The sequence below is a fragment of the Thalassolituus sp. genome (assembly GCF_984348125.1).
In genome coordinates this window covers 1-57,671 of the sequence record NZ_CFHJLR010000014.1, presented here as the reverse complement: position 1 = coordinate 57,671, position 57,671 = coordinate 1, and the positions used below count along the sequence as shown (strand labels likewise).

The window sequence follows — 57,671 nt, the reverse complement described above, 5'->3', positions numbered from 1 at the left end:
CGAATTCTTTGAACAGTTCGCCTGCTGGTGCGGATTCACCGAAGGTATCCATGCCAACGATGGCGCCGTTCAGGCCGACAAACTTGTACCAGTAGTCTTTGTGCAGAGCTTCAACCGCAACGCGAGCAGTGACTGCTGCTGGCAGCACCTGCTCCATGTACTCAGCGCCCTGGGCACAGAAGACTTCGGCAGAAGGCATTGAAACAACGCGGATGTTCTTGTCGCTCAGCTTCTCAGCCGCTTCGACCGCCAGAGAGACTTCAGAACCGGTGGCGATGATGATGGCATCCGGCGTGCCTGCACAGTCTTTCAGGATGTAACCGCCGCGGGCGATCGCTTCAACCTGCTCGGCGTTGCGTTCCTGATGTGGCAGGCCCTGACGAGAGAAAATCAGAGCAGAAGGGCCGTCTTTGCGCTCAACTGCCGATTTCCAAGCCACTGCAGATTCAACGGTGTCGCACGGACGCCAGGTCTGCAGGTTTGGCGTGTTACGCAGGTTGGCTACCTGTTCAACTGGCTGGTGAGTCGGGCCATCTTCGCCCAGACCGATGGAGTCGTGGGTGTAGACGAAGATTGAACGCTGCTTCATCAGGGCAGCCATGCGTACGGCATTACGTGCGTATTCCATAAACATCAGGAAGGTGGCGCCGTACGGTACGAAACCTTTGTGCAGGGCAATGCCGTTCATCATGGCGCTCATGGCGAATTCACGCACGCCATAGAAAATGTAGTTGCCGGACGCGTCCAGACCGCTGACGCCTTTGCAGCCATTCCAGAGGGTCAGGTTAGAACCTGCGAGGTCAGCTGAGCCACCGAGGAATTCCGGCAGCATAGGGCCAAAGGCGTTGAGTGTGTTCTGAGACGCTTTACGCGAAGCAACGGTTTCGCCTTTTTCCTGGCATTCGCGAATGTAGGCATCGGCTTGCGCCGCGAAGTCTGCAGGAAGGTCACCCGCGATGCGACGCTTATACTCAGCTGCAAGTTCTGGGTAGGCAGCTTCATAAGCAGCGAACTTGTCGTTCCAGGCGAATTCTGCCGCAGCGCCTTTTTCTTTCGCGCTCCAGCCTTCGTATACGTTTTCAGGAATTTCGAAAGAACCGTGTTTCCAGCCCAGACGCTCGCGGGTCAGCGCGATTTCGTCGTCGCCAAGAGGCGCGCCGTGGCACTCTTCTTTACCTTCTTTGTTCGGTGAACCGAAGCCAATGATGGTTTTGCAGCAGATCAGGGTTGGCTGATCGCTGTTCGCACGTGCGGTGTCGATAGCCTGCTTGATCTCTTCAGGATCATGGCCATTGACCTTAGGAATCACCTGCCAGCCGTAGGACTCGAAACGCTTAACCGTATCGTCGGTGAACCAGCCTTCGACTTCACCATCAATAGAAATGCCGTTGTCATCGTAGAAGGCAATCAGTTTTCCCAGCCCCAGTGTGCCAGCCAGAGAGCAGGCTTCGTGGGAGATACCTTCCATCATGCAGCCGTCGCCCAGGAACACGTAGGTGTTGTGGTCAACGATTTCGTGGCCTTCACGGTTGAACTGACCTGCCAGAACTTTCTCTGCCAGTGCCATACCGACGCCGTTGGCGATGCCCTGACCCAGTGGACCCGTGGTGGTTTCGATGCCAGGTGCGTAACCGTACTCAGGGTGACCCGGAGTTTTGGAGTGCAGCTGACGGAAGTTTTTCAGATCGTCGATCGACAGATCGTAACCGCTGAGGTGCAGCAGGGAATAAATCAGCATAGAGCCGTGACCGTTAGACAGAATAAAACGGTCGCGGTCGGCCCATTCAGGATTCTCCGGGTTGTGTTTCAGATAGTCGTTCCAGAGAACTTCGGCGATGTCTGCCATGCCCATCGGGGCGCCTGGGTGTCCTGACTTGGCTTTCTGCACGGCGTCCATGCTGAGTGCGCGGATGGCATTTGCCAGTTCGGTACGGGTGGTCATGTAACGACTCCTGATCACGATTGCTTAGCATTGTCGGCAACCATCATCAGGGGCAGCCGAAAAAGGGGCGCTATTGTCCCTCAAGTACCGGAAATGGGCAACGCCGTCGGGCGGATTATGATCAGATAAAACTGTAAAGAGTCAGAGACGGTTGATCTCGTACGCCGCCATATTAACCGCTGTTGCAAGATTCAGAGATTCGATGGCGCCACAGCCGTTGATTGTAAAGGTATGCGGATCAATCGTATCGAGTGCTTCGCGGGGTACGCCTCTGGCTTCATTGCCGAATACGTAGCAGTCGCAGCCTCTGAATGAAGAGTGACTCATGTGCTCTCCATGCATATCCAACGTAGCGATATTACGGAAGCGGTGGGGCAGAGACATCAGGTCGACATCAAATTCCATGGGAACATGAAAGATGGCGCCCATACTGGAACGAACCACCTTCGGGTTATATGGATCAACGCTGTTCGGGCTGAGCAGCAGACGGAAACCACCAAACCAGCCCAGAGTGCGGATAATGGTGCCCAGATTCCCCGGGTCCTGAATTTCGTGAAGGTAAACAGACTTAAGCTCTGGCGCTGACGCTGGAGACAGGTCTGCCATATTCACAACGGCGACCATACCTTGCGGTGATTTCGTGTCCGATAACTGAGACATCTGCTTATTGCTGATGACTTTCTTCTCGAAGGGCGCTGGCCAGTCTTTGTGCTGCTCAGTCACGTACAGGATCGTATTCCTTACCAGTACTAGGTTATCAGCACCAGCTCGCTCGAGCTCCAGAATCAGGTGCTCGCCTTCGACCAGAAACTTCTGGTGGAGCTGACGATATTTTTTCTGATGCAGCTTGCGAATGTCTTCGAGTTTCATTTTTCGCCTAAGAGAAGCTGAGAGCCCTTGAAAATAACCATGATACCGTTCACTAATGATTCGCGGCTCAGGTGATAGTCATTGACGGCCCAGTTGCGAGTGGCCTGAATAATACCACCAACGATTGCATTACCGAGGACTTCTGTCTCTTCCGTGTTAAGCGGCCATTCTTTCACGTAGGCCCTGGATGCGCCCATCAGAATCATAACGAAGCGGCGTATATAGTCATTGTACAGGCCATGCATGTAATCACTGACCCCTTCGGCCTCAAACATACAGACTTTGGCTACTCTGGGATCTTCCATTTCGACGAAAAAATCGTTCAGGAGGTTGCGGATCAGTTCTTCGGGGAAGATCGTGCCTTCGATATTTGTGAGTGATTTCTGCAATCGGGCAAGAATGCCCTGTAAGCATCGCTCGTACACCTCAATCAGGCATTCCTCCATGGACGAGAAACTTTCGTAGAAGTAACGATCGGTCAGGCCGGCTTCTTTGCAGAGCTTACGGACCGTTGTGGCGTGAAAACCTTCGTTCCCGAACAGGTTAAGACCGGCTTCAACGAAGCGCTCGCGGCGTTGGGCTGTACGCTGCTCTGGGGTTAAACCCCGATAACTGCGGCCCGATGAGGTGGTATTGGTAGACGTCATCTGGCTATTTGACATCACGTGTCGTCAGAAGTAAAGTGACATTGTGTGTCGTCAGATTGGCAGGCGTGCGTTTACTAAACGAGGTAGAGCAAGATGCAGCAACACAACATTGTCATTATCGGTAGCGGCTTTGGTGGACAGTGCGCCGCTATTAACCTGATCAAGCAGGGGCGCGAAGATTTCGTCATCCTTGAGCGTCGCAGCTTTATGGGCGGCACCTGGTCTCAGAACACCTATCCTGGTGCTGCGGTTGATGTTCAGTCACCGCTGTATTCCATCTCTCATGAGCCATACCCTTGGACGCAGATGTTTGCCAATCAGAAAGAACTGAACGAGTACACCGAGTTTGTTATCAGCAAATACAACCTGCGTGAGCGGACGCACACGGGGTGTAATGTCGCTAAAGTTGAGTGGCAGGATGACATCAGCCGTTGGCATATCCACCTCGATAACGGCGAAGTTTACGAGAGCCAATTTATTATTAATGCCTCTGGTCCATTGAGTACACCGGTTATTCCGAACTTTAAGGGTAAAGATAATTTTAAAGGTAAGTCGTTCCACACCAACGACTGGGACCACAGCTACGACTACAAAGACAAAAAAGTCGCCATTATTGGTAGTGGTGCGAGTGCTGCCCAGATTATTCCTGAAATCGCCAAAGACGTGAAAGAACTGCACGTTTTTCAGCGTACTCCGCATTGGGTTATGCCGCGCCACGATAAGAAATTTAAGCCATGGCAGCGTGCTCTACTTAAAAATAAGCTGATGTACAAATTACTGCGCTGGAGTATTTATTGGGGGCTTGAAACCCGTATTCTTGGTTTTAAATACTCCGAAGCCGGCTTGAAGGCAGCAGCGCAAAAACCAGCGTTGGCACATATCAAACGTCAGATTAAAGATCCGGAGTTGCGCGCCAAAGTAACCCCTGATTACACGATCGGTTGTAAGCGTATTATTCTGTCGAACACCCTCTATCCAGCGTTCTGTCGCGATAACGTGTTCCTGCACGATAAAACTGACGGTATCGACGAAATCACAGAAACTGGAATCAATACAGAGAAGGGTGAAAAGCTCGATTTCGACCTGATCGTATACTCCACGGGCTACGATGCAACCGATGGCGTTATCTCTTACCCGGTTGTTGGCCGTGGTGGTAAAGCGATCAGTGATGTTTGGGAAGATTACCCTCGCGCTTACCTTGGGACAGTCATTCCTGACTTCCCGAATCTGTTCATTGTGACCGGGCCGAATACAGGTATTGGTCATACTTCTGCGATTTTCGTGATTGAGGCCCAGATGAACTACATCATGCAGGCAATTCACCGTGTACGTGGTGCACATGCGAAATCGATCGAAGTGACACCCGAGGCGGAAGAGCGCTACACCAATCATATTCACAGCGAAATGAAGAAAACCGTCTGGGAAAAAGGCGGCTGTAACTCCTGGTATAAGAGCAAAAGCGGCAAGGTAATCGCTATGTTCCCGGGGTTCAGCTGGGCGTTCTGGCTGCTGGCTAAAAACTTCAAACGTGCAGATCACACTATGCGTTGAGTGATTTTAAATTACGCCAAAGCGGGGTGTTTTCTGATCATATATTGGCCGAAAGCACCCTTTGAAATACGGTGAGTTAACGTACAGTTTAGCCATCATAAAAAACGTATGACAACAGACACTTTTCAGGCGTCGGCCTGATGCCTGAAGGAGAAAAATATGAAAAATCTGAGCGGAAAAGTCGCAGCAGTAACCGGTGCAGGTTCTGGTATTGGCCGTGCGCTGGCTATCAACCTGGCACAGAATGGCTGTAACGTTGCACTGAGCGACGTTAACGAAGCAGGTCTCGCTGAGACGGCCGAGATGCTTAAACAATATCCGGTTAAGATTACTACCCAGAAACTGGACGTATCTGATAAAGACGCCTTCTACGCATGGGCAAATCAGGTTGTCGCAGACCATGGTAAAGCGAACCTGGTGTTCAACAACGCGGGTGTTGCTCTGGCGGGTACCGTGGGTGATCTGTCTATTGAAGACTATAAGTGGATCATGGACATCAACTTCTACGGCGTACTGTACGGCACGAAAGCGTTCCTGCCACACATGGAAGCCGCTGGTGAAGGCCACATTGTGAACATCTCCAGTATCTTTGGTCTGGCGTCTCAGCCCCTGATGAGCGGCTACAATGCTTCTAAGTTCGCGGTACGCGGTCTGACCGAATCTCTGCGTCAGGATCTGGATATTGCAGGTTCTTGTGTAAGTACTACCTGTGTACACCCAGGTGGTATCAAAACCAATATTGCTCAGTCGACTCGCTTCAACGAGAAGTCGTCTGAAATCACTGGCGCAAGCGCAGATGACTCCAAAGCAGAATTCGAGCGTCTGTTTATCACCACACCAGACAAAGCAGCAAAAACCATCATCAATGGCGTTAAGAAAAACAAGCGTCGCGTACTGATTGGCCCAGATGCTGTTGCGTTTGACCTGATGGTTCGTACTCTGGGTTCCTGGTACCAGAAAGTCATCGTTTCGGTTATGAAACTGCAGGCAAACCAGAACCGTAAGAAGAACAAAACTGCTTAATAGCTGAGGCATTCTGATAAAAGCGTCACTGCATGAAAATGCAGTGGCGTTTTTTTATTCCAGTAGGATCTTGAAATGGAAAATTATCGCAAGGATGTTGTTGTCTCACTTTTGAGATATTTACCTCTATTTATTCTTGTTCTAATTAATGTCGGATCAAAGCCCTCTCCATCCGAAGAGTTATTGAAAGATAGACGAAGTGAATGTGGAGTAGTCAGGAGGATAAAAGCCGGTAAATATGGGCCTGTCGTGCACTTCGTCAGTGACTTTCCATTTAAAAAGGTAGTGGTAAATCAGCCTCGCTCGGCTCAGGCGGGACTATGGCAGGCTTTCAGAGAGGGACTTCTCGGTCAAAGGTTATGTATCGATAAAGTTCGTCGTTCAGTCGATGGAAATTACAACTTCGTGGCACAAATTCGTAAAAATGATCAAGCCTTACTGGATGAGCTCATGATTCGACACGCCTATTTCTGGATCAATACTGATTATAATCGCGCGGTAAAGTGGCTTACTCCTCTGATGATTATCCTCTCGATAGTAACTATTCCGCCGTGGCATAAGATTTTTCGATGGTTGCGTTATCGTCATAAGTGATACTATAGTGATACTTTATATTGTCGAGTATCAGCTATGAAAACTGAGCTAGTGACCAGCCTGAAACGTCAGGCAACCCGCATTCTTGCTGATCTTCACGAAACCAAAGAGCCTGTGCTGATTACAGAACATGGTCAGCCATCGGCGTATCTTTTGGATGTTGATGATTACGAGCAGTTGATGACCCGCATGAGCATCCTTGAAGGGATCGCTCGCGGAGAGCAAGCGGTTAAGGATGGTCGCGTTATGTCTCATAGTGAAGCTAAGGACCGGCTTTTAAAATGGATGAAATAACTCCGGTTGAAGTAATCTGGACGGAGGCAGCTGTTCAGGATCTTGAGTCGTTAGCAGAATATATAGCGCTCTCTAATCCGGTGGCAGCCAGTGAGCTGGTGTCTCGTGTATTTGAAGTTGTCGAGCGTCTTGCCCAATTTCCTGAGTCGGGGCGTTTCCCTCTGGAACTCGAGGGTTTTCCTTACCGCGAAGTTATTGTTAACCCTTGCCGTGTCTTCTACCGAGTTGAGAACAGCAAGGTGTTTATTCTTCATGTTTTTCGCCATGAACGTGATGTCCGCCGCTTTCTTGCTGGATCTGAATAAGGACGCCTGGCTTAACCCGGCAGGCGCCCTTCTTTCTCAGAGTAATGAAGATCTGGTTAACCTCCCTTCAGTGCCTCTTTCACTGACTCTGCGATGGGCGTCGTTGGTCGGCCAATGAGTCCGCTCAGAGTCTGGCTTTTATCGTACAAACCTCCCTGTGAAGCCCCCGTGTCTGAATCGGCAAGCATATGTGCCAGTGGTGCAGGTAAGCCAGCTTGCTCAAGGGCTGACGCATAGTCTGCTTCAGGAAGGTTGACGTAACCGATCTCTTTCCCGGTTTGTTGGCTGATTTCCGCCGCCAGCTCTGCGAGTGTGTAGGCTTTATCGCCAGACAGTTCATAAATTTTGCCACTCTGATTGTCCATGGTAAATACTTTCGCAGCAGCAGCGGCGTAGTCTGCTCGGGCTGCAGACGCGATCAGACCATCGCCTGCACAGCCGTAGAGTGTGCCCAGCTGAAGCGCTGCGGGAATGCCTGCTGTGTAGTTTTCGCTGTACCAGCCATTGCGCAGCAGGGCGAACGGAATGCCAGATTCCGACAGCATGGCTTCGGTGGCACGGTGTTCTTCGGCAAGCCCGAGTGGCGAGGTATCTGCGTGCAGAATACTGGTGTAGGCAATCAGCTCTATGCCATTTTCTTTCGCAGCGTTAATGACATTCTGATGTTGCTGGGCACGTTGTCCCACCTCGCTTGAGGAAATCAGCAATAATTTTTTAATGCCTTTGAGGGCTTCGATCAACGTGCCTGGTTCATTGTAATCAGCCTGGCGGACGGTGATCCCGCGCTCAGCGAGATCACTGACACTTTCTGGGGTTCTAACCAGTGCGGTTATTTCTGATGCAGGTGTTGTCGTGAGCAGTTCATCGATAACAAGGCGTCCGAGTTGGCCTGAGGCTCCGGTGATTGCAATCATTGTATGTACTCCGTATGTGCTTTCGTTGTGTGATGGAACCACTTTAGACGCTATACTTACTTTTAGTAAGTACGCACCAAAAGGTAAGTATGATGAGTGGACCTTCAAAAACAGAAAAGTCGCCGAAGCTATCTGAACGCTTCGAACGCGGAGATCTCTTTGCAGCCCCCTGTCCGTCAAGGGATGTTCTGAATCATGTGTCGAGTCGTTGGGGCGTTCTGGTACTGATTGGTTTGCGTACCGGCACACACCGTTTCAGCGAGCTGCGCCGAAAAATTGATGGCGTCAGCGAGAAAATGTTGGCTCAGACACTTCAGGCTCTTGTTAAAGATGGCTTCGTCAGTCGGGTATCCCATCCGGTCGTTCCGCCTTTTGTAGAGTACAGCCTGACACCAATGGGCGAAGAGGTTTCCGAAAAAGTGATGGCTCTGGCTGACTGGATTGAAGAGAACTTTGCCAGAGTACTCGAAGCCCGGGATAGTCTCGACTCAGTCAATTGAACTCCTCAGCCTGCAGACAGACAAAACTCTATATTTAAAACGGAGCAGTAACATGGCCTCTCAATTCAGGACCGAATGTGACAGCATGGGCGAAGTGCAGGTGCCTGCCGATGCTTTGTACGGCGCTCAGACTCAAAGAGCGATTGATAACTTTTCTATTTCAGGTCAGCCAATGCCTGAACGTTTTATTCGTGCACTTCTTACGCTGAAGCGGGCAACGGCAGAAGCGAACCTCTCGCTGGAGACGCTGGATTCCGGTAGGGCTACTGCCATTGTCGAAGCCGTCGATCAGTTACTGAGTGATCCAGCATTAATAAGCCATTTCCCCGTCGATATTTTCCAGACGGGGTCGGGCACCAGTTCAAATATGAACGCGAACGAGGTGATCGCAACACTGGCGTCACGGTCACTTGGCTCTGAGGTTTCGCCTAATGATCATGTCAATGCGAGCCAGAGCAGTAATGATGTGATTCCCTCCGCTTTGCACATGTCGGGCTTTATTACGCTGTCAGAAGAGCTGTTGCCGGCGCTCTCTCATCTTGTTGAAGTTCTGGAGCAGAAGGCGGCATCGCTTGCTCATATTACTAAAACCGGACGTACGCATCTGATGGACGCGATGCCCGTACGTTTCGATCAGGTGTTAGGTGGATGGTCGGCACAGATCGAACACGCCATGCGTAATCTTGAAGAGGCTGGTAGTGAATTACAGGGTCTGGTGATCGGTGGTACTGCTGTTGGTACCGGCGTGAATGCTGATGATGATTTTGCTGAAAGTGTATGTCGTTATCTGAATTCCTACCTTAACAGCGATATAAGCACTGATTTCAGCAGTTCGGCAGAGCAGGGTTTCTATCCGGCGAACAGTCGCTTTGCGGGCATGGGAGCGCAGGATGTTGTGGTTGCGGTGTCTGGGGCCCTGAAGACTCTTGCGGTTGCTTTGATGAAGATATCGAATGACCTGCGCTGGATGAACTCAGGGCCTCTTGCAGGGTTGGGCGAGATTGAACTGCCCGCTCTGCAACCTGGCTCATCCATTATGCCCGGTAAGGTGAACCCGGTGATTCCGGAAGCCGTCGCGATGGCCTGTGCTCAGGTGATTGGGAACGATACAACAATTACCGTGGCGGGACAGTCCGGTAATTTTGAGCTGAACGTGATGCTGCCCTTGTTTGCGAGCAGGTTGCTGGACAGTATGCAGCTAATGAGTCGTTCTGCGACCAGCCTGGCCGACGATGCAATTCTTGGCTTTACGGTACGGGAGACATCGGTGACTGAACCCTTGGCAAAAAATCCGGTACTGGTGACAGCGCTTAATCCTGTTATTGGTTATCTGAAGGCGGCTGAGGTAGCCAAGGCTGCGTATCAACAAGGGCGTCCGGTGTTGGATGTTGCGGCAGAGATGACGGATCTGAGCCGCGAAGAGTTAGAGTCTCTGATGGACCCTCAGGCACTGACTGAGTCAGATCAGAGTTCGTAGGTCGCTTTGCAATAGGCAACGCCTGAAGCCAGTAAGTATTTCTGGCAGACATTGAGTGTGCAATAGAACTCGTCTGTCCTGGCTTCATCCGGGCGGATAATTTCTGGCTCTCCCTGGTAACCTTTCTTGCAGAGCTCTGAGGCCCGGCGGTGCCAGATATCTTTGAGATTACTAAGGGTCCGTTCTTTGGCCAGCATCATGGCTGGTAAGCTCTCATGACGTACTTCAATAACATGCACGCCTTCGCTGACTTCTTTGTTGATGTAGCCATCGGTCTGAGCAGGCTGTTCGGGTGAATCGAGCTGAACGGCCTGATAGTCCAGGGGCGCGCAGCCAGCCAGAGTGAACAGCAGGGTGATAAGTAAAACCGGAATTAATCGCAGGGCGTTCATGAACAGCCTAGAGTGCCTTGATGTAAAAGGCCTATTCTGCCGTAATTTTAGCGAAAATGCCTCTGCTCAATGTCGCCAGATCGTCAGCATGTAACGCAATTTCCAGCCCGCGGCGCCCAGCGCTGATATGAATGCGTGGCAGAGCCTGTGCTGAGGCGTCAATCACAGTCGGAAGCGCTTTTTTTTGCCCGAGAGGGCTGATGCCTCCTACGACGTATCCGGTGGTGCGCTCAGCGACTTTAGGATCGGCCATTTCGGCTTTCTTTGCCCCCACGGCTTTAGCGATGGATTTCAGACTCAGGGTGTTTGAGACGGGAAGTACTGCGACAGCTAACGTGCTTTTATGGCCACTCAGGCTGACCAACAATGTTTTGAAAACACTGTCTGGGGGCAGCCCGAGTTTCTCAGCCGCTTCAAGACCGTAGCTTTCAGCGTTAGCATCATGGCTGTATTCAAGCAGCTCATATGTTATGCCGCCTTTTTTCGCGGCGTTTACGGCAGGGGTCACTCGACGTCTCCGCTGTAAACGCCGATGTAACGAAAGCGCGGTTGTGACCCTTCGGCCGTCGTCACCTGTTCTGTGAACATGGTCAGGGGGCGTACCCAGTGGCTGAAGTCACCGTAGAGCGTGCGGTAATGAACCAGCCACTCTTCTGTTTCACTGTGTCGGACCAGCCCAAACACTTCATAGTCGCTACCCTTATAGTGGCGGTAGCGACCCGGTTGTATCTCGGGTGTTTCGCTCATCTCTGGTATTTCGCTCGCTCAGTCAGTCTTCTTCCATCTCGAAGCGGACCTGAACCTGCTGGCTGATGGTCTGCTCCTGAATTTTCATACCGCTGCCGCTGTCCGCTTTGGCAGACCGCATCATCGGGGCGCTTTCCATCATCATAACTGGCTGTGGGAAGTGCGCAGCCTGCTCCTGAATCCAGAGTACACCTGTCACTTTCTGCCCCAGAGTGGCCGCCATTTCTTCTGCTTTAGCTTTGGCATCCAGTAAGGCCAGGCGGCGGGCTTTGCTCTCGTGCTCTGCGGGCTTATCAAAGCCCAGGCTGGTGTTCTGAATACGGTAGCGCTCGTCGATCAGGACTTCTTCAAGAAACGGGCCGTATTTATCCAGCGTACGAAGAGTGATGGTAACAGGGCGAATAACCCGGTGACCGATCAGCTCGCGTTTGCCATTGCCCTGATATTCCCATTGAGGGTAATTGCTGATCCGGACTGATTCGATATCGTCTTCGGCAATGCCGTGTTCCTCTGCGACTTTCGATAGTTGAGCGAAAGCGTCATCGACTTTGTTTTTTGCGCGTACAACGTCTTTTTCCGTCGCACTGAGTTCAACGGAAAGCGTCAGGAAATCCGGATAAACATCCAGTTCCCCCTGACCGCTGACATCAATATAAGCGCTGTCACTGAGTGCTGGGGCGCTCATGCTGATGATAAAAAGAAATGTGCCCAGTACGGCAAGAAATCTGTTGTGAGTATTCATGGCAATCGTCCTGTGTGAATCTCTGAGCAGTATCAGCTACGGAAGTGGGTGTACCCTTCTTTGCTGAATACCAGTAATTCATTATTTTTGTGGACGCAGACATCTGCGTCGCCGGCAGTGACGCTACCTACGATCCGGCACTCGCGTAACCCTGCCGTTAATGCGCAGGCTTCAATGCGCTCGCGGGCATTGGCGGGTGCGGTGAACAGTAGCTGGTAATCGTCACCACCAGTCAGACATTCATGCCAGCGTGGATGTTCCCCATTGACTGCGGTAGGTATCTTCTCAGCATCCAGATTCATCACGACACCGGAAGCATTCGCTATGTGGCGGGTATCCTGAATCAGTCCGTCTGAGATATCGATGGCGGCGGTGGCCAGGCTCAGCAGCAGGTGCCCAAACGACAGGTGCACTCTGGGGTGATAGTAGGGGGCAGTTTCCTGATCGTCTCTTGTCGGGTCCCGGAGGACGTCGTCGAGTATCAGTGCTGCTCCTCCGACCTTGCCGGTGAGCCAGATGTCCTGACCCGGACGCGCGGCATCGCGTCGTAAGCCCAGTCCTCGTGGCAACCAGCCTTGCACAGCAACGGTAATGGTCAGATGTTCGCCGTACGTAGTATCGCCGCCTAACAACGGCATATTTAACGTATTAGCTGTGAGGCGTAGGCCAGCAGCAAGGTCACGGAGAAACCAGTCTTCGCTGTTGTTCAGTGTCAGGGCGAGATGAAAGCCTTGCGGTACAGCGCCCATAGCAGCAAGGTCGCTGGTGGCGCAGCGCAGTGCACGGCCAGCAATCAGGCCAGGCGGAGCATCAGCAGGAAAATGCACACCCGCAACCTGAGTATCAATGCTCTGGGCGAGTTCCATATCGGAGGGGGGAGTGATCAGGGAACAGTCGTCACCAATCCCCAGCAGCAAGTCACTCGCTGCCGGGTAACCGGTAGAAAAACAGTCGCGGATCAGGTCAAACTCTGAAGACCGCGCCAAAAGTCAGCCTTTACCGCCACGTATTTCCACCATACGCTCGCGTTGTGCCAGCTTATCGAGAACACCGTTAACGTATTTGTGACCATCGGTAGCACCGAAGGTCTTCGCCAGCTCGATGGCTTCGTTAATGACGACCTTGTAAGGCACATCAATACGGTGGCACATTTCAAAGGCGCCTAAGCGAAGAATCGCCAGTTCTACTGGAGTCAGCTCATCGATGCGACGATCCAGGAACGGCTGAATTTTTTCGTCCAGTACACTCTTTTCTTTGGGCACGCCATGAAGAATATCGTGGAAATACTCGTCATCCACTTTGCTCATGTCGTTGTCAGTGCGGAATTCGGCTTCGATGTCGCCAAGACCGCTACCAGACACTTGCCATTGATACAGTGCCTGCAATGCAAAGCGGCGCGCCTTACGGCGCGCAGCTGGGCTGGATTTCTGATGGCCAGAAGCTCGGGACATTGTCCTTACGCCTCCATTGCTTTGAGCAGTGCAACCATTTCAAAGGCTGACATTGCTGCTTCTTCACCCTTGTTACCTGCCTTGGTACCAGAGCGTTCGATGGCTTGTTCAATGGTGTCGACAGTCAGAACACCGAAAGCAACGGGGATATCGTATTCCATCATGACAGATGCCAGGCCTTTCGAGCATTCGCCAGCAACAAACTCAAAGTGCGGCGTACCACCACGAATAACAGCACCTAGTGCGATGACTGCATCGTATTTGCTAGACGCTGCTGCTTTTTTCACGACCAGCGGAATTTCAACTGCGCCTGGTGCGCGGATAATGGTGATGTTGTCTGCTTCAACGCCATGGCGCGTAAGAGAGTCGACAGCACCTTCAAGCAGGCTTTCAACAACAAAGGCGTTCCAGCGGCCAACTACGATGGCGTACTTGCCGTCGTTCGGGGTCAGATTCCCTTCGATTGTACGGATGTGTTTCATAATGATTTCCTGTCGGTCAATTATTCGCTGAATGGCAGATATTCGGTGATTTCGAGATCGAAACCCGAGATGCCACTGTATTTCATTTCAGAGCTGAGCAGTCTCATCTTACGGACGTTCAGTTCGCGCAGAATCTGAGAGCCAGTGCCGATCGTCAGGAAGGCACCGCTGCTGTCTGTGTTCGGGCTACGCATAGGCTTGGCGCGGCCAAAGAAGTTATCAAGAGAGGCACTGACGTCTTCTTTCTGATCCGCTGAAAGCAGAACCAGTACGCCTTTACCTTCTCTCGCAATATGCTCCAGGGCTGCCGTCGAGGACCAGCTACCAGATTCGCAGGTGCGCAAGCCCAGAACGTCACGGATCATATTATTGGTCTGAACGCGAACCAGAGTCGGTTCTTCCGGCTGGATATCACCCATCGTCAGGGCAAGGTGCGTTTCGTTCTGAATCGTGTCGCGGAAGGTAATGAGGTTGAAGTCACCAAACTCTGTGTGTGCTTTGTCTTCAGAGACGACCTCGATGGTTTTTTCGTTCGCCATACGGTACTGAATCAGGTCGGCAATAGTGCCGATCTTCAGGCCGTGTTTTTCTGCGAAGACTTCGAGGTCAGGGCGGCGGGCCATGGTGCCATCGGCGTTCATGACTTCAACAATGGCTGCCGATGGAATCAGGCCAGCCAGGCGAGCGAGGTCGCAGCCTGCTTCGGTATGACCAGCACGGCTCAGTACACCGCCCGGGCGCGCTCGCAGTGGGAAGATATGACCTGGCTGGACGATGTCATCTGGCTTGCCCATCGGGTTTACAGCGGCGAGGATAGTTGCTGCACGGTCTGCTGCTGAAATACCAGTGGTAACGCCTTCTGCCGCTTCGATAGAGACGGTGAAGGGGGTAGAGAACTTAGCACCGTTGCCCGCAACCATCGATGGCAGACCCAGATAGTCACAGCGTTCACCCGTCAGAGTCAGGCAGATCAGACCACGCGCCTCTGTTGCCATAAAGTTGATGATGTCGGGGGTGACTTTCTCGGACGCTACAATGATATCGCCTTCGTTTTCGCGATCTTCGTCATCCATCAGGATAACCATCTTACCATCGCGGATATCGGCAATAATTTCTTCGATACTGTTCAGAGCCATAATATTTCCCGGTTACTTCCAGAAGCCATTCTCAGCGAGAAACGCTGGAGTCAGGCGACTTTCATCGTGTGTTTTTTGTCCCAGAAGCTGCTCGAGGTAGCGTGCAATCACATCGACCTCCAGGTGCACTTCTGATCCGGCTTCCAGGTCGGCCAGAGTCGTTTCCTGCGCCGTATGTGGCACAATGTTCAATTCAAATCCGGTTGCAGTCAGCGCGTTGGTTGTCAGGCTGACACCCTCCACGGTCACTGAGCCTTTAGCGGCGATATAGCGACGCAAGTCGGCCGGGACTTCGACGTCAAAGCGGATTGAGCGCGCATCAGCTCTGCGTCCGCGGACAACACCAACGCCGTCGACATGACCGCTGACAATATGGCCGCCCATACGGGTCGTAGGCAGCATCGCTTTCTCAAGGTTCACGCGTGTGCCCGGTGCCCATTGCGCTATACGTGTGTGAGCCAGAGACTCCCGTGATACATCGGCTTCAAAGCCATCGGCATGGGCGGCAACAACGGTCAGGCAGACACCATTGGTTGCAATGCTGTCGCCGAGCTTTACATCGCTCAGATCCAGGCTGCCCGTATTGATCCGTAGGCGCAGATCGCCTTGCTCAGATCGGGTACTGGCTATTTTACCCACTGCTTCAATAATACCGGTAAACACGTCAGGCCTTCTTTGCTGCTGTAGAAGTGTCAGGGCGCAGCGTCAGCCGCAGGTCATCACCGACCATGCGAACGTCCTGCCATTGCCAGCGGATCTGCTGCTTCATCTCACTGAGTGGCAATGATAGCAGTGGCCGCGCGTCACTTCCGAGTAATGTTGGCGCGCAGTATACGATAAGTTCGTCGACGAGGCCTGCACTGACAAAGGCCGCCGCGAGTTTTGCACCGCTTTCGATCAGTACCTCATTGCTGCCCTGAGTTGCAAGGTGACGCAACAGAGCGTCGATGTCAGTGTGTTCATCACGTTCGCCAGCCCAATAACTCAGCGCCCCAATACCACTATCGCGGTTGATGGGTGATGCTGGAGGCGTGCGGGCAGCAATCAGAATGTCTTCGGGCTTGTCGAAGATCGTAGCCTCGTTACTGACACGGTGAGCACCGTCTACGATGACTCGCAGAGGTTGCCGGCGCAGATCTTCCGGGATATCCAGGCCCGCCTCATCAGGGCGCACTGTCATGGACGGATTATCGATGATGACGCTGTCGGCCCCGGTAATGACCGCGCAGCTTTGGGCTCTGAGCGCCTGAACATCCCGCCGGGCTGCACTGCCTGTAATCCACTGGCTTTCACCGGATGCCATCGCGGTACGTCCGTCGAGACTCATCGCAAGCTTTATCCGCACATACGGCAAACCTGTGCGCATACGTTTCATAAATCCAGCATTGATCGCAGTTGCTTCAGCTTCGAGACACGACTCGACAACCTCAATGCCTGCTTGTCTGAGCATCTCGTATCCGCGCCCGGCAACGCTCGGGTTAGGGTCCCGGACTGCGCCAACGACTCTGGCAACGCCGGCCTTAATCAGTCCTTCTGCGCATGGAGGCGTTCGGCCATAGTGGCTGCAAGGCTCTAGCGTAACGTAAGCCGTAGCGCCGCGTGCCTCATCACCGGCAACGCGCAGTGCATGAACTTCGGCGTGCGGCTCGCCGGCTTTCTGGTGCCAGCCTTCTCCGACTTTGACGCCGTCTTTGACAATAACGCAGCCAACTCGGGGGTTAGGGCTGGTCGTGCACAGACCTTTCTTTGCGAGTCGGAGGGCGTCAGCCATCCATTCCAGATCACTGGGTAAAATGCGGCTCATGATGATTTCTCACTACCAGGGTCATCAGTTCCGGTCTCTGAAGATTCTGAAGAGACGAGCGTTGAATTCCCGACAGCCTTAACGACGGCAGGAGAAGCCGCTTTCAAACTGATCCGTTCGATTTCGGCACGAAACTCTTCCAGGTCTTTGAAGCTGCGATAAACCGATGCAAAACGGACGAAGGCGACCTCATCCAGCGAGCGCAGCTCGTCCATCACCCATTCCCCTACGTCTCGGCTGGCGACTTCGCGTTCGCCAGTGGCTCTGAGTTTCTGTTTGATATGAGTGATGGCCGCCTCAATCGATTCGATGCTGACAGGGCGTTTTTCGAGTGCGCGCTGGATGCCTGAACGAAGCTTATCTTCGTCAAAAGGTTCACGCTTTCCGTCCTGCTTGATCACTCGCGGCATAACGAGCTCGGCAGTTTCGAAGGTGGTGAAGCGTTCACCACAGAGAATGCATTCCCGGCGCCGACGGATTTGTTCACCGTCAGCCACGAGACGTGAGTCTATGACTTTGGTTTCCGGATGTGCGCAGAAAGGGCAATGCATATTAAAGAGCGGTCCGTTCAAAGAAAAGCGGATAAAAACTGGCCGCAATGGTACTCAGGTTCTACCTTTGCGGCAATAAAAAAAGGGCCGCTGATGCGGCCCTCTGACAAGAACGGAATGTTCCGTTGCCTGTCGGCTGATTAAGCAGCCGTTGTGCGAACGTGAGAAGGGTTTTTGATCTGGTCAGCCAGAATACCACCCTCCTGCAGCATTTTTTCACGCCAGTCGTCCAGCAGCTGAACGGTGTCGTGGTCGTTCGGGTGGAAGCCCGGACGGAAGTAGTCCATGTACTTGAAGAACAACTGTGGGAAGAGACCTTTCCAGCCCCAAAGGAACCAGATGCCTTTCAGGTTATCCTTCAGTTTGAACAGGCTGCGGTCTGCCCACATCAGGCGGATGTGACCCTGGCCAACAATCGTGAAGAAAAAGATGGTTGAAACCAGCATTGCGAATACACGGGTGAAGTAACCGCCACCGATTGTCTCGTATACATCATACGCAACAATCTTGTGTTCGTTTTCTTCCAGCGCGTGCCACATCCACAGCTTCAGAGCTTCTGGATCCTGAATGTTCTCCTGGTGACGCTCGTCACGCAGCAGCTGCTCAGCAAGAATTGCTGTGTAGTGTTCAAGCGCTACCGTGATAGCCAGCTGAAGCTTCTTAGGCAGAATTTTGCGACCAAGCTTGAACAGCATGCCCAGCTCTTTATCCAGCGTGTTAGCTGGCAGACCATTGCGCTCAGCGATGTCGTTGAAAGCAGCGTGCTCTTTCGAGTGCATAGCTTCCTGACCGATGAATCCTGACACCTGGTCTTTCAAAAGCTGGTCTTTGATTTCGTGACGGTAGTTCTTCACGGAATCAACGAAGAAAGTTTCGCCTTCCGGGAACAGTGAAGACAGTGTTGTCCAGAAAGTCGTCAGGAATGAGTTGTCCGCGTACCAGTAGCGCTTGGAATCTTCAGAAAATTCGAAATCCATACGGCGCGGCGGAATACCTGCACGCTCACCTGCAGTCATGCGTACCTTGCCAGTTGGGGCAGTAGCGGTTGCTGTAGTAGTCATACGATACACCTGCGTTGGTTTATGTTTGTTGTAGATGTTGTTTTGTTGAGTCTATTAGACGTGGCAAGACTTTCCAGTTGAAGGTATCTCTATGCCAAATTTTACGCGTGGCCGGGGGTGTCTTAAAGACAGGGTTAAGTAAGTTGTGGCTTAAATCACCGTAGCGAACTGATAAACAGGTGTCTAAAAAGCGTGATGTCGGTGAAAAACTGTCAAAATGTAACGATTTATAGGGGGTTTTTCCTTGCCAGGGGGGTAAATTACGGCCAAACGGGATTTACAGAAAATAGAAGAATATTTGAAAATCTGCCGGAATCAGGGGCATCTTCCTGATTCCGGCGTGTCAATGAGCGGTGCTCAAGCTGACTCAGGCCTTGCGGCTCTTACTGTAGGTCTGCTCTGCTAACAGGCCGCCGTCGTTCAGCATGCGCTGACGCCATTCTTCAAGCAATTCGACCGTGTCGTGGTCACTTGGGTGAAAACCCGGGCGATAGAAATCGAAATACTGGCGGCCAAGGCGAGGGAACAAGCCCTTCCAGCCCCAGAGAAACTTCAGACCGCGCCAGTTGGCTTTCCAGTTGGTGAGCTGACCATCGGCTTTCAGTAATCTTATGTGTCCACTGCCTACCACCACGGCGAAGACCAGAGTCCCGATCAGCATCGTACTGACGCGGGTCAGGTAGCCACCACCGACTTGCTCGTATACGTCGAAGGCCACAGTTTTATGTTCGTTCTCTTCCAGTGCGTGCCACATCCAGAGCTTCAGGGCTTCGCGGTCACGGAACATTTCCTGGTGGAAATCTTCGCGCAGCAGCTGCTCAGCAATGATCGCGGTGTAATGCTCAAGCGCTACGGTCAGAGCGAGCTGCATTTTCTTCGGTACATATTTGCGGATCAGGCGAAACAGAACCCCGAGCTCTTTATCCAGCTTCAGTGCTGGCAGACCGTGCTTTTCAGCCATGTCGTTAAAGGCTTCGTGTTCTTTGCTGTGAAGTGCTTCCTGGCCAATAAAGCCGGAGACTTCGTCTTTCAGCTTCTGGTCCGTGATGTCTTTACGGTAGTTCTTCACGCTGTCCACGAAAAAGGTTTCACCTTCCGGGAACAGGGCTGAAAGCGTCACCCAGAATGTTGTCAGGAAGGCGCTATCACCGTACCAGTATTTCGTTGTTTCATCCGGGAATTCGAAGTCCATGCGGCGGGGCGGAATACCTGCTCGCTCGCCTGCGGTGATACGTGGAGTTCCCTGTGCTTGTGTCATAGTAGCCATACGAAAACCTGCCTCTGTTTTCTATATTTTGTAGGGAGCGCATCTCTGTCATCGCGCTATGTCCTACAATTTAGAAGAAGTTTGCGTGTCCAAGAACGTGGCGACGGGGCAACAATCAGTGAATTATGATCAAAATAAGAAATGGCCGGAGTAATTCCGGCCATACATTGTTGGGTAGTAAAGAATACTTCTGCTTCAGGCAGCTTTGGATTTGCTGTAAGTCTGCTCTGCTAAAAGGCCGCCTTCGTTGAGCATACGCTCGCGCCAGTCCTCTAACAGTTTTACTGTATCGTGATCGTTGGGGTGGAAGCCCGGACGGTAGAAATCCATGTACTTGAAGAAGAGACGTGGGAATAACCCTTTCCAGCCCAGCAATTTCCAGAAGCCTTTGGCGTTGTCCTTGATATCAAACAGGGTGCCGTTTGCCCACAGCATGCGCAGGTGCCCCTGGCCAACGAAGACAATAAAGCCAATGGTTGCGACAATCATGGCGAAGATACGTGTGAAGTAACCGCCACCAATCAGTTCATAAACATCGTAGGCGACAGACTTGTGCTCGTTCTCTTCCAGCGCATGCCACATCCAGAGTTTCAGCGCTTCGCGATCCTGAATATTGTCCTGGTGGTCGGTGTCACGCAGAAGCTGCTCTGCCAGAATCGCGGTGTAGTGTTCCAGAGCTACAGTGGTCGCAAGTTGTAGCTTTTTCGGGAAGACTTTCTTCGCCAGATCCAGAAGGCCCCAGAGTTCTTTGTCGATACGCCCGCTAGGCAGGCCGTGGCGATCCGCCATGTCATTAAACGCCTGGTGCTCTTTGGTATGGAGAGCTTCCTGGCCGATAAAACCGGAAATTTCGTCTTTCAGTTTCTGATCTGTCACCACGTGGCGATAGTTTTTCACTGAGTCGATAAAGAAGGTTTCTCCGGCAGGGAACAGTGCCGACAGTGTGGTCCAGAAGGTGGTCAGGAATGCGTTGTCTGCATACCAGTAGCGCTTGGTATCGTCACCAAACTTGAAGTCCATACGACGTGGAGGGATACCTGCACGCTCGCCAGCCGTCATGCGAGTCGTGGTTGTTGGAGTAACTGCCTCAGTCATATTGAAAATCCTGTGTTGTAGTGAGGTTGTTGTAAGTTGTCTGAGGCTATTGAACAACTGTCTGATGCGCGAAAGTAAGGGGTAAGCCAGCCAAGATTCTCAGGGTGTGGGGGTGTCTGACGTACGTTTCAGGGGTGATCAACTGACATTCGTAGGATTGGGCCAGTGATGCGAAATCAAAATATGACCTGGATCATTAAATCGTTGCGGGCCAGCGAGGTTATTTCTGGCCAGTGCAGATAGGTAAACAAGGGTATAGCAAAGCCTTATGCCGTCTCAGTAAGTGGTTCCTGTTGCAACAGGCTGTCTATCGCATGCTGCAGATCAGCTTTCGACTTCTGGTAATTGATGATGTGGCCCCAGCGCTCGAACTGGCCAACAGAAAAACCTTCGGTGAGGTCATTGTAATAGATGCAGTGACGCCCGGCGGTCGCCAGAACCCAGAACCCGCAGCCTTCATTGCCCCAAGGGTGTTGTTGCCATAATTCAGCGGCAGGGAGCCGGATCGCGTTCCAGAAAGGGCGGACACTCTCTTCCAGCTGGCTTTCGTTGTGACTCATCAGGTTGATGAGCTGAACATAGGTGACGGGTTTCCATGAATCGGACATGCGGGAATCCTCTGTTGCTGGATCAGGTTTCAAGCATGACTACTCTATGAAAACTTTGTGACATACGTGTGACGCTGACACGCGATCCAAGTGATCTGTCTCAATATTCAGGCATAAAAAAACCGGCCATCAGGCCGGTTTTTCGTTGTTCCAGTGTTTATTTGTACACAGGGAACTGTTCGCAAAGGGCGACAACTTTTTCTTTTACTGATGCTTCAACGGCTTCAGATTCACCTTTCTCAAGGCCATCAAGAATGTCGCAGATCCAACCTGCCAGTTGCGTAGCCTGCTCTTCTTTGAAGCCACGGCTGGTGATCGCAGGGCTACCGATACGCAGACCAGAGGTTACGAACGGCGAGCGAGGGTCGTTCGGTACAGAGTTTTTGTTCACAGTGATGTTAGCGCGACCAAGTGCCGCATCAGCATCCTTACCTGTGTACTCTTTACCGATCAGGTCAACCAGGAACAGGTGATCATCAGTGCCGCCAGAAACGACGTTAATGCCACGCTCGATGAACGTGCTGGCCATTGCCTGCGCATTCTTAACTACCTGAGCCTGGTAGTCTTTGTATTCCTGGCTCATTGCTTCTTTGAAGCACACGGCTTTTGCTGCGATTACATGCATCAGTGGGCCGCCCTGAGACTCAGGGAATACTGCGAAGTTGAACTTCTTGTTCAGGTCTTCGTCGTCGTTGGCCAGAATCAGGCCGCCACGCGGGCCACGCAGAGTTTTATGTGTAGTAGTGGTCACTACGTCTGCAATACCGACCGGTGATGGGTATACGCCAGCAGCAACCAGGCCAGCAATGTGAGCCATGTCGACGAACAGGTAAGCGCCAACTTCATCGGCAATTTCGCGGAATTTCTTCCAGTCAACAACGCGAGAGTACGCAGAGAAACCAGCAACGATCATCTTAGGCTTGTGCTCACGAGCCAGACGCTCAACTTCTTCGTAATCGATTTCACCCGTTTCTGGGTTCAGACCGTACTGAACTGCGTTGTAAACGCGACCAGAGAAAGATACCGCGGCACCGTGAGTCAGGTGACCACCGTGCGCCAGGCTCATGCCCAGAATAGTGTCACCAGGCTGGCAAAGTGCGAAGTAAACGGCAGCGTTCGCCTGAGAGCCTGAGTGTGGCTGAACGTTGGCGTAACCGGCACCGAATAGTTCTTTAGCGCGATCGATAGCCAATTGCTCAATCACGTCAACGTGCTCACAGCCACCGTAGTAACGTTTGCCCGGATAACCTTCAGCGTACTTGTTTGTCAGCTGAGAGCCCTGTACTTCCATAACGCGTGGGCTGGTGTAGTTTTCAGAGGCGATCAGCTCAATGTGATGCTCCTGACGGGCATCCTCAGACTGCATCGCTGACCACAGATCTGGGTCGAAATCCGCTATGTTCATATCACGGCTAAACATCAGGGCTTCCTCAAGTAGGATAATCAGAAATTTTTTGAGGTGCACATTCTACCGCAAAGTTGCGCGCCCCGCACTTGAGAAGGTGTCATATCATCATGACTGATGTTCAGCTTTTGCCAAGATCTTCGATTAATGATGCTTCATCGACGGGTTTGCTGAAGTAGAACCCCTGAACCTCCTCGCACTTCGCCATTTGCAGAAAGGTCAGTTGCTCGGCAGTTTCGACACCCTCTGCAATGATGCCCATGCCCAGGTTGTGGCCCATAGCGATGATGGTTCGCGAGATCTGTGCGTCATCGGCGTTTTCCGGCAGGTTCTGGATAAAGCTGCGGTCGATTTTCAGGGTATCTACCGGGAATTGCTTGAGGTAGTTCAGTGATGAGTAACCGGTACCGAAGTCATCAATAGCGGTCTTAACGCCCGCAGCCCGCAGGCCGCGCAGCGTTTCCATCGCGAGTTCGACGTCTTCCATCAGAATACTTTCAGTCAGTTCGAGTTCGAGCTGCTCGGGTCGAATGCCGGTGCGGATGATGATGTCTTTGACGACGTTGAGGAAGTCCTCGGACCGGAACTGACGTGCGGAGACGTTCACAGCGATGCGCTCAAGCCCAAGTTCTTCTTCTGCCTGCCAGCGGACAAAGCAGCGGCAGCTTTCTTCGAGTACCCACTGACCAATCGGCACAATCAGACCGGTGTCTTCGATGATAGGAATGAAGGTCCCGGGAGAGATCATGCCTCGAGTCGGGTGAATCCAGCGTAGCAGGACCTCAACACCGACGGCTTTTTCACTGTCAGTGCGGTATTGCGGCTGAAAATAAAGCTGCATTTCGTTGCGTGCGAGGGCGTGGCGCAGGTCGTTTTCTAGCTCCAGTAGCTGAACCGCTTTGCGGTTCATGGAGGCTGTGAAGAACTGCATGTTGTCACGACCCATGTCTTTAGCGTGGTACATGGCCATGTCGGCGTTCTTCAGGAGTTCAATCACACTGTTGCCGTCGTTCGGGTATATCGAGATCCCGATACTGGCGCTGATAAACACTTCACGCTGATTCAGGTTAAATGACTGATGCAGAGACTCAAGAATACGCTCAGCAACCATGATTGCGGTATCTGAAGCCGCGTTATGGCTTGGCTGATCAGCAATCGCAATGGTGAACTCATCGCCTCCCATACGGCAGACAAGATCACGGTGTTTAACGCAATTACGCAGGCGCCCGGCAACCTGTTTCAGCACTTCGTCACCGGCAGGATGACCCATAGAGTCGTTGATCGGCTTGAAGCGGTCGAGGTCGATGAACAGCAGCACCACCCAGAGACCTTGCTTGCGTGCTCGCTTGAGCATGCCATCCAGTGTTTCATGCATCTGGCTGCGATTGGGCAGAGCGGTCAGTGGATCATAATAGGCAAGCTTGTGAATGCGCTCTTCGCTGGCTTTGCGCTCAGTGATGTCGGACATAATGATGATCAGGCTCTGAACTTCGCGGTTCTGATCCCGAATCGCACTGACCCCGGCCCAGCCGGTGCGTATATCGCCCTGGCGGCGCTGATAGGAAATCTCGCCTTGCCAGTAACCATCGACCATCAGTCGCTCACCGATTTTCTCAATCAGGTCTTCTTCGTATTGTTCCGATGAAATCAGGAAGTCGGGAGTCTTACCTGTGACATCCTCGGCCGAATACCCGGTGATATGCTGGAAGGCGCGGTTGGTATTAGCGATCTTAAGTTTCTGATCTGTGATCAGAATGGCTTCGTTACTGTTTTCGAATACTTCGGCCGCGAGTTGCAGCTCCTGCTCAATGCTGCGGGACTCGGTGACATCCCGGCAGATACCCAGAAGCCCCTGAAGTTCGTCTTTGTCGTTCCACAGCAGGCTGGCTTGCAGTTCCAGAAGTACACGACTGCCATTGCTGGCCGAAGCATAGAAATCTTCCCGTATGACGGTGCTGCGGCGCTTAGCTGTTTCTGGACTGTTGATGGCGATCTGTATCTGGTGTTGTAGAGCTTTGCCCAGCCGCTTGAGATCGGGTCGTGAGAAAATTCGTGTAACTCCACCATTCACCAGATCTTCGGGTTGATAACCCAACAGGCGTTGCACTGAGGTGCTTACGAAGTTGAAATTGAGCTGGGCGTCAGTGGCCCAGACAATGTCATTCATGTTCTCCGCCAGCAGGCGATAGCGGCGTTCACTCTCGACGATCTGTTCCTGCTTCTCAATGTCTGCGGTAACGTCTCTGCCGGTGCCGATATAGCGCTCTACTTTTCCGTCGCTGTCGTAGGTGAACGGTGTATCACGGAATTTGAGCACCCTGATTTCGCCGTCGGCATTAAGGAAGCGGGCGGTGGTTTCAATGGTCTGGCCATTGATGGAATTCCTGATATTCCTCAGGCCGTCTCTGCAACGTGCGAGGTCGTCTTCAATCACATAATCCATCCAGCTGCGCTCGATGTACTCACGACTGTCAGGAAAACCTAAGAGCTGGGCGACGTGACGGTTGGAGAAAATCGTTTTTTGCTCAAGCCGGTCATTGACGTCAAGAACGTAGACTACATCAGGCATCGCTTCCATGACGTGCATCCAGAAAGCTTCACGCTCCCGGATCTTCTCAGTTGCCTGCTTGCGTTCTGTGATGTCCAGCATGGTCAGTAATACCTGATGGCTGGAACTGGTGCGGAAGCTGATGCTCGCCCAGATATCGATAGAGCGGCCGCTGCGGTCACGCAAGGTGAGTTCGCATTCGTTTTGTTGCAGTCGGAGAGATTTACTGCTGGTCAGTGCCTTGAGGAGTGGTGTCAGGGATTCAGGATGGCGCTGATAGTGAGCACCCATCGCTTCCAAGGTATCAAAGTCGCCGAGTTGCAGTGTAGCTTCGTTCACGCTGACCACTTTCAGGGTATCGGCAGTGCCGTCGAACTCACTCAGATCAAGCAGGCCGTGCGCGATACCTGCCTCTTCGAACAGAGCTTTGTATCGGGTTCTGCTGTGTTCGAGGGCGGCTTTGGCCTGCTCTGACTCAGTAATATCCCGGAGTAACCATACGTAGCCGCTGACTTGTTTGTTGTCGTAGAGAAGCTGCATTTTCTGCTCAAGAATATGCTTTCCGTCGGCATGCTGGACATGCATAACGCGCTGATCAGGTTTCAGGCTCTCTATGGCTTCTGGTGCAAGCCCTCTGTTCCAGAGTGCATCGGGTGCAGTCCAGATATCCTCAAGAGACATGCCGAGTACCGGGTCTGGTTCTGTACGACCAAGCAATGACAATGCTTTGGGGTTCAGGTAATCGATGTGCCCTTCATGATCCGTAGATATAAAGGCTTCATCAATGGAACGAAGCACTCTGTCGGCACGGCGTTCGGTGTCTTCTGTGGCTTTCTGAAGAGCGACAACAGCCTCGCCCTGTTGGCTGAGATAGCGACGCAGAACTATCAGTAGAATGGCGAAAACGATAAGGAAAGTGGCCGGAATCCGGATACTTTCAATGAACTGCTGCTTCCAGTAGCCCTGAATAGGCAAGGCGAGAATATCCCACGGAGACATTGGAATGCTGTCGCGGTAGAGGATATTTCCGGTTTCACTCTCTGTCAGCAGAGTCGGGTGCTGAGTGTCTGAGTAAAACTGCTCCCGGATTGACACGGTATTGTCGCGTCGATCATAGAGAACCATTTCAAAGCCATTAAACCCTCCACGGAAAATAATTTCTGAGAGGTGACTGTAGGCGCGACGGGACACCATAATCATGGGGCCGTCACTGGTATTAAAACGTGTGCCGACGTAGTAACCGCCGAGGTGGCTGTAGCGCAGTGAGAAAATCGCTTTATCTAACCCCTGTGAGCGCAGTTCATTTTCGATGTCGCTGGGTTCGTTAGGACTTAGCAGGCTGCCGTAGTGATTGAGAACCTTGCCATTCTGATCGGTTACGAAGAAGCCTGTTGCGTTAAAAATCGCGGCGCTGACATGCCCCCATAAATCATCTGTGTCGGCTGCTTCCGGGCGTTTCGCATAAACCTCAAGCTGATCACCGTAGCTGCGGGTGAATATCTGGTTAGCGTGCAGGCCGGCTTTGATGATCAGCTCTGACTGGCGTTTGTAATGATCGAGAGTCCGTTCAACGTCAATATCGTACGCGTGTCGTGCGTTCTGCCACTGCTGCCAGCTCTGGAAACTGAGAACCACGGTCAGGAATATAAAGCTCAGCACAAACAGGGGAGTATTCGCCCGGTTACTGGCAGCGGAATGAATTTTAGCCTCTGGGGCTCCATGATGCGGGAGCATGTAAAGCGGTGTCCGTAACGACTGATTATGGCTATTAACCTTAGTCATTGTCCGTCACCTTCACAAGCAAAGGCCCTTCATAATGGGCTTTATTTGCCTTTCTATGGGCTTTTCAGTAGCGTTGCGGCGAAATACATTGCGGAGGCGATGCCCATGGCACAGTACGTATTCACTATGAACCGTTTGGGGAAGATTGTTCCACCAAAACGACAGATCCTGCGTGACATCTCTTTATCTTTCTTTCCGGGCGCTAAAATTGGTGTCCTGGGCCTGAATGGCGCGGGTAAATCAACCCTGCTCAAGATCATGGCCGGCCTGGATACCGACATTATCGGTGAGGCGCGCCCGCAGCCTGACCTGAATATTGGCTACCTTCCTCAGGAGCCGGAACTGGACCCTGCGAAAGACGTGCGTGGTAACGTTGAAGACGGTCTCAGTGAGCTGATGAATGCCAAGGCCGAACTGGAGCAGGTCTACGCAGCGTATGCTGAGCCAGATGCTGATTTTGATGAGCTGGCCAAAAAGCAGGGCAAGCTCGAAGCCATCATTGAAGCGTCGGACGGCCACGATGTTGACCGTCAGATGGAAATTGCCGCCGATGCTCTTCGTCTGCCGCCTTGGGACGCCGACGTCACCAAGCTGTCCGGTGGTGAGCGTCGCCGCGTAGCTCTGTGCCGCCTGTTGATGTCCAAACCAGACATGCTCTTGCTCGACGAGCCAACCAACCACCTCGATGCTGAATCTGTCGGCTGGCTGGAGAAATTCCTCGAAGAATACCCTGGCACTGTTGTAGCCATTACCCACGACCGTTACTTCCTGGATAACTGTGCGGAATGGATTCTGGAGCTCGACCGTGGCCACGGTATTCCGTATCAGGGTAACTACACCACCTGGCTTGAGGCGAAAGAAAAGCGCTTAGAGCAGGAGAAGAAAGAAGAAGAGGCACACACTAAGGCGATCAAGCACGAACTGGAGTGGGTGCGTAAAGGCGCAAAGGGTCGTCAGGCGAAGAGCAAAGCCCGCCTTGCACGCTTCGAAGAAATGAACTCACGCGAGTTTCAGAGCCGTAACGAAACCAACGAGATCTATATTCCACCGGGTCCGCGTCTCGGCGATAAGGTCATTGAGTTCCATAACGTGACCAAGTCTTTTGGTGATCGTGTACTGATCGACAATCTCGATTTTACTGTGCCACCGGGTGCGATTGTCGGCATCGTCGGCGGCAACGGTGCGGGTAAGTCGACTTTGTTCCGGATGATCGCTGGCACTGAGCAACCGGACTCTGGTGAAGTGGTTATTGGTGATACCGTGAAGCTGGCGTTTGTTGAGCAGCTGCGTGATGAGCTGGATGACAGTAAGACCGTGTGGGAATCTATTTCTGACGGCCTCGACATGCTGGATATCAATGGCAAAGAGTACCCGAGCCGTGCCTACATTGGTCGCTTTAACTTCAAGGGCGGTGATCAGCAGAAACGGGTTGGAGAACTGTCAGGCGGTGAACGTGGTCGTCTGCAGCTCGCCTACACCCTGAAGCAGGGTGCTAATGTGCTGTTACTCGATGAACCGTCAAACGACCTTGATGTCGAAACCTTGCGTGCACTGGAAGAGGCTATTGATGCCTTCCCGGGTACTGTAATGGTGGTGTCGCACGACCGTTGGTTCCTGGACCGTATTGCAACGCACATCCTCGCGTACGAGGGCGACTCTAAGGTGACCTTCTTCGACGGTAATTACACCGAATATGAAGAAGACCGGAAGAAGCGCCTGGGCAGTGATGCTCAGCCTAAGCGTATGAAATATAAACGTTTAGCCTGATAGTTCGGTCAGGTCGCTGAAAAGTGACCTGACTGGAACAAATCGCATTCGCGAGCTTGCGGTTTCGCCATAACAGGCTAAACCTGTTGTATCCCAAACAGGAAACAACCATGGAACAACGACAAGCAAAGCGCGTTCACCTGTTTCAACGGGTTCAGGTTGACGACGGTAATCAGAAGCTTGAAACCTTCTGCTTAGATATCAGCATGCGAGGCATTCTTCTGGTCATTCCGGAGAACGTCACCTGGCAGTTGGAGCAATCTTTGAAGATCAGCTTGACGCTCGACACAGGCGGTATCATCGATATGGATTGCTCGCTCGTGCACATCGATGACGATGTTGTTGGCTGTGCCTGTGATTTTATGGATTTCGAGAGTCAGGAGACCTTGCGGGGGGTTCTTGAAAGTAGCCTTGAGGTTCCTTCACAAGTGAACCGCGAACTGGCAGAACTGATCTCGTTCCCCGGCGGTAAAGCCTGACAACCAGACCTGATTCGCGATAAACCCCGGCATGTTATAGTCGGGGTTTTACGTTGTAGCAGGTCGATTATGTTCACCCCTTCTCTTGATGGTGCGCCGTTTTCATCGCCGGTCGGCAAGATCGTGTGCGTTGGTCGTAACTATGCGGCCCATGCCGCAGAACTGAATAATCCCGTTCCTGATACTCCTGTCTTATTTATTAAACCTGCTGATGCGGCCTGTGACCTACAGGCGCCACTAAACATTCCTCTGTCTCAGGGAGACGTCCACCACGAACTCGAAGTGGCTGTGCTGATTGGAAAACGTCTTCAGAAAGCCAGCGAAGCTGAAGTGTCCGGCGCTCTGGCCGGTGTCGGTCTCGGCCTGGATCTGACGTTGCGGGATGTTCAATCCGTTTTAAAAGAGAAAGGCCTGCCATGGGAGCGTGCAAAAGCGTTCGACGGCTCGTGCCCGCTGAGCCAATTTGTGTCTGCGGCGCGGGTATCTGACTGGCAGAACCTGACATTCTCTTTGGACCGCAATGGCACTCAGCAACAGGCTGGCAACAGCGCCGATATGCTGAACCCTGTACTGTCTCTGATCGCTCACATGTCTCATTCTTTTACTCTTAATCCGGGCGACGTCGTTATGACGGGCACACCTCCCGGTGTCGGGCCTCTTAACGTCGGGGATTCTCTCGAACTGGCGTTAGAGGATTGGGTTGCGGTAAAGACTGAGGTTGTGAGTCCGCAGTCTCAGGAGGTGCGCTTATGAACCCATGTGACAAGCCGGGCTTAACACCGGTTAATGAAGCGATTGAATACCTGTTATCGCAGGTGACCCCGGTGACTGAAGGCGAGCTGTGTTCGTTGGAGCTCGCATGCGGACGCGCTCTGGCCGAGGATGTTATCAGCCCTGTGAATGTGCCCCCTGCGGATAATTCAGCGATGGATGGGTACGCGGTCAATCCGGGTAAGCTTGAGAGCGGACGCACACCGATCGGCCTTTTCCGCCAGCGTGGTATTGTCCTGGCGGGTGAAGTCTTTGAAGGGGTACTCAGTGCCGGGGAATGTGTCCGGATTATGACAGGAGCCGTCGTTCCTGACGGCGCGAAGCTGGTGGTGATGCAGGAAAATACCGAGGTCATGGATGCCGGTGTACGGGTCGATAACCCGGAGTCTCTTCGCGATGGCGATAACATTCGTCGTGCCGGAGAAGATATTCGCCATGGCGATGTCGTCCTGAACGCTGGGAGACGCCTGACGCCTGCTGATTGTGGATTACTGGCAAGTATCGGTGTTGCAAAAGTGTCTGTTGTCCGGCCATTACGAGTCAGTTTACTAACGACCGGCGACGAGTTGATCGCCCCCGGAAATGACTTGCCTGCAGGTAAGATTTACGAGAGCAATTCCTATGTATTGCGTCCGATTCTTACGCGACTGGGGGCTGAAGTAACCCTGGTTACCGCGGTGAGCGATACGCTTGGGGCCATTCAGGAAGCGCTGGAGACAGCCGCAGCGGAAGCCGACATTATCATTACCAGTGGCGGTGTTTCCGTCGGTGAAGCGGACTTTACCCGTACGGCGGTCGAAGCGCTCGGGCAGCTTGATTTGTGGAAGCTGGCGATGAAGCCGGGCAAGCCGCTGGCGTTCGGACGTATCGGTAAAACACTTTTTCTTGGCTTACCGGGTAATCCGGTATCTGCCCTGGTGACATTGCATCAGGTTGGACTGCCTGTGCTACGGAGTCTATCTGGTGAAAAGGTTACTCCACCGATTCGTATTCCTGCCATCGCCAGCGAGCGCTTGAAAAAGCGTCCAGGCCGTGCGGATTACCAGAGAGGTATTGCTGAACTGCATGAGGCTGGTCAGTGGCAGGTACGCAGTACAGGGCAGCAGGGCTCGGGCATCCTTAGTTCGGTGAGTAAAGCCAACTGCTTTATTGTACTTGAGCAGGAGCGAGGTCATGTTGAGCCGGGCGAAACGGTCATGGTCGAAATGTTTGATCAGTGGCTTAGTTGATTTAGTCCTTGGTTCTGGTGTGTTTAGTATTTCTTCGTGTGCATCACCAACGTACGCGGCTTTTTCCTGTCACTCGCACGCTCGTAACGGCACGCAAAACAAATCGCCCCGAGCATTTATCGTAAAGGCAACAGGAAGCGTCGGGGCTCGGTTTTGCTCTTCGGCCGTTCCAATCGAGCAGTGCCAGGCGCCTCGTAAATGTTGGCTCATGCACAAGAAAAAATACCTTTCGGCATCAGTAGAACTTATATCCTACGAACTTGCGGAAAATACATGTTTTCGATTCGGTGGTTCGGTTGTGTTCCTTATGAAATTTCTGAGAAGGCATTAATGCGACGCCGTGGTGCAAAATTAATCGGAGGCCTTCAGAGCAAAACCGAGCCCCAGAATCTGCCTTTAACGCTTATAGAACATTCTGGGGCGATTTGTTTTGCGTGCCTCAGAATAATTGCCGCAACGCGGATAAAGTCGCATTCGCCGCCGAAGAAATTGGATAAGGAATATGTCATCCATAAAAAAGCCCCGGTAGTTATTTACCGGGGCTTTTTTTAAAAGCAGTTGGATCGCTCAATCAGCGCTCCAGATACTGGATCTTGTCAGGCACACCGTCCCATTCTTCTGCGTCTGGCAGCGGATCTTTCTGCTCAGTAATGTTGTTGTCTGCCCACTCTTCAGACAACTCAGCGTTGAGCTCAATGTACTGCTCCTGACCTGCTGGCACTTCATCTTCAGAGAAAATGGCCTCTGCCGGACACTCGGGTTCACACAGTGCGCAGTCAATGCACTCATCCGGGTGGATTACGAGGAAGTTCGGGCCTTCGTAGAAGCAGTCTACCGGGCAGACTTCAACACAGTCTGTGTACTTACACTTAACGCAGTTATCGGTTACGACGAAGGTCATATGATCTTCTCCTGAATCATTATTCGGGGCTCTCTGGCCCTGCTAAATATCGGGCTCTTCGGCCCTACTTATCACGGTTGCGGGTATTCTAGGTAGTCGGCGATGGTCAGGCAAGGAATGAACGGGTTTCTGCTGGTGGAATTTCGGAAGATACCGTTCGGAAAAACCGAACGGTTATCTATCTTCATCCTTTATATCAGGTCCTTAAGAGAATAGACCAACTCCAGTGCCTGGCGCGGGGTCAGGTCATCCGGGTTGACCTTGGCGAGTGCTTCTTCGGCTGGCCCCGGTCCACTGGCGAACAGGTCTGATTGCATAGGTGCTGGTTCAGCGCTACGCCCGGTTTTTAACGTCGCGACAGGCGTTACCGGACTCGTTTGTTGTTCGAGTTGCGACAATTGCTGGCGGGCGTTGGCGATAACCGCAGGAGGAACCCCCGCCAGCTGTGCAACCTGCAAGCCATAGCTCTGGTTAGCTGGGCCCTCTTCGACACTGTGCAGAAAAATGATGCGCTCATCATGTTCGGTGGCTTTCAGGTGAACATTAATCGTATTGCTGTACTGCTCTGGCAGAGCGGTCATTTCGAAGTAATGCGTCGCGAACAGCGTAAAGGCTTCCGTATTTTCGGCCAGATGTGCGGCTGCCGCCCAGGCCAGCGACAGACCATCAAAGGTTGAGGTGCCTCGCCCGACTTCATCCATTAACACCAGACTGTCCCGCGTCGCGTTATGCAGGATATTGGCGGTTTCAGTCATTTCCACCATAAAGGTAGAGCGACCACCGGCGACGTCGTCAGCTGAGCCCATACGGGTGAATATGCGGTCTATGGGGCCGAGTTTACAGAACTCAGCCGGTACGTAAGAACCGATGTGTGCCAGTAGAGTGATCAGTGCCACCTGACGCATATAGGTCGATTTACCACCCATATTCGGACCGGTAATGATCTGCATGCGGCGTTCGCCATCGAGGCTTGTATCGTTGGCGACAAACGGGTCGGTGATCAGCGATTCGACCACAGGATGACGGCCCTGACGGATGTCGACGACACTCTCATCAACCAGTTCAGGCGCATTGAAGCGCAGCGTTTCTGCACGCTCAGCAAGGCAAGTGAGTACATCCAGTTCTGACAAGGCCGCCGCGGCGACCTGCAGTGGGATCAGATCTTCGGCGAGGTCTGTCAGCAGGGCATCGTAGAGCATTTTTTCCCGACTCAATGCACGCGCCTTTGCGCTGAGTGCTTTGTCTTCGAACTCTTTCAGCTCTGGGGTAATAAAGCGCTCGGCATTTTTGAGCGTCTGGCGGCGGATATACTCAGTCGGTGCTGATTCAGACTGCGCCTTACTGATCTCAATGTAGTAACCGTGTACGCGATTGTAGCCAACCTTGAGGGTACTGATACCTGTCCGCTCACGTTCACGCTCTTCCAGTTTTACCAGGTAGTCGCCTGCGTTTTCACTGAGGGAACGCAACTCATCGAGTTCGGCGTCGTAGCCTTCGGCGATCACGCCCCCGTCACGAATGACGACCGGAGGATTGTCGATAATCGCCGCTTGTAAGCGGCTGACCCATTGTGGAAATTCGGGCGCCCGCTCACAGATATCTGCCCCCAGAGGAGCTTCCAGCTCGGACAGGCGCTGGCGGATGTTGGGAATAACCGCAAGGGCATCACGCAGCCGCGCAAGGTCACGGGGGCGGGCGGAGCCCAGAGCCACACGAGAGAGAATACGTTCAATATCACCGACCTGCTTCATATGCTGATGCAGATCTTCATGCGCGTATTGTTGCAGGCATTGTGCGATCAGGTTCTGGCGCAGCCCCAGAATAGAATGGTCGCGCAGCGGGCGGTTCAGCCAGCGGCGTAACAGACGGCTGCCCATGGCTGTCGCGGTTTTGTCGAGCACCCAAGCGAGCGTATAGATACCGTCGCCTTTCTGGTTGATGTCGATTTCCAGATTACGGCGGCTGGCAGGATCAATGATGATGGCGTCGTCAGGTTGCTCTACCGTTAAGGAGCGAATGTGGGGCAGGCTGTTGCGTTGTGTTTCCTGCGCATAGTTGAGCAGGGCGCCTGCGGCACGGATCGCTGTTTTCATCCCTTCGCAGCCAAAGCCGCGCAGATCGCGGGTTTTTAACTGAGTTGTCAGCAGGCGCAGTGCCGTATCGGACTCGTAATGCCATGGTGCTTGTTGGGTGGCACCGGCACGGTTGGCAATCGCATCCGGAAAAATCTGATCTTCTGGCAACAGTAATTCTGCGGGTCTAAGGCGCTCAACTTCTGCCAGCAGAGCATCTTCCCCATCCACCTCAAAGACACTGAAACGGCCGGATGAAATCTCAAGAACGGCGATCCCGTGGCGTTGCTGGTGAGAGCACACAGATACAAGCAGGTTGTCCTGGTGCTCATCGAGCAGGGCTTCGTCGGTTAGTGTGCCGGGCGTTAGTATGCGCACGACTTTTCGTTCTACAGGGCCCTTGCTGGTGGCCGGGTCGCCTACCTGTTCGGCGATAGCAACTGAGACCCCGTTTTTAACCAATTTGGCGATGTAGTTTTCTGCTGCGTGAAATGGCACACCGGCCATTGGAATGGGCTGCCCACCGCTTTGCCCGCGAGCGGTCAGCGTAATATCGAGGATCTGTGCGGCACGCTTGGCGTCATCGTAGAATAGCTCGTAGAAATCGCCCATACGGTAAAACAGCAAGGTGTCCGGAAATTCAGACTTAATCTTGAAGTACTGCTGCATCATCGGAGTATGTGAAGACGCCTTGCTCATTCCTGTTGTTCCTTGGGCTTGAGGATGAAGGCGGATTGTACGGGAAAGCCTTTTGATTCTGAAATACGTTGGTTGCACACTGCGTCCGATTGACTGTAAATCAGCGGTAAATGCATGTAATGGGAATGTAACTAAATACGTTTTCAGGTATAAAGATGCACTTCAGAAATCTGTACCTCTCAGAGACTTATTGTCCGCGCGGTTTGCTTCAGTATTGGCTTTATCTGGAGTGAGTAAGACACGTTTTTTAACGGTGATGTCAGATGGTCTGAAATGACAGCTTGTAAAGATGAAGACGGATCATCGCTTTGCCATGACAAGCTACAATTATGGAAATCAACGTAATACCGCCGACCAGATGCTTTTACGTGCATTCGTCAATTCCAGGGATGTTGGCAGTATTCTAATTATTGAGCAATCGAAAGGACCCGTAGATGTCCCGTTTTTTTAAGGCAGGTTGTATCGCCGCGCTGGCGTATGCCTCGTCGCTTCATGCTGAAGAAGTGCTTCCTCTCAGCAATTCTCAAGTAACTGTTGATACGATGGCTGAGTTGCTTTCAGGGCCGGGCGTTCAGATCAGTAATCCGTCTTATATTATCCGTACTGGCGGCTCAAATCAGTCTCAGGCTGGTCAATTCAGCGGGTATGAATTTCTTCTTGGCGACGACTTTGGGCAGGGGGTGATTCTAAGCTCAGGTGATGTTGTTGATGTGCTGGGTCCGAATTCAGCAGCAGATACAGAAACACAGTTTAATACTCGTAGCATTGAAGATTCTGTCTTCGGTGGCCGTGTCTATGATCCAGTCAAGTTTGTGTTTTCAGTTGTCCCGCAAGAAGATGTACTGGTATTGGACTTCATCTTTGGTTCAGAAGAGTACCTGGAATATGTCGGCGCCTTTAACGATGTCGCTAAGATTCTGGTGGACGGTTCGAACTGTGCATTAACACCGGGTGGTGATGAAGTATCCATTAACAATATTCATTCTGATCAGCTGCCATCTCCAGACTCCAGTGACCGCCCTAATAATAACGACGGAATATCTAACTCTGGGCTCTTTCTGGATAACACCGGGGGTGCGTTCGATGTTGAAATGGATGGCTTTACCCGCCGCTTATCCTGTCGTGTCGGAGTGACCCCGGGGCAGGAGGTTGTTGTGACGGCTGGTCTTGCTGACCGCGGCGACGCACGATACGACTCATGGCTTCTTTTCCGCGCCGGCAGTGTCCGTTCTGAACCTGCCACCGATTTTGGCGATGCTCCTGACTCCTACGGTACACTGGCGTCATCTGATGGCGCGTCTCACGTTATTGTCGAGGGCGTCAGACTCGGTTCGGTAGGCGTTTCTGGAGAAAGCGACGGCTTTGTCGACGGGATAGATAATTCACTTGGCGAAGCCTCGGACGACTCGGATAATGCAATCTCATCGGTAACTGCGGTACCGGCGACAGGTTCGCAGTACAATATCACCGTACCTGCAACTTCTATTAATGGGTTTGCATCGAATGTCATTGGTTGGATTGACTTCGATGGTGATGGTGTATTCCAGCCTGATGAAGCTTCTGGCGTTGTAAGTGTTTCCAATAACTCCTACGAGGTTGCGACATCACTGACCTGGTCTGGTCTCAGGTCATCAGTAGATGTTGTTCCAGGCCGCACTTATATGCGCTTACGGATCGCAAACCTCGGGCTGACGGCTGCAACGCCTGCCGGGCAATTGGCAACGGGTGAGGTTGAAGACTACAGAATCGTAATATCTGATGGCCTGGCACCATCAGTGACAGCCATCGCCAGGCAGGAGCCTGCGCAGTCGCTGACTAATTCAAGCTCCGTTACCTTCCGTGTCAGCTTCTCTGAATACATTGAGAACATCGACGCCACTGATTTTGTTGCGTCGTTCGGAACGGTCGCGTCTGTGGCATCAGTTTCCGAGACCGTGTTCGATATTACTGTGTCGGGTATTTCGGGAGCTAACGGCACACTCGCACTGTCCCTTTCCGACGCTCAGAACATTGTTGATGCAGAGGGCAATGCAGCTTCAGTCACACTCCCTGTTGACGCTGAAACCTACACGCTTGACCAGTCTGCACCGGCGGCCCCTGTTGTGTCTGCTATTTCGGCAGACACCGGCTTGTCCGATAGTGATCAGGTCACCAACGACGCATCACTGACCTTCTCCGGAACCGCAGAAGCGGGAAGCTCTGTATCCGTTCGTATTGACGGTAACGAGGTCGCCACCGTGGTTGCTGACGCCAGTGGCAACTGGTCGTATGACTACCCGGGTACAGGCCTGGAAGACGGGACATTCTCAATCACCGCGACGGCTACTGACAATGCGGGCAATACCAGTGTTGAATCTGATTCACTGACTGTCGTCGTCGATACCGTAGCGCCCGCTCCTACTGTGATCACGGGGATCAGTGAGGATACCGGACGTTCGAACAGTGATGCACTGACCAAAGATGCTGAGCTGGTGCTGGCAGGGCAGGCTGAGGCGAATCAACGCATATCTGTGTTCGTGGACGGAAACTATACAGGATTCGCGGATACCGACCCGGCTGGCGCATGGACGTACGACCACACATCCGTCAGCCTGAGCGACGGTGAGCATGTTTTCACGGCCGTCGTCTCAGATGCCGCGGGCAATACTTCTACGGCGTCAGCCTACACAGTGACAGTCGACACCGAAGCCTCGGCAGCACCTGTAATCTCGGCGATATCCGATGACACGGGGGCGCCTGGCGACGGTATCACCAGCGACAATACCCTCCGTATTCTTGGTACGGCAGAAGCGCTTGATAGCGTAGTTGTCTCAATCGATGGGAACGAGGTGGTTACTGTTCAAGCGGATGGTAACGGCGATTGGGTATACGACAACCGCGCCACTACTCTGGACGATGGCAACTATGTGGTCACCGCCGTGGCGGTGGATGCGGCAGGCAATGAGTCTGCTGTGTCCAGCAATTACTCCATCACCATTGATACGTCAGGCCCGGCGACCCCAGCCATCACAGGCATCTCGAACGACACTGGTGTTGCTGATGGCATAACAGCTGACGCGACTCTGCTTATCAATGGTAGTGGCGGAGCTGACAGCAGAATTACGGTCTTCCTTGATGGCGCTGCTATCGGAACCACGAATACTACTGCTGCTGGCAGCTGGACGTTCGACCACTCAGGTATCGAGCTTGATGAAGGTAATTATCAGCTGACAGCTCAGGCAGAAAGTCTCGCAGGGCTTACAAGCCCGCTGTCTGTGGTTTACCCGCTGATCATTGACCAGACCGCTCCGGATGCGCCGGTTGTGACTTCTGTTTCAGAAGACACGGGCGTAGCAGGCGATCAGGTGACCTCAGACGCGACACTGGTACTCAATGGTACGGCAGAAGCGGGGGCCGATCTCGATATCCGCATCGACGGTGCCCTTGTTGGTATGGTGAAGGCCAACGGCAGTGGCGAATGGACGCTTGATTATTCGGATGTTGCTCTGGCAGATGGAGTGCATCAGATTACAGCGATAGCTACAGATATTGCCGGAAATCAGAGCGTTGAATCCTCTGTGCTGACGCTGGTCATTGATACGCAGGCGCCTGATACCCCGATACTGAGCGGTATTCTTGAGGATACCGGTGCGTCAGCCGCCGACGCTGTCACTTCAGATAATGTGGTTGTCTATGTGGGCACCGCCGAAGCGGGCAGCCATGTTGAAATCCTGCTGGATGGCAGTTCACTCGGCTCGACTCAAGCGGATGAATCCGGGCAATGGCAGTTTGATAGTGCGCCGCTGGAATTGGCCGATGGTACCTACCAGGTCATAGCCCGAAGCCGTGACCTCGCTGGAAACGAAACTGACAGTCAGCCGCTGCAATTGGTGATTGATACCACGGCGCCAGTGCCTGCGACGGTCACAGGCATCAGTGAAGATACAGCGACACCGAATGATCGTGTTACGGCGGATAACGAGCTGGTGATTTCCGGTTCTTCGGAGCCATTCAGCGAGATTGAAGTCTTTATCAATGGCATACCGGCTGGGATCGTGTCAGCCGACGACACAGGGCTGTGGCAGCTGGATTACACCGACGTCGCCCTGACGGATGGCGAATATCAAATCACAAATCAGGTCACTGACCTGACGGGCAATACCGGCGTTGTTTCAGCGCCTGTTCTGATCGTGGTCGATACGACCACGCCAGAAGCGCCTTCCATCACTGGAATTTCAGACGACACAGGTGTCGACAGTACCGACGGCCTGACGTCCGATAATCGCATAGTAATCAGCGGTGAAAGTGAGGCGGGGGCAGAGATTAATATCTACCGCGATGAGAGTCTGATTGGCAACGTTATCGCAAACGCCTCTGGCGAGTGGAGCCTTGATTACGGGCGGACCGCGCTGGACGACGGTGAGTATTCACTGACGGCCACCGCGACGGATACCGCAGGAAACTTATCTGGGGTGTCTGAGTCGTTCGACATTACTATTGATACTCTTGACCCGGCTGAGCTTTCGCTGACTCAGGATGGCACCACCATTGTGGATTACACACCAGAACTCTCCGGTGACGCCGAGGCCGGAACGCTGATCAAAGTGTCTGTGAACGGTAACGAGTATGAAACTACCGCGGATACTGCGGGTAGCTGGAGTCTTACTGTTACCGATGCGTTGGATAACGGAAGCTATCCAGTGACCGTCGTCTCTGAGGATGGGGCAGGGAATACGCGTGAAGTCAGTGGACAGATCACCATTGAAGTGCTGGTCAGCGCTGACAATTCATCCACCTCTGCAACGCCTTTGTCGGTTGCTGCCGATGGCTCGTCTGCTTCAGTGATCACGGTCATTGTCCGCGACACAGCAGGCGATATCGTTACTGAAGTGCCTGCTGAATTCGCTACGGACCTGGGTACACTCTCTGCCGTCACTGATCGGGGCAATGGCATTTACAGCGTCGAACTGACCTCGTTGTTTGAGGTTGGAACTGCGACCGTATCCATCACAGCAGCAGAAGAAGCTCTGACACCAGTCACGATTGAGTTCTTTGCTGCCGACGGTGATGGCGATGGCCTGACCGACCTTGATGAAGACAGAAATGGCGATGGCGATCCAACTAACGACGATCTGGACCGCGACGGCACACCGGACTATCTCGATGACGACGATGATGGTGATGGCCGCACGACGGAAGAGGAAGACGTCAACGGTGATGGCGACCCAACGAATGACGACAGCGACGGCGATGGTATCCCTGATTATCTCGACCGTGATGACGACAGCACTGATGGCACCAACGACAGTGACGGCGACGGCATTCCGGATACGGTTGAATGTCCGGACGGAATTCCTTGTCAGGACAGCGATGCGGACGGCACTCCCGACTACATGGATGAGGACGACGACAACGATGGCATCTCTTCTGCTGAAGAAGGCGGCGATCGTGATTCCGATGCAGATGGAGTGCCGGACTTCCGTGATGAAGACGACGACAACGATGGCATCCTGACACGCGACGAAGATCTGAACGACGACGGTGACTTCACCAACGACGATCAGGACGGAGATGGCATACCAGCCTATCTTGATCCGAATGATGCAGATGACAGCTCAGCAGGAGACAGTGACGATGACGGTATTCCAGATGATATCGAATGCGCTTCCGGTTACCCGTGCACTGACACTGACAGCGATGGCATCCCTGATTTCGCCGACTCCGATGATGATGGCGATGGTATTCCGACTCTGAGCGAAGGTTCAGATCGTGATACCGATGGCGACGCAACCCCGGATTACCTGGATCGTGATGATGATGGCGACGGTATCGCTACAGCTGACGAAGATAACAACACCGATGGCGATGCGAATCCAGCAACGACAGCGGGGCCGGATGCCGATAACGATGGTATCCCAGCGTATCTTGATCCCAACGATAGCCTGACCGCAGCACCGGGCGATGCCGACGATGACGGCATTACTGACGATCGTGAGTGTACTTCAGGCCTGCCATGTCGCGACAGCGACAACGATGGTCGTCCGGACTATATGGATTCTGACGACGACAACGACGGGATTCCTACCCGTAGCGAAGGCGCTGAAACGGACTCCGATGGCAATGGTGTCGAAGACTATCTCGATAATGACGATGATGGTGATGGCATCCTCACACGCGATGAAGATGCGGATACAGACCTTGATGGCAATGCGGCGACAAACCCTGGGCCGGATGCTGATAGCGATGGCATTCCCGCGTATCTCGATCCTAATGACGGCGAAGCCGGAGTAGGTGATTCGGATGGCGATGGCATTCCGGACAACACCGAGTGTGGCACCGCTCTGCCGTGTCAGGATACGGATTTCGACGGTATTCCAGATTTCCGCGATGAAGACGACGATGGGGACAGCATTCCGACTGTTCAGGAATCGCCGGGTCGCGATACCGACGGAAATAATATCCCGGATTACCTCGACGCGGATGACGATGGCGATGGCATTCCAACACCGATGGAAGATGCGAACACCGACCTCGATAATAATGCGGCGACCAATGCTGGCCCCGATGCCGACGGTGATGGCATTCCAGCTTATCTCGACGCCAATGACGGTGTAAGCACATCACCGGGTGACGGCGATGGCGACGGGATTCCAGACGAAATTGAGTGTCCGACGGGTATTCCATGTGTTGATCGTGACTTCGATGGCGTCCCGGATTACATGGATGGCGATGATGATGGCGACGGCATACCAACGGCCGACGAAGATGCGGATCTGGATGGTGACGGTAACCCGGCAACTAATCCTGGGCCTGATGGTGACGACGATGGCGTACCTGATTATCTCGACCCTGACAGTACCGATGATGACGGCGATGGCCTGACCAATCTGGAAGAAGACGCCAATGGTGATGGTAATCCGGACAACGATGACCTCGATCGCGACGGAGTTCCTGATTACCTCGATCCTGACGACGATGGTGATGGTCGCACGACGCTGGAAGAAGATCTTAACGGTAACGGCGACCCTCGTGATGACGATGCTGATGGTGACGGCATTCCGGCCTATCTGGACCCGAACGACGAACTGAACGGTTCGCCGGGCGACGCTGACGAAGACGGTATCTTTGACGATATTGAGTGTGACACCGGGTTCCCATGTCGTGATACCGACGGTGATGGTCTGCCTGACTACCTCGATAGTGATGACGACAACGATGGCGTACCAAGCAGTATTGAAGGTTCTGATCGCGATACTGATAACGATGGGATTGCGGACTTCCGCGATGCGGATGACGACGGCGATGGTGTGAACACTCGTAGCGAAGACGACGACACCGATGGCGACGGTAATCCATCGACTCAGGCTGGCCCTGACTTCGATGAGGATACAATCCCCGCGTATCTCGATCCGAACGACAGCGACACCAGTGGTCCGGGCGACAGCGATAATGACACCCTGTCAGATCTGGCCGAGTGTCAGGCTGGAGCACCATGTGAAGACTCTGATCAGGATGGTCAGCCGGACTATAACGACCCGGATGATGATAATGATGGTCGTCTGACTGTTGGCGAAGATCCAAACGCGGATGGCAACCCGGCGAACGATGACACCGACGGCGATGGCACCCCGGACTATCTGGATCGCGATGATGATGGCGACGGTATCCCATCCGACGAAGAAGGTAACGGTGATGCCGATAGCGATGGTATTCCGGACTACCTCGACCCGGATGGCAGCACAGCGTCAGGAACCGGTGGCGACTCGGATGGCGATGGTATCAACGACATCACGGAGTGTCCGACTGGTATCCCGTGTCGTGACACTGATGGTGACGGCACACCTGACTACGCGGATGACGACGATGACAACGACGGGCGTCCAACTATTGAAGAAGGGCCAGTTCGCGATACTGACGGTGATGGCATACCGGATTACCGCGATGAAGATGACGATAACGACGGGTTCAACACCATAGACGAGGGCACTGGCGACAGTGACGGCGATGGTATTCCGGATTATCTCGATCCATCCGCGGGTGACTCAGACGAAGATGGGGTGCCTGATGGTGCCGAGTGTCCGGACGGTGTTCCGTGTCGTGATACAGACGCAGATGGTATTCCGGACTATCTCGACGAGGACGACGACGGCGACGGTATTCCTTCAATTGAGGAAGATCTGGGTGCTGATGGTAATCCGGTCAATGATGACACCGATGGTGATGGCCAACCGGATTACCTGGATCGCGATGACGACAACGACGGTGTACCGACGGATGAAGAGTTGGGTCTGGATGCTGATAATGATGGTATTCCTGACTACCTTGATCCGGATGACAGCAATGAAGCCACGACCCCGGACGGCAGTGGCGACAGCGACCGTGATGGCGTCAGTGATGCACGCGAATGTCCGACAGGTCTGCCTTGCCCGGACAGTGATGGCAACGGTGCCCCGGACTATCTGTCCGAGGATGACGACGGTGACGGTATCCCAACGGTAGATGAGGACCGTAACGGCGACGGTGATCCGTTGAACGACGACACCGACAATGACGGACGTCCGGACTACCGTGATCCGGATGACGACGGCGATGGTGTTCCGACCGCAGAAGAAAATGAAGGCGATAGCGACTTTGATGGTATTCCGGATTATCTGGACCCGTCAGGCGGTGACTCGGACCGTGATGGCATCAGTGATGCTGTTGAGTGTCCGGGGCTGATTCTCTGCTGGGACAGCGATGGTGATGATTTGCCGAACTTCCGCGACCCGGACGATGATGGCGATGGCGTTTCGACGGCATTTGAAGATGCAGACGGCGACGGTAATCCTCGTAATGACGATACCGATAATGACGGTATTCCTGATTACCTCGACCCTGATGACGACAACGATGGCATCCTCACCGTCGAAGAAGGTGGCACTGGCGACGTCGATGACGATGGCATTCCTGACTACCGTGATCCGGACAGCAACAATGCTGCTGGCATGCCGGATGGTTCGGGCGACTCGGACGGTGATGGGATCAGTGACCGTCAGGAATGTGGTACCGGCGCTGTGTGTGCGGACTCCGATGGCGATGGTACGCCAGATTACATGCAGGTACAGGATGCCGAACAGGCACCTGAGCTGGTGGAGAATATCGTACCGGGCAAAGGTGAAGTGAATGCATCACTGCCAGGCCTTGGTAGTCAGAGCTTGCTCTGGGTACTGCTCGGCCTGCCGCTGGTGGTGCTGCGCCGCAGAGCAGAACGGCACAAACGGGCTTTTTTAAAGCCCACAGTGTCACTGCTGGTTGGTGTGCTCGTGATGTTTGCACCCTTGGTATCACAGGCCTTCGAATCAGAAGAGTCGTATGTTGGGCTGGGGTTGGGCTTCAGTCGCCTGACGCCCGGAACCAGTGATAGCGTATACGATAACGTTGATGAGTCAGGCTTTGGTTTTCAACTTTTCGGTGGTTATCGTCTGAAAGACGACATCTCGGTAGAGCTTCACTACACCGACCTCGGCAACGCGGTTCTTGAAGATGGTGATACAGGAGAAGAGTCGGACTTCGGTTACAGTGCTCTGGGCGCTGCACTACACTGGTATCCCTGGCAAACCAGCTGGAACGGAAAAAATTCCCTGAACGCCTATCTCGAAGCTGGGCTGGCGTCGATTTCAACCGATTCTGACGTTGATTACAGCAAAGAAGCCTCAATGGCTCTGGGGCTGGGGATAGGGATTGAGTACAGCTTTAAAGACAGTTGGGCAGCGCGCATTTCTGGTCAGTCTTTCACCCGGGATGCTCATTTTGTCGGCCTTTCTATAATGAAACGCTTTGGCACCACCGAACCCGTTCCGCAACGCCGACCGGTGGTTAAGCCGCGTCCGCTGCCAAAGCCAGAACCGGTAAAAGCACCGGTGGTCATCATGGCAGACAGCGATGATGATGGTATCGTTGATGATATTGATGATTGTCCGGGTACGCCTTCGGGTATGTCTGTAAATCACCGCGGATGTTCGGTTCTGGATGCCCGGCTTGATGGTGTCTATTTTGCTAGTGGTTCTGCCGAGCTGACCCGTGGCGCAACGCGTACTCTCGAACAGGTCGCAGACACTCTGATGGAGTACCCGGACGCCCGTATTGAGATCGGTGCTTACACGGACTCACTGGGGGCCGCTGCAAACAATCAGCGGCTATCGGAGCGCAGAGCGAATGCAGTGATGCAATATCTGATTGATATGGGAATCAACCCCATGCGCTTAGAAGCCAGAGGTTACGGTGAAGAAGATCCAATCGCCAGTAACGACACCGCACAGGGCCGTGCAGCGAATCGCCGGGTAGAAATCCGGGTGATTAAATAGTCTTCAGTTTACGCGAACGGACATGCCAGTAAGGCATGTCCGCTCTCGCTTCATCTGATATTCTGTGCCTCAGACTTTGACGCAGGAACTATCATGTCCGCCATATCCGATCTTCTTCAGACTCTGTCTACAGAATTGCTCGCTCGCAACCTGAAACTTGTGACGGCAGAATCCTGTACGGGTGGCATGATTGCTGCCGCGTGTACCGATCTGGCCGGGAGTAGTCAGTGGTTTGAATGCGGTTTTGTTACCTACTCGAATACTGCTAAACAGCGTGACCTCGGTGTACCAGCAGAGATATTGAATGCACACGGTGCAGTCAGCGAAGCGACAGTAAAAGCTATGGTGGCAGGTGCAGCCCGCTTTGGGGACGTCAGTATTGCAGTCAGTGGCATTGCCGGGCCAGGTGGAGCCGTCGCGGGTAAGCCCGTCGGGACAGTATGGATTGGCTGTGGCAGCGAGGCCGCTCAGAGGGTAAACCTCTTTCAGTTTGATGGTGATCGGGATGCTGTCCGCCAGCAGTCTGTCGCCAAAGCGCTGGAGATGTTATTGGGCTTCGTGAATGACTGCGACCACTGAAACTCACCTGACTGAAAAAGTACTGAACAAATAACCAGTGTTTTGTTGACTTTAAAAAACGCTGTGATTAAATACTGGTTAAATCTACAGTAATCAAAGATTGCTGAACAATATTCCTGATTAACGACTGAATACGACCAAGGAACCGACCATGGATCAGAACAAACAGAAAGCTCTGGATGCAGCCCTGGGCCAGATCGAACGCCAGTTCGGTAAAGGCGCCATCATGAAAATGGGTGAGCAGCCTCGCGAAGCCATTCCTGCAGTCTCCACGGGTTCTTTGAGTCTGGATATTGCGCTTGGAATTGGCGGTTTGCCAATGGGACGTATTGTAGAAATCTACGGTCCGGAGAGTTCAGGTAAAACAACCATGTGTCTGTCTGCGATGGCTCAGGCGCAGAAAGCAGGTAAAACCGTCGCTATTATCGACGCCGAACACGCGTTAGATCCTCTGTATGCTGAAAAGCTGGGTATCGACCTGGATAGCTTGCTGGTATCACAGCCGGATACTGGCGAGCAGGCGCTGGAGATCTGTGACAGTCTGGTACGCTCTGGCGCGGTTGATGTCATCGTTGTTGACTCGGTTGCCGCTCTGACGCCAAAAGCCGAGATTGAAGGTGAGATGGGTGACAGTCATGTTGGCCTGCAGGCACGTCTGATGTCTCAGGCTCTGCGTAAAATCACGGGCAATGTAAAAAATGCCAACTGTCTGGTGATCTTCATTAACCAGATCCGTATGAAGATCGGTGTCATGTTTGGTAGCCCTGAGACTACGACTGGCGGTAATGCGCTCAAGTTCTACTCTTCTGTTCGCCTCGATATCCGTCGTACCGGCTCTGTAAAACAGGGCGATGAAATCGTAGGTAATGAAACCCGGGTGAAGGTCGTGAAGAACAAAGTGTCGCCGCCGTTTAAGCAGGCCGAGTTCCAGATCATGTATGGCAAAGGTATTTACCATATGGGTGAAGTGATCGATCTGGGTGTGAAATGCGGCATTGTTGAGAAATCAGGTGCCTGGTACAGCTATCAGGGCGATAAGATCGGTCAGGGTAAGGCGAACGCGTCCCAGTATCTGGAGGATCATCCAGAAATGGCCGCTGATATCGAAGGTCAGATCCGTGCGCAGCTGTTGAATGTACCTTCAGAACAACCAGAGTCTGAGGATGAAGAAGCCGAAGCCTGAGCCTCTTGACCAGTCTGGCCTGAAACACGCGGCGGTAGATCTGCTCTCCCGCCGTGATTATTCCCGCCGCGAACTGTGGCGGAAGCTCTCTCCAAAGGCAGCCTCTGCCGACGATCTGGAATGCGTGTTAGACGAGCTCGCTGAACGCCAGTGGCAGTCTGACGAGCGTTTCGCCTCAATGTTTGTCCGTTCCCGTGCTTCTCGTGGGGTTGGTCCTGTTCGCTTGAAGCAGGAGTTGCGGGAAAAAGGCGTTGATGGAGAAACAGCCTGTTCTGCATTTGAAACGTCAGAAGAAAATTGGCACGAAAAAGCGCTTGAAGTTGCCCGCAGAAAGGCGCGTTCCATAGGACATGATAATCCTGATTTTAAACTGAAACTTTGGCGCTTTCTGTCATATCGTGGCTTCAGCAGCGATCAGATCAGTGCTGCCGTGGATACCTTACTGCGCGAAAGCTCTGAGTAATTCAGTTTATACGCCTAAATTCGTGCCTAACCGGGCAGTGTCGCCTCAGTCTATTGACTCAGATGGCGCAGGTACGGAACATTCGATTTTGACAGAAAAAGAACAAATGTTAACTGTCTGATTGCTCATAGGATTCGAATGTTGGGGAAGGATATGGCGCCGACTGCTCAGGTCGATATTGTACTGGTACAGCACCTGCTGAATTACTGGAACGGCCGCGGCGTGGATATGAATCAACTATGGCCTATCCTGCGGATAGACCCGGAATTACCACTTCCAAGGTGGGTTGATACAGATCGTGTTGCAGATGCATACGACTTTGTCGCACGTTTTCTTGATGACGAGTTGCTGGCGTTTGATCTCGGTATCTATATGGCGCGCCGTGAGATGCCATTGCAGCGATTGCTCCGTTGTGCGCCTTCGTTGCGTAAAGGTATCGAGGCGCTGATTCCTTACGTGTATCTGTCGACAGGAAGTCTGCGCTATGAAATTGATACCTCCCAAAGTGACATAGTACTGATTTCGGTAGAGCGTCATCCTGAAAGGCATGTGTCGCCACTGCAGTTGTCTGCTGCCGTGGTGATCATGGCGGGTGTCTGCCGGGATGCGCTAGGCGATAGTTTTGAACCCGAAGACCTCTGTATGCATCTTCCGCAGAGCGAAATTGCGGATGCAGCGCAAGCGGCGGATATCACCGGAATACAGGTCGCTGCGACTGAAGGCTTCTACATGCTTGAGATCAGTCAGGTCGCCTGGAATCGTGATGGACCAGATCCTCAGCCGGTGCTTTTCAAAAGTGTTCAACGTGAGCTGATCCGTCAGGATCAGAGGTTTCGTGAGCATCTGGCTCTCTATTCTGAATTAAAAGATATTCTGGAAATGTGCCTGATCCGGAGAAATGTATCCCAGGAGGGGGTCGCGGATCAGTTGGGTATCAGCGTGCGAAATCTTCAACGCCGGTTGCGCGCTCTGGGTACAACCTATCAGAACTTATTAGACGAGGCGCGTCAGGGGCTTTCGATGAAGCTCATCTGCGAAGGTGATATGCCTTTGTATGAAGTGGCCTATAAAGTGGGTTACACCGAGCCGAGTGCATTCTATAAAGCATTCCGGCGCTGGACAGGTTCAACGCCTGGCGATTACCGCCAGGCGTACCTCTCAACGATTAATGCAATTTCAACCGAGGACGAATAACTTTATTGATGTGTCCAACCAGGGTAAGCAGCAGGGTATGCCAGTACCCGTGTAATGCTACCTGGTGCAGTCGATAGAGTGACACGTAGACCAGGCGTGCTAAGCGCCCCTCAATCATCATCGACCCTTTGGTCAGGTTCCCCATCAGGCTTCCAACCGTGCTGTAGCGACTCAGGGACACCAGAGAGCCTTTGTCTTTATACACAAACTCCGGCATGGCTTTGCCTTTGTGTCTCGCGCTCAGGGCTTTTACCAGATGAGATGACTGTTGATGCGCAGCTTGCGCACGCGGAGGCACGGGCTTTCCTGTTGCTTTATCAATAACACTGCAGCAATCGCCAAGTGCAAAAATGTTCTCGTCTTCAGTCTGCAGGCTATTGTTCACGACTAACTGGTTTGCACGATTTGTTTCGAGACCGAGTTCTTTCATAAACTCAGGGGCTTTTACGCCTGCTGCCCAGACACGGATAACGGCTGGAATATGTTCGCCCGATTTATTCACAAACCCTGAATCAGTAACTTCAGTGATCATGGTTGAGGTCATGACTTCAACACCGAGTGACTCAAGTTCCCGGGTAGCTGCTGCAGATAACCGTGGAGGAAGAGCCGGTAAAATACGGTCTCCGGCTTCTATTAAGCGAACCTTAAGCTGCTCTGGCGAGACGTTTTTAAGGCCGTATGAGGCCATTACTTCTGCTGTATTATACAACTCGGCAGACAGTTCCACGCCGGTCGCGCCAGCACCGACAATGGCCACTTCGAGTGGTCGCGGCTCTTCCAGGTTACTGCAGCGTAGGAATTCATTCAGTAGTAATTTATGGAAGCGCTCAGCCTGGTCACGGCTATCCAGAAAAATGCAGTTTTCCGCTGCGCCTTTAGTTCCAAAATCATTGGTGACGCTGCCTAATGCCATGACGAGCGTATCGTAATCGACGGCACGCTCTGGCAATACTTCCTTGCCCTCATCGTCGAGCATAGCTTCGAGAACAAGCGATTTTTTCTCGCGATTCAGTCCACTCATTCGCCCGATCTGAAAATGAAACCCGTGTTTTTTGCCGTGGGCGCGGTAGTTCAGTTCATCGATGCCTGAGTCCAGTGCGCCAGTAGCGACTTCGTGCAGTAATGGCTTCCACAGGTGGGTTGGGGTGGCGTCAATTAACACAACCTCGGCTTTTCTCTTTCGACCGAGTTTACGCCCGAGCTGTGTGGCCAGTTCCAGTCCACCTGCGCCACCGCCGACTATGACGATTCGTTGCATGGGGTACTCCCTATAAATGAAATTGGCGGCATTATACGGCGAATCGTATAAAAAGTCGGAAATTTATGGCGGCTTATAACCCCCCCCTCCGTTAGGTCAAATGAGGGGGGAACCTTTCCGCACCTGAGATGGATCAGGCGGGGTTGGCTTCGAAATGGCCTATGAGGCGAGCAGAAACTTCCGCCGGTTTGTCGTGCGCGAGCCAGTGTGTCGCATCCGGGTAAGTAGTCAGTGAGCCATTGTCGAGGAATTTTTCGCTGTCTCGCGCCATTTCCAGCGTCAGCGCGAGGTCGTGCTCCCCCCAGAGTATCTGAGTCGGCGTTTTAATCCGGTCGCCTCTCGGTGACTTAGGCTGGCTACGTAACGCTGAGCGATAGTAGTTGACCATGGCTCGCATAGCTCCAGGAATACGCCAGTGTTTTTGCAGTTCACTGAAGTCCTCGTCGCTGTAGCTGCCTTTATTGGATGTACGCTTGAGAATATCTCTGAAAAAGAAGAAATTATTCACTGGCAACGTCAATTCTGGCAGGCGCGGGATCTGAAAATAGAACACGTACCAGCTTTTTAGCATCTGTACCGGACTTTTACGCACTGTTCCCAGGAATACCTTAGGGTGGGGCACGTTCAGAATGCTCAGGCTGGCAAGCTGCTCAGGTTTATTCAGTGCGTACCACCAGGCAACCATGGCGCCCCAGTCGTGACCGACAAGATGGATTTTCTCGACACCGGCATAACGGCGGATGGCATCGACATCTTTGATCAGCTCATCGACGTGATAGTCGCTTACGTCGGCTGGTTTGGACGAATGTCCGTAGCCACGCATATTCGGTACGAATACCCGGTAACCGGCTTCCGCTAACACAGGAATCTGATGGCGCCAGGTGCTCCAGCACTCTGGGAAACCGTGTAATAGAATAACGACCTCGCCATCGGCTGGGCCTGCGTGTCGGGTTTCGAGGCCTATTGGTCCGTTGTAAATGTGGGTAGTGTCCATGATTCCTCTCAATCAGCTGGATTGTCTGTGGAGGTGGTGAGGTCGATCATTCCAAGCATTTGTGCAGCGCCCGTGAAAAGCACGGCGATGCAGATTGCCTGAATTATTATTCTTAGTAATTTTGGTGCGCGCAGGAAAGCAAGGTGGTGTTTTATCATGCTCGGATGGCCGAAAGGGCCGATGCCGAGATGCAGCATAGTGACGGCCATCGCTGGCAGCATCATCAGGTAAATTACACCGCTATTTTCCATTGCTTTTAATCCTTATTCATAGATTCAAGCGTGCGTTTGCAATGCATTTGATTCAGGGCATCTTCAGCATTGACGGGCTCAATGGCCAAGCATGTGTTCAGTAGTTTGCGTATCTCTTTGCGGAAGTTATCTTCATCAAGGCGAATCAAGCCTACAGAGTATTCGTTGTAAACGATCGCCATATCCGGCAACAGTTTCTGAGCTTTTTCAAAATTCTCAATCGCGCTGCTTTCTGTCGCACCGTAAGTAATGCTTCCCAGAAATGAGCCTACGCGCTCAACGATGCCGGCTTCAAGCCCACCCCGTGTGAGAGGGTAAGCGCCGCGATCTGGTGCGTACTCCTGCAACTTATCGAGCTTATCCTGTGCGATAGGAATATAACCGGAGCTGCGGGCCTCTCCTGTGCTCATTAACTCGAGCATGCGGACTTTCGCATAGACCAGTCCGAATTCTGCAAAGCGGTATTCTGGAGCGAGAGCCAGGCCTTCATTGGATAAAGCAGCGGCTTCAGCAAACTCTTCCATTTTGTCATCGTGATCATCAATCAGAAGGGTCGCATGAACCAGGCGGGAATAAATCGCAGGCACTTCTCCGACGGGTCCAAGCTGCATACCCAGTTCATACGCTTTTTCGTATTGGCCTGAATAGTGTAAACGCCAGACTTCCTGAACCGCGCTGGCCAGATCTGAGTAATCACTGTCCTGAATTGCTTTAAAGACGGCCGGGTGAGCTTCAGGATCTGCGCCCAGAACCATCATATGGTGAGCGAGACGTGGATAGTCGGTCATCATTGATCTGATCCAGTCGACATCCGGGTACTCAACCCGTGTCAGCTTCGTCAGGTCCTGCCACTGCTGTTGCAGCTTATCTCCTGAAAAGTCGTATTGCTGAAGATCTTCTGGATAGTCTTTCCAGTCTGTTGCAAGCACTGGAAGGCTTAGGAATACAGATAGTGTAAAAACGAAAAAACGTTGCATAAAACCCCCAATAAAGAGGGCCAGTATACATACGCTTTATTACCTTGGCGTGTGGTTTTCCGCCAAAGCTTGAAGTGCTTCGGCGGTACGGAACGATCTCTCTCTTCCAGACGAACTCTCAGTTGAACGCACAGCCTGTTTTGACGCCAAACACCTTGAGAATCCGGGCCAGTGGGCAGAAACCGGTAAAAGCCGCCTGGAGCATGTTTAAGCCTACAAAACCCGTGAAGAACAGCCAGTATTCAGAATGCAGTTGCGACAGTGCGATACTGAGCAGGATAAACGAGCCGGCGATAGCAAAGACGAGACGATCAATGTTCATAGAATTAGCCTGTTTATAATAAAATAACCATGCAGTTATATTACTGCCTGTTTAAAACGTAGTCAACCTCTTCCTTGCTGTGGGACTCAGGCCCACAAAACGCTATACTGCCGGGCCAGGCACCTCATCACTGCATTATTCAGAGGTGCCCTAATTATCTCTGAACTCGTTTGGAATCACGCAACCGTATGAAAAGCTCAGAAATCCGCCAGGCGTTCCTTGACTTCTTCGCATCGAAGGGACACGAAATCGTTGCCTCCAGCCCACTGGTACCGGGTAACGATCCGACGCTGCTGTTCACTAACGCCGGAATGGTGCAGTTCAAAGACTGTTTCCTCGGTAACGACGTGCGCAGTTACACCCGCGCCGCGTCCTCGCAGCGCTGTGTCCGGGCAGGTGGTAAGCACAACGACCTGGAAAATGTGGGCTATACGGCGCGTCACCACACCTTCTTTGAAATGCTAGGTAACTTCAGTTTCGGTGACTATTTCAAAGAAGATGCGATCAGCTATGCGTGGGAATTCCTGACGTCAGAAAAATGGTTAAACCTGCCAGTCGAAAAACTGATGGTCACGGTGTACGCAGAAGACGACGAAGCGTTTGATATCTGGAATAAAAAGATGGGCATTCCAGAAGATAAAATCGTACGTATCGGTGACAACAAAGGCGCACGTTACGCATCGGATAACTTCTGGCAGATGGGTGACACTGGCCCTTGCGGCCCGTGTACTGAGATTTTCTACGACCATGGCGAGCACATCTGGGGTGGGCCTCCGGGCACACCAGAAGAAGACGGCGACCGCTTTATTGAAATCTGGAACAACGTTTTCATGCAGTTTGAGCGCAAGGCCGACGGCGAGATGCTGCCATTGCCTAAGCCTTCGGTCGATACCGGCATGGGGCTTGAGCGTATTTCTGCGATTATGCAGGGGGTGCACAGCAACTACGAAATCGATATCTTCCAGGCACTGCTGAAAGCTGCCGGCGAACTGACGGGCTGCAAAGACACCGAGAACAAATCACTGCGTGTGATTGCTGACCACATCCGTTCTACCAGTTTCCTGATCGTCGATGGTGTGCTGCCATCGAACGAAGGCCGTGGTTACGTTCTGCGTCGTATTATTCGTCGCGCTGTCCGCCACGGTCATATGCTGGGTGCGTCAGCGGGCTTCTTTAATAAGCTGGTTCCCGCGCTGTGTGAGCAAATGGGTGAAGCCTATCCTGAACTGGTTAACCTGTCTGAGCACGTTCAGAAAGTTCTGCGTATCGAAGAAGAACAGTTTGCGAAAACGCTCGATAAGGGGATGGCGATCCTTAACGATGCGATTGCCGATATGAGTGGTGATACGATTCCGGGCGAGACCGCATTCAAACTCTACGATACCTATGGCTTCCCTCTCGACCTGACGGCGGATGTGGCCCGTGAGCGTGACCTGAAAGTTGATGAAGACGGCTTTAATACCGCCATGGAGAAACAGCGTGAAACCGCGCGTGCTGCGGGCAACTTCTCTGCGGATTACGGCAAAGGTCTGGAACTCGATGGTGAAACCGGCTTCCTCGGTTATGAGTCGTTGGAAAATACCGGCACGGTGAAAGCCTTGTTTGTGGGCGGCGAAAAAGTTGAGCAGCTGAAGGCTGGCGACGAAGCTGTCCTGGTTCTTGACGAAACGGCCTTCTACGCAGAAAGCGGTGGTCAGGCCGGAGACACAGGTTTCCTGAAAGCGGATGGTGTTGTCTTCCAGGTAAAAGACACGACCAAAGAGGGCAAAAACCATCTGCACCAAGGTGTGCTGGTTGAAGGCACGGTATCTCTTGGTGATCAGCTGACCGCAAGCGTGGACGCGGAAAAACGCGCCTCCACAGCCATTCATCACTCGGCAACACACCTTCTACACGCTGCGCTGCGCAACGTACTGGGTGAGCACGTCGCACAGAAAGGCTCTCTTGTAACCTACGACAAGCTGCGTTTTGACTTCTCTCACCTTGAGGCGGTCAGACCAGAAGAATTAGCAGAGATCGAGAATCTGGTGAATGCGCACATTCGCGCGAATACACCGGTAGCAACGCGCCTGATGAATATCGATGATGCAAAAGCCGCCGGCGCTATGGCTCTGTTCGGCGAGAAGTACGATGATGAAGTTCGTGTACTTTCCATGGGTATGGACGATTTCTCGATCGAACTCTGCGGTGGTACGCATGCTCAGCGTACCGGCGATATTGGCCTGCTGAAGATCAGCTCAGAAAGCGGTATCGCGGCAGGTATCCGTCGTATTGAAGCGGTGGTAGGGCAGGCTGCTCTTGATTTCGTCGCCCGTGAAGAAGCAACGCTGACGACGATTGCCCGTGCTCTGAAAGGGTCGACTGATAATGTGGGTGATAAAGTCGAACAGTTGATCAGTCGTAGCCGTCAGCTGGAAAAAGAACTGGATGCACTGAAGAGCAAGCTCGCTTCAAGCGCCGGTTCAGATCTGGCCGGGCAGGCGAAAGACGTCAACGGTGTAAAAGTACTGGCCGCTGAACTGGACGGTGCTGATGTACCAGCGCTGCGTAACACAATGGACCAGCTGAAGAACAAGCTGGGATCAGCGATGATTATGCTGGCCTCTGCCAATGACGGGAAAGTGACCCTGCTTGCCGGTGTGACGAAAGATCTGATCGGTAAGGCGAAAGCGGGTGACGCTGTTAAAGAGGTTGCTGCTTACGTTGATGGCCGTGGTGGTGGTAAGCCAGAAATGGCGCAGGCCGGTGGTCAGAAACCAGAAGGCATTGCCGATGCGCTCAAAGCCTTTGAAGAGTGGGCGGCTGCTAAGCTCTGATCCTTCTCCTGCTGCCGTCTTGAAGCCCGCCCTCGTGCGGGCTTTCTTGTTTTAGTGCACTAATTACAGCGTCTGGCCCGAATTGTTGTGTATCTGGCAGAACAGTCTCGTCCAACGTCTATAGATTGCTTTTCTCGTGCTCCCATTTATTGTTTAATTGCGACCCTTTTGATCAATTGCGCAGATATCCCCATATGGCGTTGTACGTACAGAAATATGGCGGCACCTCGGTCGGCACGACGGAGCGTATTGAAGCCGTCGCAGATAAGCTGAAAGCTTTTCACGATGAGGGTCATCAGTTGGTGGTTGCCGTCTCAGCGATGAGCGGTGAAACGAATCGCCTGATCGGTTTAGCCGGGGCGATTACCGATAGTCCTTCTCCCCGTGAAATGGACGTTCTTGTCTCCACAGGTGAACAGGTGACGATCGCTCTTCTGGCTATGGCGCTGGAAAAGCGAGGTATCACTGCGCGTTCATTTACTGGCTGGCAGGTGGGCATTAAAACCAACAATGCGTTCATGAAAGCCCGTATTGAAGATATTGAAACCAGCAAGATGCGCGAAGTTCTGGATAACGGCGGTATCTGTATTGTTGCTGGCTTCCAGGGGGTGGATGATGACAACAACATCACGACGCTCGGTCGTGGTGGCTCAGACACCACTGGGGTGGCTCTGGCGGCGGCACTGAATGCTGACGAGTGCCAGATCTATACTGACGTTGATGGCGTCTATACCACTGACCCTCGCGTGGTTGCTGCTGCTCGTCGTATGGAAACCGTGACGTTTGAAGAAATGCTGGAAATGGCCAGCCTCGGATCAAAGGTTCTGCAGATCCGCTCGGTTGAATTTGCCGGTAAATATAAAGTTCCTTTGCGTGTGCTGTCCTCATTCAAAGAAGGCAACGGCACTCTGATTACAACCGAGGAGAACAGCTCCGTGGAAAAACCCGTTATCTCTGGTATTGCGTTTAACCGTGATGAAGCAAAAGTAACAGTTCAGGGTGTGCCTGACGTACCGGGCGTAGCGTCACGAATTCTTGTTCCTGTCAGTGATGCGAACATCGAAGTCGATATGATCGTACAGAACGTCTCTGAAGATGGCTCAACTGACTTCACCTTCACCGTGCACCGTAACGACTACCAGAAAGCACTGAAGCTACTTACAGAACTGGCCGAAGAACTTAATGCGGAAGGCGTTAACGGAACTGATGACATCTGTAAGGTGTCTCTAGTAGGGGTAGGTATGAGATCCCATGCCGGTGTGGCCAGCAAAATGTTTAAGACGCTGGCGGATGAAAGCATCAATATCCTTGCGATTACGACCTCTGAAATCAAGATTTCAGTCGTGATTGAGGAAAAGTACCTCGAGCTTGCTGTTCGTGCGCTGCATACCGCGTTCGGACTGGATGCAGAGGTGACCGAAGAGCACTAAGCTCTGGTGTTATCAGTGGGCGGCCCATGAAGGAATGCCCACTAATAACAAAAAGTCCTCACTCGACGCAGGACCCGGCTTTAAAACTGGCTGATCTGGTCAATACTGGAAGAGTGGGACACAAAGGTGACGAATGTCACAGCACCCTATACAGAAACTGGAATCTGAGGAGAACCTCTATGCTTATTTTGACCCGCCGTGTTGGTGAAACACTGATGGTTGGTGACGAAGTCACCGTCACCGTTTTGGGTGTTAAAGGAAATCAGGTACGAATCGGTGTGAATGCCCCTAAAGAAGTTGCAGTACACCGCGAGGAAATTTACCAGCGCATTCAGCGCGAGAAGGACGGTGGTGACCCTAACGGTAACTACTAACGCCTTAATTTTCTTGAATTTTTCCTTTGAAAATTCTCTGAACGTGGTATGATGCGCGCCGTGATGTGGAGAGATGGCCGAGTGGCTGAAGGCGCGCCCCTGCTAAGGGCGTATAGGTTTACCCCTATCGAGGGTTCGAATCCCTCTCTCTCCGCCACGTTCTTTCTGCTTCGGCAGAAGCGTATTTAAGTCGTTGACACCTTACTCAACAACCCTATAATACGCGCCCCACGATGCGCGCTCGTAGCTCAGCTGGATAGAGTACCTGGCTACGAACCAGGCGGTCGGAGGTTCGAATCCTCCCGAGCGCGCCATTCTTTCTTTGAATGTTTATATCGTGATTTTCTGATGCGCGCTCGTAGCTCAGCTGGATAGAGTACCTGGCTACGAACCAGGCGGTCG

At 52.7% G+C, this 57,671-nt stretch carries 47 protein-coding genes and 2 tRNA genes (1 of these 49 running past the window's edge); 21 read left to right on the top strand and 28 right to left on the bottom strand.

The genetic code is table 11. From position 1 onward, the window contains the following. The 3 genes from tkt to AC5E51_RS11110 form a co-directional block, all read right to left on the bottom strand. Positions 1-1,942: the 5' portion of a transketolase gene (tkt, locus tag AC5E51_RS11120; protein WP_068444036.1), read on the bottom strand. 47 nt of this gene lie to the left of the window's left edge; 1,942 of the gene's 1,989 nt are visible here — the first part of the coding sequence; the start codon lies at positions 1,940-1,942; its stop codon lies beyond the left edge, outside the window. A gap of 141 nt (positions 1,943-2,083) precedes the next feature. Further along, positions 2,084-2,812: a TrmH family RNA methyltransferase gene (locus AC5E51_RS11115; RefSeq protein WP_491778598.1), complete on the bottom strand. Its 729-nt coding sequence runs from the start codon at positions 2,810-2,812 to the stop codon at positions 2,084-2,086. Continuing rightward, complete coding sequence (locus AC5E51_RS11110) at positions 2,809-3,474, bottom strand: TetR/AcrR family transcriptional regulator (RefSeq protein WP_491778597.1); 666 nt, start codon at positions 3,472-3,474, stop codon at positions 2,809-2,811. The genes AC5E51_RS11115 and AC5E51_RS11110 overlap by 4 nt, the downstream gene beginning before the upstream one ends. Before the next feature lie 78 nt (positions 3,475-3,552). Here AC5E51_RS11110 and AC5E51_RS11105 point away from each other — a divergent pair, with 78 nt between their 5' ends. From AC5E51_RS11105 to AC5E51_RS11085, 5 genes are all read left to right on the top strand, one after another. Further along, entirely contained in the window at positions 3,553-5,010 is a 1,458-nt protein-coding gene (locus AC5E51_RS11105) for a flavin-containing monooxygenase (protein WP_491227774.1), read from the top strand. 159 nt (positions 5,011-5,169) lie between these two features. Then, entirely contained in the window at positions 5,170-6,033 is an 864-nt protein-coding gene (locus AC5E51_RS11100; RefSeq protein ID WP_301376727.1) for an SDR family NAD(P)-dependent oxidoreductase, read from the top strand. A gap of 75 nt (positions 6,034-6,108) precedes the next feature. Continuing rightward, a complete protein-coding gene (locus AC5E51_RS11095) occupies positions 6,109-6,627 on the top strand; it encodes a hypothetical protein (protein WP_301376726.1) in 519 nt (172 codons plus the stop codon). Positions 6,628-6,663: 36 nt separating this feature from the next. Beyond that, positions 6,664-6,921: a type II toxin-antitoxin system Phd/YefM family antitoxin gene (locus AC5E51_RS11090; RefSeq protein ID WP_301376725.1), complete on the top strand. Its 258-nt coding sequence runs from the start codon at positions 6,664-6,666 to the stop codon at positions 6,919-6,921. Further along, positions 6,909-7,226 carry a type II toxin-antitoxin system RelE/ParE family toxin gene (locus AC5E51_RS11085; RefSeq protein WP_301376724.1) on the top strand — a complete coding sequence of 106 codons (318 nt, stop codon included), beginning with the start codon at positions 6,909-6,911 and terminating at the stop codon, positions 7,224-7,226. Before AC5E51_RS11090 ends, AC5E51_RS11085 begins: the two co-directional genes overlap by 13 nt. Positions 7,227-7,282: 56 nt before the next feature. Here the strand turns inward: AC5E51_RS11085 and AC5E51_RS11080 are convergent, their stop codons facing one another. After that, a complete protein-coding gene (locus tag AC5E51_RS11080; RefSeq protein ID WP_068444022.1) occupies positions 7,283-8,140 on the bottom strand; it encodes an SDR family oxidoreductase in 858 nt (285 codons plus the stop codon). 92 nt (positions 8,141-8,232) lie between these two features. On the opposite strand from AC5E51_RS11080, the gene AC5E51_RS11075 reads away from it, so the two are divergent. Together AC5E51_RS11075 and AC5E51_RS11070 are read left to right on the top strand one after the other, a co-directional pair. Next, positions 8,233-8,640 carry a winged helix-turn-helix transcriptional regulator gene (locus AC5E51_RS11075; protein ID WP_068435490.1) on the top strand — a complete coding sequence of 136 codons (408 nt, stop codon included), beginning with the start codon at positions 8,233-8,235 and terminating at the stop codon, positions 8,638-8,640. 52 nt (positions 8,641-8,692) lie between these two features. Next, the gene (locus tag AC5E51_RS11070; RefSeq protein ID WP_068444021.1) at positions 8,693-10,117 is read left to right on the top strand and encodes a class II fumarate hydratase; all 1,425 of its coding nucleotides are present in this window, start codon (positions 8,693-8,695) and stop codon (positions 10,115-10,117) included. On the opposite strand, the gene AC5E51_RS11065 is transcribed toward AC5E51_RS11070, so the two are convergent. The 17 genes from AC5E51_RS11065 to AC5E51_RS10985 form a co-directional block, all read right to left on the bottom strand. Continuing rightward, the gene (locus AC5E51_RS11065; RefSeq protein ID WP_068441421.1) at positions 10,105-10,509 is read right to left on the bottom strand and encodes a hypothetical protein; all 405 of its coding nucleotides are present in this window, start codon (positions 10,507-10,509) and stop codon (positions 10,105-10,107) included. The genes AC5E51_RS11070 and AC5E51_RS11065 overlap by 13 nt on opposite strands. Before the next feature lie 31 nt (positions 10,510-10,540). Then, positions 10,541-11,017 (bottom strand): Cys-tRNA(Pro) deacylase, encoded by a 477-nt coding sequence (gene ybaK / locus AC5E51_RS11060; RefSeq protein ID WP_068441419.1) that lies wholly within the window; start codon positions 11,015-11,017, stop codon positions 10,541-10,543. Further along, a complete protein-coding gene (locus AC5E51_RS11055) occupies positions 11,014-11,256 on the bottom strand; it encodes a DUF1653 domain-containing protein (RefSeq protein WP_068444016.1) in 243 nt (80 codons plus the stop codon). The genes ybaK and AC5E51_RS11055 overlap by 4 nt, the downstream gene beginning before the upstream one ends. Positions 11,257-11,278: 22 nt before the next feature. Next, positions 11,279-11,998 carry an SIMPL domain-containing protein gene (locus tag AC5E51_RS11050; RefSeq protein ID WP_068444013.1) on the bottom strand — a complete coding sequence of 240 codons (720 nt, stop codon included), beginning with the start codon at positions 11,996-11,998 and terminating at the stop codon, positions 11,279-11,281. Positions 11,999-12,030: 32 nt separating this feature from the next. Continuing rightward, positions 12,031-12,984, bottom strand: a complete 954-nt coding sequence (gene thiL / locus AC5E51_RS11045) for a thiamine-phosphate kinase (protein WP_068444010.1) — start codon at positions 12,982-12,984, stop codon at positions 12,031-12,033. A 3-nt stretch (positions 12,985-12,987) separates the two neighbouring features. Next, a complete protein-coding gene (nusB, locus tag AC5E51_RS11040; protein ID WP_068444007.1) occupies positions 12,988-13,449 on the bottom strand; it encodes a transcription antitermination factor NusB in 462 nt (153 codons plus the stop codon). A gap of 5 nt (positions 13,450-13,454) precedes the next feature. Further along, the gene (gene ribH / locus AC5E51_RS11035; RefSeq protein WP_068444005.1) at positions 13,455-13,931 is read right to left on the bottom strand and encodes a 6,7-dimethyl-8-ribityllumazine synthase; all 477 of its coding nucleotides are present in this window, start codon (positions 13,929-13,931) and stop codon (positions 13,455-13,457) included. 20 nt (positions 13,932-13,951) lie between these two features. Next, entirely contained in the window at positions 13,952-15,067 is a 1,116-nt protein-coding gene (ribBA, locus tag AC5E51_RS11030; protein WP_068444002.1) for a bifunctional 3,4-dihydroxy-2-butanone-4-phosphate synthase/GTP cyclohydrolase II, read from the bottom strand. Positions 15,068-15,079: 12 nt separating this feature from the next. After that, positions 15,080-15,730 (bottom strand): riboflavin synthase, encoded by a 651-nt coding sequence (locus AC5E51_RS11025; RefSeq protein ID WP_068443999.1) that lies wholly within the window; start codon positions 15,728-15,730, stop codon positions 15,080-15,082. Between the two features lies 1 nt (position 15,731). After that, on the bottom strand, positions 15,732-16,871 hold the full coding sequence (ribD, locus tag AC5E51_RS11020; protein WP_491778596.1) for a bifunctional diaminohydroxyphosphoribosylaminopyrimidine deaminase/5-amino-6-(5-phosphoribosylamino)uracil reductase RibD: 1,140 nt from the start codon (positions 16,869-16,871) through the stop codon (positions 15,732-15,734). Continuing rightward, positions 16,868-17,422 (bottom strand): transcriptional regulator NrdR, encoded by a 555-nt coding sequence (gene nrdR, locus AC5E51_RS11015; RefSeq protein ID WP_301387762.1) that lies wholly within the window; start codon positions 17,420-17,422, stop codon positions 16,868-16,870. Before nrdR ends, ribD begins: the two co-directional genes overlap by 4 nt. 140 nt (positions 17,423-17,562) lie before the next feature. After that, complete coding sequence (locus AC5E51_RS11010) at positions 17,563-18,483, bottom strand: metal-dependent hydrolase (RefSeq protein ID WP_301387761.1); 921 nt, start codon at positions 18,481-18,483, stop codon at positions 17,563-17,565. Between the two features lie 367 nt (positions 18,484-18,850). Further along, on the bottom strand, positions 18,851-19,750 hold the full coding sequence (locus tag AC5E51_RS11005) for a metal-dependent hydrolase (protein ID WP_297530975.1): 900 nt from the start codon (positions 19,748-19,750) through the stop codon (positions 18,851-18,853). Between the two features lie 195 nt (positions 19,751-19,945). Continuing rightward, the gene (locus tag AC5E51_RS11000) at positions 19,946-20,845 is read right to left on the bottom strand and encodes a metal-dependent hydrolase (RefSeq protein ID WP_068443994.1); all 900 of its coding nucleotides are present in this window, start codon (positions 20,843-20,845) and stop codon (positions 19,946-19,948) included. A 266-nt stretch (positions 20,846-21,111) separates the two neighbouring features. Then, the gene (locus AC5E51_RS10995) at positions 21,112-21,453 is read right to left on the bottom strand and encodes a hypothetical protein (protein ID WP_488073418.1); all 342 of its coding nucleotides are present in this window, start codon (positions 21,451-21,453) and stop codon (positions 21,112-21,114) included. Between the two features lie 157 nt (positions 21,454-21,610). Beyond that, positions 21,611-22,873: a serine hydroxymethyltransferase gene (gene glyA / locus AC5E51_RS10990; RefSeq protein WP_491778595.1), complete on the bottom strand. Its 1,263-nt coding sequence runs from the start codon at positions 22,871-22,873 to the stop codon at positions 21,611-21,613. A gap of 106 nt (positions 22,874-22,979) precedes the next feature. After that, entirely contained in the window at positions 22,980-27,188 is a 4,209-nt protein-coding gene (locus AC5E51_RS10985) for a sensor domain-containing protein (RefSeq protein ID WP_491778594.1), read from the bottom strand. Between the two features lie 105 nt (positions 27,189-27,293). Between AC5E51_RS10985 and ettA the strand changes: the two genes are divergently transcribed. From ettA to moeA, 4 genes are all read left to right on the top strand, one after another. Continuing rightward, a complete protein-coding gene (gene ettA / locus AC5E51_RS10980) occupies positions 27,294-28,955 on the top strand; it encodes an energy-dependent translational throttle protein EttA (RefSeq protein WP_491778593.1) in 1,662 nt (553 codons plus the stop codon). Between the two features lie 110 nt (positions 28,956-29,065). After that, on the top strand, positions 29,066-29,434 hold the full coding sequence (locus tag AC5E51_RS10975; RefSeq protein ID WP_068435133.1) for a PilZ domain-containing protein: 369 nt from the start codon (positions 29,066-29,068) through the stop codon (positions 29,432-29,434). 69 nt (positions 29,435-29,503) lie between these two features. Continuing rightward, positions 29,504-30,187, top strand: a complete 684-nt coding sequence (locus tag AC5E51_RS10970; RefSeq protein ID WP_068442550.1) for a fumarylacetoacetate hydrolase family protein — start codon at positions 29,504-29,506, stop codon at positions 30,185-30,187. Then, positions 30,184-31,434, top strand: a complete 1,251-nt coding sequence (moeA, locus tag AC5E51_RS10965) for a molybdopterin molybdotransferase MoeA (protein ID WP_491778592.1) — start codon at positions 30,184-30,186, stop codon at positions 31,432-31,434. The genes AC5E51_RS10970 and moeA overlap by 4 nt, the downstream gene beginning before the upstream one ends. A gap of 571 nt (positions 31,435-32,005) precedes the next feature. Here moeA and fdxA read toward each other — a convergent pair. Both fdxA and mutS read right to left on the bottom strand, forming a co-directional pair. Further along, positions 32,006-32,335: a ferredoxin FdxA gene (fdxA, locus tag AC5E51_RS10960; RefSeq protein ID WP_068442541.1), complete on the bottom strand. Its 330-nt coding sequence runs from the start codon at positions 32,333-32,335 to the stop codon at positions 32,006-32,008. A gap of 191 nt (positions 32,336-32,526) precedes the next feature. Next, a complete protein-coding gene (gene mutS / locus AC5E51_RS10955; protein WP_491778591.1) occupies positions 32,527-35,106 on the bottom strand; it encodes a DNA mismatch repair protein MutS in 2,580 nt (859 codons plus the stop codon). Positions 35,107-35,540: 434 nt separating this feature from the next. Between mutS and AC5E51_RS10950 the strand changes: the two genes are divergently transcribed. From AC5E51_RS10950 to AC5E51_RS10930, 5 genes are all read left to right on the top strand, one after another. After that, positions 35,541-45,428: an Ig-like domain-containing protein gene (locus tag AC5E51_RS10950; RefSeq protein ID WP_491778590.1), complete on the top strand. Its 9,888-nt coding sequence runs from the start codon at positions 35,541-35,543 to the stop codon at positions 45,426-45,428. Positions 45,429-45,521: 93 nt separating this feature from the next. Further along, positions 45,522-46,007, top strand: a complete 486-nt coding sequence (locus AC5E51_RS10945; protein WP_491778589.1) for a CinA family protein — start codon at positions 45,522-45,524, stop codon at positions 46,005-46,007. Positions 46,008-46,158: 151 nt separating this feature from the next. Further along, complete coding sequence (gene recA / locus AC5E51_RS10940; protein ID WP_068442535.1) at positions 46,159-47,190, top strand: recombinase RecA; 1,032 nt, start codon at positions 46,159-46,161, stop codon at positions 47,188-47,190. Further along, entirely contained in the window at positions 47,171-47,653 is a 483-nt protein-coding gene (locus AC5E51_RS10935) for a regulatory protein RecX (protein WP_297530997.1), read from the top strand. Before recA ends, AC5E51_RS10935 begins: the two co-directional genes overlap by 20 nt. Before the next feature lie 138 nt (positions 47,654-47,791). After that, positions 47,792-48,847, top strand: a complete 1,056-nt coding sequence (locus AC5E51_RS10930; RefSeq protein ID WP_068439766.1) for an AraC family transcriptional regulator — start codon at positions 47,792-47,794, stop codon at positions 48,845-48,847. Here the strand turns inward: AC5E51_RS10930 and AC5E51_RS10925 are convergent. The 5 genes from AC5E51_RS10925 to AC5E51_RS10905 all read right to left on the bottom strand — a co-directional run bounded on the left by AC5E51_RS10925 (position 48,819) and on the right by AC5E51_RS10905 (position 52,649). After that, positions 48,819-50,105, bottom strand: coding sequence for an NAD(P)/FAD-dependent oxidoreductase (locus tag AC5E51_RS10925; RefSeq protein WP_068442522.1), 1,287 nt, complete (start codon positions 50,103-50,105; stop codon positions 48,819-48,821). The two genes, AC5E51_RS10930 and AC5E51_RS10925, sit on opposite strands and share 29 nt — an antisense overlap. A 133-nt stretch (positions 50,106-50,238) precedes the next feature. After that, positions 50,239-51,099 (bottom strand): alpha/beta fold hydrolase, encoded by an 861-nt coding sequence (locus AC5E51_RS10920; protein WP_068442520.1) that lies wholly within the window; start codon positions 51,097-51,099, stop codon positions 50,239-50,241. 8 nt (positions 51,100-51,107) lie between these two features. Continuing rightward, positions 51,108-51,350 (bottom strand): hypothetical protein, encoded by a 243-nt coding sequence (locus AC5E51_RS10915; protein ID WP_068441190.1) that lies wholly within the window; start codon positions 51,348-51,350, stop codon positions 51,108-51,110. Between the two features lie 5 nt (positions 51,351-51,355). Further along, positions 51,356-52,327, bottom strand: coding sequence for a hypothetical protein (locus AC5E51_RS10910; RefSeq protein ID WP_068442518.1), 972 nt, complete (start codon positions 52,325-52,327; stop codon positions 51,356-51,358). 118 nt (positions 52,328-52,445) lie between these two features. Then, a complete protein-coding gene (locus tag AC5E51_RS10905) occupies positions 52,446-52,649 on the bottom strand; it encodes a YgaP family membrane protein (protein ID WP_068436554.1) in 204 nt (67 codons plus the stop codon). Between the two features lie 188 nt (positions 52,650-52,837). On the opposite strand from AC5E51_RS10905, the gene alaS reads away from it, so the two are divergent. The 5 genes from alaS to AC5E51_RS10880 all read left to right on the top strand — a co-directional run bounded on the left by alaS (position 52,838) and on the right by AC5E51_RS10880 (position 57,583). Further along, positions 52,838-55,465, top strand: a complete 2,628-nt coding sequence (gene alaS, locus AC5E51_RS10900; protein WP_491778588.1) for an alanine--tRNA ligase — start codon at positions 52,838-52,840, stop codon at positions 55,463-55,465. Between the two features lie 194 nt (positions 55,466-55,659). Further along, positions 55,660-56,895 carry an aspartate kinase gene (locus tag AC5E51_RS10895; protein ID WP_076515575.1) on the top strand — a complete coding sequence of 412 codons (1,236 nt, stop codon included), beginning with the start codon at positions 55,660-55,662 and terminating at the stop codon, positions 56,893-56,895. 179 nt (positions 56,896-57,074) lie between these two features. Beyond that, positions 57,075-57,269 (top strand): carbon storage regulator CsrA, encoded by a 195-nt coding sequence (csrA, locus tag AC5E51_RS10890; RefSeq protein ID WP_068436997.1) that lies wholly within the window; start codon positions 57,075-57,077, stop codon positions 57,267-57,269. Positions 57,270-57,336: 67 nt separating this feature from the next. Next, positions 57,337-57,426 (top strand) — tRNA-Ser (locus AC5E51_RS10885). A gap of 80 nt (positions 57,427-57,506) precedes the next feature. Next, positions 57,507-57,583, top strand: a tRNA-Arg gene (locus AC5E51_RS10880). Positions 57,584-57,671 lie beyond the last annotated feature (88 nt).

Coding starts and splice junctions, on each gene's coding strand:
- AC5E51_RS11095 (WP_301376726.1), top strand. CDS start 6,109: ATGGAAAATTATCGCAAGGATGTTGTTGTCTCACTTTTGAGATATTTA.
- AC5E51_RS11055 (WP_068444016.1), bottom strand. CDS start 11,256: ATGAGCGAAACACCCGAGATACAACCGGGTCGCTACCGCCACTATAAG.
- AC5E51_RS10970 (WP_068442550.1), top strand. CDS start 29,504: ATGTTCACCCCTTCTCTTGATGGTGCGCCGTTTTCATCGCCGGTCGGC.
- AC5E51_RS11100 (WP_301376727.1), top strand. CDS start 5,170: ATGAAAAATCTGAGCGGAAAAGTCGCAGCAGTAACCGGTGCAGGTTCT.
- recA (WP_068442535.1), top strand. CDS start 46,159: ATGGATCAGAACAAACAGAAAGCTCTGGATGCAGCCCTGGGCCAGATC.
- csrA (WP_068436997.1), top strand. CDS start 57,075: ATGCTTATTTTGACCCGCCGTGTTGGTGAAACACTGATGGTTGGTGAC.
- ribD (WP_491778596.1), bottom strand. CDS start 16,871: ATGAGCCGCATTTTACCCAGTGATCTGGAATGGATGGCTGACGCCCTC.
- nusB (WP_068444007.1), bottom strand. CDS start 13,449: ATGTCCCGAGCTTCTGGCCATCAGAAATCCAGCCCAGCTGCGCGCCGT.
- AC5E51_RS11085 (WP_301376724.1), top strand. CDS start 6,909: ATGGATGAAATAACTCCGGTTGAAGTAATCTGGACGGAGGCAGCTGTT.
- AC5E51_RS11105 (WP_491227774.1), top strand. CDS start 3,553: ATGCAGCAACACAACATTGTCATTATCGGTAGCGGCTTTGGTGGACAG.
- AC5E51_RS10985 (WP_491778594.1), bottom strand. CDS start 27,188: ATGACTAAGGTTAATAGCCATAATCAGTCGTTACGGACACCGCTTTAC.
- AC5E51_RS11000 (WP_068443994.1), bottom strand. CDS start 20,845: ATGACTGAGGCAGTTACTCCAACAACCACGACTCGCATGACGGCTGGC.
- mutS (WP_491778591.1), bottom strand. CDS start 35,106: ATGAGCAAGGCGTCTTCACATACTCCGATGATGCAGCAGTACTTCAAG.
- AC5E51_RS10935 (WP_297530997.1), top strand. CDS start 47,171: ATGAAGAAGCCGAAGCCTGAGCCTCTTGACCAGTCTGGCCTGAAACAC.
- AC5E51_RS11070 (WP_068444021.1), top strand. CDS start 8,693: ATGGCCTCTCAATTCAGGACCGAATGTGACAGCATGGGCGAAGTGCAG.
- AC5E51_RS11050 (WP_068444013.1), bottom strand. CDS start 11,998: ATGAATACTCACAACAGATTTCTTGCCGTACTGGGCACATTTCTTTTT.
- ribH (WP_068444005.1), bottom strand. CDS start 13,931: ATGAAACACATCCGTACAATCGAAGGGAATCTGACCCCGAACGACGGC.
- AC5E51_RS10910 (WP_068442518.1), bottom strand. CDS start 52,327: ATGCAACGTTTTTTCGTTTTTACACTATCTGTATTCCTAAGCCTTCCA.
- AC5E51_RS10895 (WP_076515575.1), top strand. CDS start 55,660: ATGGCGTTGTACGTACAGAAATATGGCGGCACCTCGGTCGGCACGACG.
- AC5E51_RS11010 (WP_301387761.1), bottom strand. CDS start 18,483: ATGACTACTACAGCAACCGCTACTGCCCCAACTGGCAAGGTACGCATG.
- ettA (WP_491778593.1), top strand. CDS start 27,294: ATGGCACAGTACGTATTCACTATGAACCGTTTGGGGAAGATTGTTCCA.
- alaS (WP_491778588.1), top strand. CDS start 52,838: ATGAAAAGCTCAGAAATCCGCCAGGCGTTCCTTGACTTCTTCGCATCG.
- AC5E51_RS11075 (WP_068435490.1), top strand. CDS start 8,233: ATGAGTGGACCTTCAAAAACAGAAAAGTCGCCGAAGCTATCTGAACGC.
- moeA (WP_491778592.1), top strand. CDS start 30,184: ATGAACCCATGTGACAAGCCGGGCTTAACACCGGTTAATGAAGCGATT.
- AC5E51_RS11115 (WP_491778598.1), bottom strand. CDS start 2,812: ATGAAACTCGAAGACATTCGCAAGCTGCATCAGAAAAAATATCGTCAG.
- AC5E51_RS11080 (WP_068444022.1), bottom strand. CDS start 8,140: ATGATTGCAATCACCGGAGCCTCAGGCCAACTCGGACGCCTTGTTATC.
- AC5E51_RS11065 (WP_068441421.1), bottom strand. CDS start 10,509: ATGAACGCCCTGCGATTAATTCCGGTTTTACTTATCACCCTGCTGTTC.
- AC5E51_RS10945 (WP_491778589.1), top strand. CDS start 45,522: ATGTCCGCCATATCCGATCTTCTTCAGACTCTGTCTACAGAATTGCTC.
- fdxA (WP_068442541.1), bottom strand. CDS start 32,335: ATGACCTTCGTCGTAACCGATAACTGCGTTAAGTGTAAGTACACAGAC.
- AC5E51_RS10905 (WP_068436554.1), bottom strand. CDS start 52,649: ATGAACATTGATCGTCTCGTCTTTGCTATCGCCGGCTCGTTTATCCTG.
- AC5E51_RS10920 (WP_068442520.1), bottom strand. CDS start 51,099: ATGGACACTACCCACATTTACAACGGACCAATAGGCCTCGAAACCCGA.
- AC5E51_RS11005 (WP_297530975.1), bottom strand. CDS start 19,750: ATGGCTACTATGACACAAGCACAGGGAACTCCACGTATCACCGCAGGC.
- AC5E51_RS11090 (WP_301376725.1), top strand. CDS start 6,664: ATGAAAACTGAGCTAGTGACCAGCCTGAAACGTCAGGCAACCCGCATT.
- nrdR (WP_301387762.1), bottom strand. CDS start 17,422: ATGCATTGCCCTTTCTGCGCACATCCGGAAACCAAAGTCATAGACTCA.
- ribBA (WP_068444002.1), bottom strand. CDS start 15,067: ATGGCTCTGAACAGTATCGAAGAAATTATTGCCGATATCCGCGATGGT.
- AC5E51_RS10950 (WP_491778590.1), top strand. CDS start 35,541: ATGTCCCGTTTTTTTAAGGCAGGTTGTATCGCCGCGCTGGCGTATGCC.
- glyA (WP_491778595.1), bottom strand. CDS start 22,873: ATGTTTAGCCGTGATATGAACATAGCGGATTTCGACCCAGATCTGTGG.
- AC5E51_RS10925 (WP_068442522.1), bottom strand. CDS start 50,105: ATGCAACGAATCGTCATAGTCGGCGGTGGCGCAGGTGGACTGGAACTG.
- AC5E51_RS11110 (WP_491778597.1), bottom strand. CDS start 3,474: ATGTCAAATAGCCAGATGACGTCTACCAATACCACCTCATCGGGCCGC.
- AC5E51_RS10995 (WP_488073418.1), bottom strand. CDS start 21,453: ATGTCCGATTCATGGAAACCCGTCACCTATGTTCAGCTCATCAACCTG.
- AC5E51_RS10975 (WP_068435133.1), top strand. CDS start 29,066: ATGGAACAACGACAAGCAAAGCGCGTTCACCTGTTTCAACGGGTTCAG.
- AC5E51_RS10930 (WP_068439766.1), top strand. CDS start 47,792: ATGTTGGGGAAGGATATGGCGCCGACTGCTCAGGTCGATATTGTACTG.
- AC5E51_RS10915 (WP_068441190.1), bottom strand. CDS start 51,350: ATGGAAAATAGCGGTGTAATTTACCTGATGATGCTGCCAGCGATGGCC.